The 57,671-nt window shown below is 69.0% G+C and carries 44 protein-coding genes, 1 tRNA gene and 2 pseudogenes (1 of these 47 running past the window's edge); 30 read left to right on the top strand and 17 right to left on the bottom strand.

The features are described from left to right. The 5 genes and pseudogenes from gltB to AC1DV7_RS05480 form a co-directional block, all read left to right on the top strand. Window positions 1-700, top strand: the end of a protein-coding gene (gene gltB / locus AC1DV7_RS05500; protein ID WP_477595374.1) for a glutamate synthase large subunit. 3,845 nt of this gene lie to the left of the window's left edge; the window shows 700 of its 4,545 coding nt (coding positions 3,846-4,545); the start codon falls outside the window, past its left edge; the stop codon is at window positions 698-700. Further along, complete coding sequence (locus tag AC1DV7_RS05495) at window positions 693-2,147, top strand: glutamate synthase subunit beta (RefSeq protein WP_477595372.1); 1,455 nt, start codon at window positions 693-695, stop codon at window positions 2,145-2,147. The genes gltB and AC1DV7_RS05495 overlap by 8 nt, the downstream gene beginning before the upstream one ends. Before the next feature lie 145 nt (window positions 2,148-2,292). Beyond that, window positions 2,293-3,747, top strand: a complete 1,455-nt coding sequence (gene pyk / locus AC1DV7_RS05490; RefSeq protein WP_477595370.1) for a pyruvate kinase — start codon at window positions 2,293-2,295, stop codon at window positions 3,745-3,747. Window positions 3,748-3,857: 110 nt separating this feature from the next. Further along, window positions 3,858-3,940 (top strand) — tRNA-Leu (locus AC1DV7_RS05485). Window positions 3,941-6,229: 2,289 nt separating this feature from the next. Continuing rightward, window positions 6,230-6,466 (top strand): annotated as a pseudogene (locus AC1DV7_RS05480) (IS110 family RNA-guided transposase); the annotation flags it as partial. 82 nt (window positions 6,467-6,548) lie between these two features. Here AC1DV7_RS05480 and AC1DV7_RS05475 read toward each other — a convergent pair. After that, window positions 6,549-9,101, bottom strand: coding sequence for an NB-ARC domain-containing protein (locus AC1DV7_RS05475; RefSeq protein ID WP_477595368.1), 2,553 nt, complete (start codon window positions 9,099-9,101; stop codon window positions 6,549-6,551). 1,307 nt (window positions 9,102-10,408) lie between these two features. Here AC1DV7_RS05475 and AC1DV7_RS05470 point away from each other — a divergent pair. The 4 genes from AC1DV7_RS05470 (at window position 10,409) to AC1DV7_RS05455 (ending at window position 15,625) form a co-directional block, all read left to right on the top strand. After that, complete coding sequence (locus tag AC1DV7_RS05470; protein ID WP_477595366.1) at window positions 10,409-11,641, top strand: hypothetical protein; 1,233 nt, start codon at window positions 10,409-10,411, stop codon at window positions 11,639-11,641. Window positions 11,642-11,772: 131 nt separating this feature from the next. Continuing rightward, complete coding sequence (locus AC1DV7_RS05465) at window positions 11,773-13,365, top strand: hypothetical protein (RefSeq protein ID WP_477595364.1); 1,593 nt, start codon at window positions 11,773-11,775, stop codon at window positions 13,363-13,365. Further along, the gene (locus AC1DV7_RS05460) at window positions 13,362-14,471 is read left to right on the top strand and encodes a 5'-methylthioadenosine/S-adenosylhomocysteine nucleosidase family protein (RefSeq protein ID WP_477595362.1); all 1,110 of its coding nucleotides are present in this window, start codon (window positions 13,362-13,364) and stop codon (window positions 14,469-14,471) included. The genes AC1DV7_RS05465 and AC1DV7_RS05460 overlap by 4 nt, the downstream gene beginning before the upstream one ends. Before the next feature lie 449 nt (window positions 14,472-14,920). Further along, window positions 14,921-15,625 carry a DUF1801 domain-containing protein gene (locus tag AC1DV7_RS05455; protein ID WP_477595360.1) on the top strand — a complete coding sequence of 235 codons (705 nt, stop codon included), beginning with the start codon at window positions 14,921-14,923 and terminating at the stop codon, window positions 15,623-15,625. A gap of 49 nt (window positions 15,626-15,674) precedes the next feature. Here the strand turns inward: AC1DV7_RS05455 and AC1DV7_RS05450 are convergent, their stop codons facing one another. Then, window positions 15,675-16,382, bottom strand: coding sequence for a 4a-hydroxytetrahydrobiopterin dehydratase (locus AC1DV7_RS05450; RefSeq protein ID WP_477595358.1), 708 nt, complete (start codon window positions 16,380-16,382; stop codon window positions 15,675-15,677). A 114-nt stretch (window positions 16,383-16,496) separates the two neighbouring features. Between AC1DV7_RS05450 and AC1DV7_RS05445 the strand changes: the two genes are divergently transcribed. Beyond that, entirely contained in the window at window positions 16,497-16,961 is a 465-nt protein-coding gene (locus tag AC1DV7_RS05445) for an SRPBCC family protein (RefSeq protein ID WP_477595356.1), read from the top strand. A gap of 48 nt (window positions 16,962-17,009) precedes the next feature. Here the strand turns inward: AC1DV7_RS05445 and AC1DV7_RS05440 are convergent, their stop codons facing one another. The 3 genes from AC1DV7_RS05440 to AC1DV7_RS05430 all read right to left on the bottom strand — a co-directional run bounded on the left by AC1DV7_RS05440 (window position 17,010) and on the right by AC1DV7_RS05430 (window position 18,194). Then, window positions 17,010-17,297, bottom strand: coding sequence for a transcriptional regulator (locus AC1DV7_RS05440; RefSeq protein WP_477595354.1), 288 nt, complete (start codon window positions 17,295-17,297; stop codon window positions 17,010-17,012). Beyond that, a complete protein-coding gene (locus AC1DV7_RS05435; protein WP_477595352.1) occupies window positions 17,297-17,863 on the bottom strand; it encodes a hypothetical protein in 567 nt (188 codons plus the stop codon). Before AC1DV7_RS05435 ends, AC1DV7_RS05440 begins: the two co-directional genes overlap by 1 nt. 76 nt (window positions 17,864-17,939) lie before the next feature. After that, on the bottom strand, window positions 17,940-18,194 hold the full coding sequence (locus AC1DV7_RS05430; protein WP_477595351.1) for a DUF3303 domain-containing protein: 255 nt from the start codon (window positions 18,192-18,194) through the stop codon (window positions 17,940-17,942). A gap of 204 nt (window positions 18,195-18,398) precedes the next feature. On the opposite strand from AC1DV7_RS05430, the gene AC1DV7_RS05425 reads away from it, so the two are divergent. From AC1DV7_RS05425 to AC1DV7_RS05410, 4 genes are all read left to right on the top strand, one after another. Then, window positions 18,399-18,941, top strand: a complete 543-nt coding sequence (locus AC1DV7_RS05425; RefSeq protein ID WP_477595349.1) for a sigma-70 family RNA polymerase sigma factor — start codon at window positions 18,399-18,401, stop codon at window positions 18,939-18,941. Further along, complete coding sequence (locus AC1DV7_RS05420) at window positions 18,935-20,200, top strand: hypothetical protein (protein WP_477595347.1); 1,266 nt, start codon at window positions 18,935-18,937, stop codon at window positions 20,198-20,200. Before AC1DV7_RS05425 ends, AC1DV7_RS05420 begins: the two co-directional genes overlap by 7 nt. Window positions 20,201-20,888: 688 nt before the next feature. Next, window positions 20,889-21,359 (top strand): hypothetical protein, encoded by a 471-nt coding sequence (locus AC1DV7_RS05415; protein ID WP_477595345.1) that lies wholly within the window; start codon window positions 20,889-20,891, stop codon window positions 21,357-21,359. A 257-nt stretch (window positions 21,360-21,616) separates the two neighbouring features. Further along, window positions 21,617-23,557 (top strand): sialidase family protein, encoded by a 1,941-nt coding sequence (locus AC1DV7_RS05410; protein ID WP_477595343.1) that lies wholly within the window; start codon window positions 21,617-21,619, stop codon window positions 23,555-23,557. Window positions 23,558-23,563: 6 nt separating this feature from the next. Here the strand turns inward: AC1DV7_RS05410 and AC1DV7_RS05405 are convergent, their stop codons facing one another. Further along, the gene (locus AC1DV7_RS05405) at window positions 23,564-24,181 is read right to left on the bottom strand and encodes a GNAT family N-acetyltransferase (protein ID WP_477595341.1); all 618 of its coding nucleotides are present in this window, start codon (window positions 24,179-24,181) and stop codon (window positions 23,564-23,566) included. 29 nt (window positions 24,182-24,210) lie between these two features. After that, window positions 24,211-24,486: a hypothetical protein gene (locus AC1DV7_RS05400; protein WP_477595339.1), complete on the bottom strand. Its 276-nt coding sequence runs from the start codon at window positions 24,484-24,486 to the stop codon at window positions 24,211-24,213. A 239-nt stretch (window positions 24,487-24,725) separates the two neighbouring features. On the opposite strand from AC1DV7_RS05400, the gene AC1DV7_RS05395 reads away from it, so the two are divergent. Then, window positions 24,726-25,127: a thioesterase family protein gene (locus AC1DV7_RS05395; protein WP_477595337.1), complete on the top strand. Its 402-nt coding sequence runs from the start codon at window positions 24,726-24,728 to the stop codon at window positions 25,125-25,127. A gap of 58 nt (window positions 25,128-25,185) precedes the next feature. Here the strand turns inward: AC1DV7_RS05395 and AC1DV7_RS05390 are convergent, their stop codons facing one another. Then, complete coding sequence (locus tag AC1DV7_RS05390) at window positions 25,186-27,576, bottom strand: FdhF/YdeP family oxidoreductase (protein WP_477595335.1); 2,391 nt, start codon at window positions 27,574-27,576, stop codon at window positions 25,186-25,188. 238 nt (window positions 27,577-27,814) lie between these two features. Here AC1DV7_RS05390 and AC1DV7_RS05385 point away from each other — a divergent pair, with 238 nt between their 5' ends. Further along, window positions 27,815-28,036 (top strand): hypothetical protein, encoded by a 222-nt coding sequence (locus tag AC1DV7_RS05385; protein WP_477595333.1) that lies wholly within the window; start codon window positions 27,815-27,817, stop codon window positions 28,034-28,036. A gap of 64 nt (window positions 28,037-28,100) precedes the next feature. Here AC1DV7_RS05385 and AC1DV7_RS05380 read toward each other — a convergent pair whose 3' ends face one another. Continuing rightward, window positions 28,101-29,090 carry an aldo/keto reductase gene (locus AC1DV7_RS05380; protein WP_477595331.1) on the bottom strand — a complete coding sequence of 330 codons (990 nt, stop codon included), beginning with the start codon at window positions 29,088-29,090 and terminating at the stop codon, window positions 28,101-28,103. Between the two features lie 173 nt (window positions 29,091-29,263). On the opposite strand from AC1DV7_RS05380, the gene AC1DV7_RS05375 reads away from it, so the two are divergent. The 4 genes from AC1DV7_RS05375 (at window position 29,264) to AC1DV7_RS05360 (ending at window position 32,933) form a co-directional block, all read left to right on the top strand. Further along, a complete protein-coding gene (locus AC1DV7_RS05375; protein WP_477595329.1) occupies window positions 29,264-30,757 on the top strand; it encodes an FAD-dependent monooxygenase in 1,494 nt (497 codons plus the stop codon). 168 nt (window positions 30,758-30,925) lie between these two features. Continuing rightward, window positions 30,926-31,570 (top strand): ANTAR domain-containing response regulator, encoded by a 645-nt coding sequence (locus AC1DV7_RS05370; RefSeq protein WP_477595499.1) that lies wholly within the window; start codon window positions 30,926-30,928, stop codon window positions 31,568-31,570. 3 nt (window positions 31,571-31,573) lie between these two features. Beyond that, on the top strand, window positions 31,574-32,179 hold the full coding sequence (locus AC1DV7_RS05365) for an N-acetyltransferase family protein (protein WP_477595327.1): 606 nt from the start codon (window positions 31,574-31,576) through the stop codon (window positions 32,177-32,179). A gap of 196 nt (window positions 32,180-32,375) precedes the next feature. After that, window positions 32,376-32,933: a GNAT family N-acetyltransferase gene (locus tag AC1DV7_RS05360; RefSeq protein WP_477595325.1), complete on the top strand. Its 558-nt coding sequence runs from the start codon at window positions 32,376-32,378 to the stop codon at window positions 32,931-32,933. 18 nt (window positions 32,934-32,951) lie between these two features. Here AC1DV7_RS05360 and AC1DV7_RS05355 read toward each other — a convergent pair whose 3' ends face one another. Then, on the bottom strand, window positions 32,952-33,395 hold the full coding sequence (locus tag AC1DV7_RS05355) for a PaaI family thioesterase (protein ID WP_477595323.1): 444 nt from the start codon (window positions 33,393-33,395) through the stop codon (window positions 32,952-32,954). Between the two features lie 19 nt (window positions 33,396-33,414). Here AC1DV7_RS05355 and polA point away from each other — a divergent pair, with 19 nt between their 5' ends. From polA to AC1DV7_RS05340, 3 genes are all read left to right on the top strand, one after another. Then, window positions 33,415-36,087: a DNA polymerase I gene (gene polA, locus AC1DV7_RS05350; protein WP_477595322.1), complete on the top strand. Its 2,673-nt coding sequence runs from the start codon at window positions 33,415-33,417 to the stop codon at window positions 36,085-36,087. Window positions 36,088-36,164: 77 nt separating this feature from the next. Beyond that, window positions 36,165-37,847 carry an MmpA family trehalose lipid delivery protein gene (locus AC1DV7_RS05345; protein ID WP_477595320.1) on the top strand — a complete coding sequence of 561 codons (1,683 nt, stop codon included), beginning with the start codon at window positions 36,165-36,167 and terminating at the stop codon, window positions 37,845-37,847. Window positions 37,848-37,930: 83 nt separating this feature from the next. Further along, complete coding sequence (locus tag AC1DV7_RS05340; RefSeq protein WP_477595318.1) at window positions 37,931-38,134, top strand: hypothetical protein; 204 nt, start codon at window positions 37,931-37,933, stop codon at window positions 38,132-38,134. Here AC1DV7_RS05340 and AC1DV7_RS05335 read toward each other — a convergent pair whose 3' ends face one another. Further along, on the bottom strand, window positions 38,135-39,286 hold the full coding sequence (locus AC1DV7_RS05335) for a glycosyltransferase family 4 protein (RefSeq protein ID WP_477595316.1): 1,152 nt from the start codon (window positions 39,284-39,286) through the stop codon (window positions 38,135-38,137). A gap of 76 nt (window positions 39,287-39,362) precedes the next feature. Here AC1DV7_RS05335 and AC1DV7_RS05330 point away from each other — a divergent pair, with 76 nt between their 5' ends. Together AC1DV7_RS05330 and AC1DV7_RS05325 are read left to right on the top strand one after the other, a co-directional pair. After that, complete coding sequence (locus AC1DV7_RS05330) at window positions 39,363-40,133, top strand: class I SAM-dependent methyltransferase (protein WP_477595314.1); 771 nt, start codon at window positions 39,363-39,365, stop codon at window positions 40,131-40,133. Continuing rightward, a complete protein-coding gene (locus AC1DV7_RS05325) occupies window positions 40,130-44,224 on the top strand; it encodes an alpha-(1->3)-arabinofuranosyltransferase domain-containing protein (protein ID WP_477595312.1) in 4,095 nt (1,364 codons plus the stop codon). Before AC1DV7_RS05330 ends, AC1DV7_RS05325 begins: the two co-directional genes overlap by 4 nt. Window positions 44,225-44,231: 7 nt before the next feature. Here the strand turns inward: AC1DV7_RS05325 and AC1DV7_RS05320 are convergent, their stop codons facing one another. Both AC1DV7_RS05320 and AC1DV7_RS05315 read right to left on the bottom strand, forming a co-directional pair. Continuing rightward, complete coding sequence (locus AC1DV7_RS05320; protein ID WP_477595310.1) at window positions 44,232-45,395, bottom strand: acyltransferase family protein; 1,164 nt, start codon at window positions 45,393-45,395, stop codon at window positions 44,232-44,234. Then, entirely contained in the window at window positions 45,392-47,230 is a 1,839-nt protein-coding gene (locus tag AC1DV7_RS05315) for a hypothetical protein (RefSeq protein WP_477595505.1), read from the bottom strand. The genes AC1DV7_RS05320 and AC1DV7_RS05315 overlap by 4 nt, the downstream gene beginning before the upstream one ends. Here AC1DV7_RS05315 and pgfA point away from each other — a divergent pair. Further along, window positions 47,180-48,331, top strand: a complete 1,152-nt coding sequence (gene pgfA, locus AC1DV7_RS05310; protein WP_477595308.1) for a cell envelope lipid trafficking protein PgfA — start codon at window positions 47,180-47,182, stop codon at window positions 48,329-48,331. The two genes, AC1DV7_RS05315 and pgfA, sit on opposite strands and share 51 nt — an antisense overlap. A 111-nt stretch (window positions 48,332-48,442) precedes the next feature. On the opposite strand, the gene AC1DV7_RS05305 is transcribed toward pgfA, so the two are convergent. Together AC1DV7_RS05305 and AC1DV7_RS05300 are read right to left on the bottom strand one after the other, a co-directional pair. Next, window positions 48,443-48,844 (bottom strand): hypothetical protein, encoded by a 402-nt coding sequence (locus AC1DV7_RS05305; protein WP_477595306.1) that lies wholly within the window; start codon window positions 48,842-48,844, stop codon window positions 48,443-48,445. A 101-nt stretch (window positions 48,845-48,945) separates the two neighbouring features. Further along, window positions 48,946-49,761, bottom strand: coding sequence for a class I SAM-dependent methyltransferase (locus AC1DV7_RS05300; RefSeq protein ID WP_477595304.1), 816 nt, complete (start codon window positions 49,759-49,761; stop codon window positions 48,946-48,948). Between the two features lie 149 nt (window positions 49,762-49,910). Here AC1DV7_RS05300 and rpsA point away from each other — a divergent pair, with 149 nt between their 5' ends. After that, window positions 49,911-51,410, top strand: a complete 1,500-nt coding sequence (rpsA, locus tag AC1DV7_RS05295) for a 30S ribosomal protein S1 (RefSeq protein ID WP_477595302.1) — start codon at window positions 49,911-49,913, stop codon at window positions 51,408-51,410. 86 nt (window positions 51,411-51,496) lie between these two features. Here rpsA and AC1DV7_RS05290 read toward each other — a convergent pair whose 3' ends face one another. After that, a complete protein-coding gene (locus tag AC1DV7_RS05290; protein ID WP_477595300.1) occupies window positions 51,497-54,586 on the bottom strand; it encodes a M14 family metallopeptidase in 3,090 nt (1,029 codons plus the stop codon). Window positions 54,587-54,725: 139 nt separating this feature from the next. On the opposite strand from AC1DV7_RS05290, the gene AC1DV7_RS05285 reads away from it, so the two are divergent. Then, window positions 54,726-55,190 carry a PPOX class F420-dependent oxidoreductase gene (locus AC1DV7_RS05285; RefSeq protein WP_477595298.1) on the top strand — a complete coding sequence of 155 codons (465 nt, stop codon included), beginning with the start codon at window positions 54,726-54,728 and terminating at the stop codon, window positions 55,188-55,190. 9 nt (window positions 55,191-55,199) lie between these two features. Continuing rightward, window positions 55,200-56,393, top strand: coding sequence for a dephospho-CoA kinase (gene coaE / locus AC1DV7_RS05280; protein WP_477595296.1), 1,194 nt, complete (start codon window positions 55,200-55,202; stop codon window positions 56,391-56,393). A 6-nt stretch (window positions 56,394-56,399) separates the two neighbouring features. Here coaE and AC1DV7_RS05275 read toward each other — a convergent pair whose 3' ends face one another. Further along, window positions 56,400-56,792, bottom strand: a complete 393-nt coding sequence (locus tag AC1DV7_RS05275) for a hypothetical protein (RefSeq protein ID WP_477595294.1) — start codon at window positions 56,790-56,792, stop codon at window positions 56,400-56,402. A gap of 255 nt (window positions 56,793-57,047) precedes the next feature. Between AC1DV7_RS05275 and AC1DV7_RS05270 the strand changes: the two are divergent. Continuing rightward, window positions 57,048-57,671 (top strand): annotated as a pseudogene (locus AC1DV7_RS05270) (hypothetical protein); the annotation flags it as partial.

The following is a 57,671-nucleotide window of genomic DNA, read 5'->3' as shown; positions in this document are numbered from 1 at the left end:
CCTCGACGACAACACGATCGACCTCACCCTGGTGGGCTCGGCCGGCCAGTCGCTCGGCGCGTTCCTGCCGCGTGGCATCACCCTGCGGCTGCTCGGTGACGCCAACGACTACGTCGGCAAGGGTCTGTCGGGTGGGCGCATCGTCGTGCGGCCCGACCGGTCGGCGCCGCTGCAGGCCGAGGCGAACGTCATCGCCGGCAACGTGATCGGGTATGGCGCGACGACGGGTGAGATCTTCCTGCGCGGCATGGTGGGTGAGCGGTTCTGCGTGCGCAACTCGGGTGCCTCTGCCGTCGTCGAGGGCGTCGGCGACCACGGCTGCGAGTACATGACGGGTGGCACGGTGCTCGTCCTCGGTCCGACCGGGCGCAACTTCGCGGCCGGCATGTCCGGCGGTGTCGCGTACGTCCTCGACCTCGACCACGAGCGCGTCAACGCCGAGCTGGTCGACCTGTCCGGCCTGCGCCCCGACGACGAGACCGTCGTCCGCGAGCTGTTGGCCGCGCACGTGCGGTGGACCGAGTCGCCTGTCGCCGCAAGCCTGCTCGACGACTGGGAGGCAGCGCGGACACGCTTCACGCTCGTCCTGCCCCGCGACTACCAGCGCGTCCTCGACGTGCGCGCCGCCGCTGAGGCGGAGGGACTCGACGTCAACGGCTCCGAGGTGTGGGAGCGGATCATGGAGGCCTCCCGTGGCTGACCCGCAAGGATTCCTGAAGACCCGCGAGCGCGAGCTGCCGGCCCGTCGGCCGGTGCCGGTGCGCATCAGGGACTGGAAAGAGGTCTACGAGGAGCAGGAGCTCGGACAGCTCCAGCGCCAGGCCGGCCGCTGCATGGACTGCGGCATCCCGTTCTGCCACAGCGGCTGCCCGCTCGGCAACCTCATCCCCGAGTGGAACGACCTGGCCTGGAAGGGCGACTGGCGCGAGGCCATCGAGCGGCTCCACGCGACCAACAACTTCCCGGAGTTCACCGGTCGTCTCTGCCCGGCTCCGTGTGAGACCGCGTGCGTGCTCGGCATCAACCAGCCGGCCGTCACGATCAAGCAGATCGAGGTCACGACGATCGACCGGGCCTTCGACTCCGGGTACGTCCAGCCGCAGGCACCCGACCGGCTCTCCGGCAAGACCGTCGCCGTCGTCGGCTCGGGCCCTGCCGGGCTCGCTGCCGCCCAGCAGCTCACCCGCGCCGGGCACACCGTCGCGGTCTACGAGCGCGCCGACAAGCCGGGCGGCCTGCTCCGCTACGGCATCCCCGAGTTCAAGATGGAGAAGTCCGTCCTCGACCGCCGGATCGCCCAGATGGAGGCCGAGGGCACCCGCTTCCGCAGCGGCGTCGACGTCGGTGGCGACGTGACCGGCAAGCAGCTGCGCGACCGCTACGACGCGGTCGTCCTGGCGATCGGCGCCACCGTGCCGCGCGACCTGCCGGTGCCGGGTCGCGAGCTCGACGGCGTCATGCAGGCGATGGACTTCCTGCCGCCGGCCAACCGGGTCGCGCTCGGCGAGAGCGTCGAGGGCCAGGTGACGGCCGAGGGCAAGGACGTCATCGTCATCGGCGGTGGCGACACCGGGGCCGACTGCATCGGCACGTCGCACCGCCAGGGCGCGCGTTCGGTCACGAGCCTCGAGATTATGCCGCAGCCGGGTGAGGAGCGGGTGGCGGGCCAGCCGTGGCCCACCTACCCGATGCTCTTCCGCGTCGCCTCCGCCCACGAGGAGGGCGGTGACCGCGTGTATGCCGTGTCGACCAAGGAGATCCTCGGCGAGGACGGCAAGGTCAGCGGCATCCGGGTTGCCGACGTCCGCATGGGCGACAAGGGGTTCGAGGAGGTCGAGGGCACCGAGCGGGTGCTGCCCGCGCAGCTCGTGCTCCTGGCGATGGGCTTCCTCGGCCCGCAGGGTGCCGGGGTCGTCGAGCAGCTCGAGGTCGAGCTCGATGAGCGGTCGAATGTCAGGCGCGACCAGGACTACATGTCCTCGGTGCCCGGGGTGTTCGTCGCGGGCGACGCCGGACGCGGTCAGTCGCTCATCGTGTGGGCCATCGCCGAGGGCCGCTCGGCGGCTGCGGGTGTCGATGCCTACCTCACCGGCCAGACCGCGCTGCCGCGTCCGGTCAACCCGACCGACCGACCGCTCGTCGTCTGACGAGCGGCGGTCTCGGCCGGGGGACCCGGCAGCCTGGGGCGGTGACGTTCGCGCCTGCGGGGGCTCCGGCATACCCCGGACGCGCGGCTGTCCGCAGGGTGACCGGGGTCACGTTCGGGCAGGGTCGACCGATAGGGTTTGAGCCATGCGTCGCGCCAAGATCGTCTGCACCCTGGGCCCCGCAGTATCGACCCCTGAACGGATCCGCGAGCTGGTCGCAGCGGGCATGGACGTCGCCCGCCTGAACCTCTCGCACGGTGAGTACTCCGACCACGAGGCGATCTACCGCGAGATCCGCAAGGCCAGTGACGAGAGCGGTCACGCCGTCGGCATCCTGGTCGACCTGCAGGGCCCCAAGATCCGCACCACCCGGTTCTCCGGTGGGCCGGTGGTGCTCGCCGAGGGCGACTCCTTCACCATCACGACCCGTGAGGTCGACGGCGACAAGGACCAGGTCGGGACGACCTACAAGGGACTGCCGGGCGATGTGCAGTCCGGTGACAGCCTCCTGATCGACGACGGCAAGGTCGCGCTGCGGGCGACCGAGGTCACCGACACCGACGTCCGTTGCGTCGTGACCGTCGGGGGCACCGTCTCCAACAACAAGGGCATCAACCTGCCCGGTGTCGCCGTGTCCGTGCCCGCCCTGTCCGAGAAGGACAAGGAGGACCTGCGCTGGGCGCTCGGGTTGCGCGCCGACATGATCGCGCTGTCGTTCGTGCGGTCCGCGGCCGACCTGCAGGACGTCTACGAGGTCATGGACGAGGTCGGCGTGCGACTGCCTGTCATCGCCAAGATCGAGAAGCCGCAGGCAGTCGACAACCTCAGCGAGATCATCCAGGCCTTCGACGGCGTGATGGTCGCGCGCGGCGACCTCGGGGTCGAGCTGCCGCTCGAGGACGTCCCGCTGGTCCAGAAGCGCGCGATCGAGATGGCCCGGCGCCAGGCCAAGCCGGTCATCGTCGCGACCCAGGTGCTCGAGTCGATGATCGAGAATCCGCGCCCCACCCGGGCCGAGGCGTCCGACGCCGCGAACGCCGTCCTCGACGGCGCCGACGCGCTCATGCTGTCCGGCGAGACCAGCGTGGGTGCATACCCGATCGTCGCGGTCCAGACGATGGCGCGGATCATCGAGAGCACCGAGGAGCACGGGCTCGAGCGGATCCCTCCGCTCGGCACCAAGCCGCACACCATGGGTGGCGCCGTGTCGGCGGCCGCAGTCGAGATCGGCGAGCTGCTGGGCGCCAAGTACCTCATCACGTTCAGCCAGTCCGGTGACACCGCCAAGCGGATGTCGCGCATCCGGCCGCGGATCCCGATGCTCGCCTTCACACCTGAGCAGCACACCCGGTCGCGGCTCGCGCTGGCGTGGGGGATCGAGACCTTCCTCGTGCCGATGGCGCGGCACACCGACCAGATGGCCCGGCAGGTCGACCTCAGCCTGCTCGAGAGTGGTCGGGCGCAGGAGGGCGACCTCGTCGTCATCGTGGCCGGCTCGCCCCCCGGCATCCCCGGCTCGACCAACGCGTTGCGGGTGCACAAGATGGGCGATGCCATCAACAAGGTCGCGCCCGCCTACGAGGACCTCGACGACAGCTGAGCCTTTCCCGGCTCGCGTGGTTGGCGGTGTGCCACCGGCACGGGTGCGGGTCGCCGCCCGTTATGCTTGCCGCGCGCTGCCGACCCCGGTGACTCGGGACGGCGGCGCGAGCCGAAGTGGTGGAATGGCAGACACGGAGCACTCAAAATGCTCTGCTCGCAAGGGCGTGCGGGTTCAAGTCCCGCCTTCGGCACCTGACTGAACTGCGGAAACGACCACCGGTGGTGGCCGTGTCCGCACGCTGTCCACACCCGCCCAAGGCCGAGGCCGTCGGCGAAGTCCGGGGTGGTTGGTTCCGCCGCGCACAGGAGCTGGCCGACCAGCCGGTGTCGAACAAGACCGTCCACAACGTGCACGGCACGTCTCCGGAGTGATGAACGACGCCGTCCGGGACGGGCTGACCGCCCCGAAACCAGTTCGCCAGCCTGCTTCGGGTTGGTGGTTTCGGTGGTCGACTTACGAATGGGCGCCAGACGAAGGAATCGTTCAAGCCACGCTGCCTGGCGGTTGTCATAGCCTGTGGAGATGCGCCCGACCAACCAACGAGCCCGCCGAGGCAAGTTGGCTGGACACTCTCGTCGACAAGCAACGATGGATCGCTCGACACGGTCTCGATTGGGTGTAGGCAGTCTCAGAAGCCATTGGGCTCGATGGCTGCCATTCGTGGCATGCCTTGTGCTTGCGGCCGGTCTACTGCTTGTAACCCTTCAAGTCAGGACGGCAGAAGCTGCCGTACCCATGACTCCGAACGACGATCAGATTAGCGACAACGTGCTGGGCGTCTATGGGGACGGGGCCACCATGGCCGCACTATCGCCTGATCCCGACGCCTCGCCAGCAACCACAAACGCTGTCCCAGAATCGATCGGACGTTGGAATCTAACGATTGAACCCGGACTTGCAACCACAACTGGGCGGCTAACCCTTGTTCTCCTGGACGCGCCCGGTCTGTGGCGCGTCAACGTCAATCGGTCGGCCCTTGTGACCATGCAGCTGCCACGCGGGTCTACCGTTGACAACTCTGGAACGTCCCTGACCGGGGGGAAGGGGGCGTGCGCAGCCTGGTGGGACGGGAAGGTGTTTCACACGGTGGATCCCGAGGTGCGTCATAACGCAGACGGCGCGACGGTGGTTTCGTGCTCAATTCCCCAGGTGGGTGAGGTTCCTCAAGTCTTCTTCGACCTCCGGTTTCGTTGGAACGACGAACACAAGGCGCCTGCCGGCATAGGACGCACAGGGGCCTGGCTGAGATTCGAGGCGGTGGAACCAGTCTCAGACTTGATGCCACCATTTCGGGATGAAGGTTCGAGCCGAGTCGCGATGCCCCTCCGCGTGTCACTAGCGACAGGCGAAGACGCTGTGTTGTCGAGTTCGTTCCCTCCCCCCGCCGAGGGCCGGTTGGGGGAACGCTCTTGGTCGATAGGTTCCGGCGGACTGGACCTTCAGTACGTTCTGGAGTACCCACGGCGGCGTACCTGGGTAACGCCCGTGGTTGATCTCTCTCTGCTCGGATCAGGCGGGTTCTTCGGCCTACTTCCCGCCGCCTTCGCTTTTGGCCGGAGGACAAGGGCATAGGCCGTTCGATATCGGATGACTGCTCGACAAACCAAGAGCCGCAGAATTTTCGGAGGGGAGCATCCGACGGGCTCAGGTCAACCGCCCTCTAGCTTGGGAGAGAATCCAGGCGAAGCAACACGGCAGCAACCGGGGCGGCGGGCGGCGCTCCAGTTGCGGCTACTAGACGGTTCACGTAGGGCCGGTGTCTGGCCAGACTCGGTCCAGGTGATCGGGGACAGCTCTCCATGCGGCTGCCCGCCCGCTGTCGTTGGTGTGCTCACTTTCGCGTGGTGGCTGGCGAGGTGGGCAGTGCTACTAACTAATACGAGCTAGGCAGTCCCTTCTTCAGCCACGCCTCGTCCGGTGACCTACGGGCCGCAGACCGGATCGAGCACAGGCGGGAGCAGCACATGGAGCACGTCAGCATCGTGGACGATCCCCACAAGCTGTCGGCGACGATCGAGGTCGTGGACCAACGCGAACAGCCGCTCGGCTCAGGGCGGTTCAGCACGGACCGTGCCGGCTTCACCGCGATGCGCGCGTTCGCCAAGGCGTGGCCGGATCGGACCTGGGCTGTTGAGGGCGCGAACGGTGTCGGGCGCCCGCTGGCGCAGCGGCTGCTCGAGTCCGGCGAGCAGCCGCTGATGCCCCGGCGGAGCTGGCCGCCCGGGTGCGGCTGTTCGACACCGGCCACAACCGAAAGACCGACGCCCACGACGCGCATTCGATCGCCATGGTCGAGGTGCGCACCAGGGCCTCCGGTGCTGCAGGTCGGCGGTGACCTGGAGGCGTTGCGGATGCTGGTCGAGAGCCGCGAGGCATTGACCCGGCGACGGGTCCAAACCGTCGACCGGTTGCAAGTCCTGCTGGCGGAACCCCTTCCAGGAATGGCGAAGAGGGACCCTACGACGGGCCAGGCCAACGCATGCTGGCCTCGGTGCGCCCGCGTGACATCGCCGGGAATACGCGCCGCGGGATCGCGGTCGAGGAGGTGGCCGACCTGGTCGCGGTTGAGGCGAAGTTTAGTATGGCCACCGCCGCGCTCAAGGCGATCGTGCGCGCCCGCGGCTCGCACCTGATGGACCTGCAAGGCGTCGGACCCGGCGTCGCGGCGCAGGTCTTGGCCGACGTCGGTGACGTCGCCCGCTTCGCCGACCGCAACCGGTTCGCGTCCTGGACCGGCACCGCACCGCTGGACGACTCGTCCGGTGAGCAGACCCTGAGGCAGTGGCAACGGGCGGTACTCAATCCAAGAGAATTGGCTCGCCTGCACGTGGACCGCGAGGATGGTTTTCGATGGGTCGGAACGCGACCGTTGACCCTTCCGCCAAGATGTGCCAGTCGTCTTGGTGCGCCAAGTCACGGATATGAAAGAAGTAGTCGCGACGACCGGCTCTGATAAATCCGTAGAACTTCTCGTCGACTAGTGTCTTCACGAGCCCCAGCCGACGAACTCCTCGAAGCGGGTCACGTCTCTCGGCAAAGTCGTCGAACCTGCTAACAAAGTCTGCCCCTTTGCGAGCCACGAAGTCTTCGGGTGCGCCGCCGGCCGCGGTCGCGCACAGCTCCCGCAACTGAAGCATTCGGTCGAACGCGAGGTCCGCCGGGTACTCTCGCGTGGCGGCCTCGCAGAGCGGAATTGCGTCCTCGACCAACTCGAGCCCGGCACCGAAAGCCCTGGCCTCGAAGTAGGTGCGCGTCCCCAAAACCGCCGCCCGCAGACCTGTGAGCACCACGCTGGAGGTTTCGCGCGGCTGAAGCCGGCCCACTTCGACCGCATGCTGCGCAGTCGCAATGGCCGAAGCCCAGTCGCTCAGGCGGACGTGGGTACTTGCGATCTCAGCAAGGACTGCAACCTCCGGCTTAGCTGCGTTCACGGCTCGTTGGAGATGGCGAAGACCTTGTGAGACGGAGGTTCCGTGCCGTACCAAGAATGCGCCGTAAAAGTAGTTGAGGGGTTCCGAGGCCGGAGCCAGTTCCGCGGCACGCTCATATGCCGTCGCTGCAGCCATATAGTCTCCTCGCGCGTCCTCAACATAGGCTTCGACGCGCCACGTCTCGTGATACGTCGGGGCAAGAACCTGGGCCTCGCGGCAAAGCCCGATCGCGACCTCTGAGTCGCCTCCTTGCATAGCTAGGACTGCATCGCGCAAGAGCTTAGCCACGTGGAAGTCACCAGATCCACGGACATCAATAGTCCGAGGATCGAATGGCGACGCGGAATTTTCTTGGCGTAGCGTGTCACCAAGTTCCGTCAACTGCCTGTGGCGATCAAGCAGCCAAGACTGCTCATCGGCCGCGACAGGGTGCGACTGGTCAAGGTACTGCTTGCCGAAATCGCTCAACTGGTAAGTCGTCTCCAAGAGTTGAGACGGCGAAAGACTCTGCATCTGAACGAAGTTTGTCGTGATTAGTTCCAAGAGGGCGCTCTGAATTTGTTTGGCGTTGCAATCGTTGATGAAGGCGAGTTCTGCCTGAGTCTTGGGCCCGGGCAGCGCCTGCATTGACCTCAGTACCGCGCGCGCTGGTTCGTCAAGGTACTCATAGACGTTCGACATACAAAAGTCCAGAAGCAATGCGTTGTCCGCCAACAGTTCTTCTGGGCGGCGCCCAGCTTGGACGCCCGAGACGAACCACTTTATGTAGGCGGGGTGCCCACCCATAGCGTCCGCTAGATCCAAAATCTTGTCCTGCGGCAGCGACCGTAGGTATTCGACTTGACGGATTCTCGCCACAGCACGCAACAGATTCGCCGATTCGTCGTGGGTGAGCGGCGCAAGTTGGACCGGGTTCTCGATGCCCAGACCGATGCGACTCGTTATGACGACCTTGCTTCCCAAGGGAAGGTCAAGGAGAAAATCGCGGAGTCGCTGATCGAGGACGGTTTCCATATTGTCGAGGAACAGTAGGACCTTGAAAGTCTCCAGATATGAGAGCAGTTCGGTGGTTGGGTCCGTCGTCGCGCTCTCGCCACCCAGCTCCTTGGCTGCCAGGGCGAAGAGTCCGAGCGAATCCTGGACCGCATCGCTTATCCTGCGAATCTCGTTGACGGTTAGAACAGTGGCCTTCGCCGTGACCCAGACGAACGCGTCGAACTGTTGCTTTGGATCATCCAGGAGCTCGTAGGCGACCTTCAGCGCTAGCGAAGTCTTGCCGATGCCTCCATCGCCCAAAATCGAGACCACGGGGTAGGCGCCCTTGATAGCACGCTTGATCCGGTCCAGCTGCGCACGCCGCCCGAAGAAGCCGGTCTCATCGAAGTCTGGTACGGGCAGGTTGTTCTGCGGAGCCGAATCCTGGTCTGAAACGAGGTCAACAGTGAGCGCGAGTACGTGGGACGGGTCGGCAGCCAAGCGATCGACGGTCGTGGTGAGGTGAGGCCAATGTTCGCCGGGCTTGTGCACCAGGAGGTCGCTCGCGTCGAGCACATTCGGAAGGTCGTCGATCTCCATCGGCCTGGAGTGGGCGACGCGATTTCGAACCGCGACCAGGCGCTCATGACGGGGCCGCAGGGCATCGAGTTGCACGGATAGGGTTGCGGCCAGCTGAGTTTGGTACTTGCTGAGGATTTCGAATGCGTCCGCGAAGTCCAAGTACGGCAAGAGTGCCGCCAGTGAGTCAGTTGCCCGGCCGCCCTGTCCCCGTGCCCGCCGCTTCTGGACGCGCTCTGCTCGTTCGCTGCCCAGCAGTTGCGTCAGATCGTCCGCTGAGGCGACGGCCTCAATCTCACTTCTAAGATCCTCCTCCAACGCCGAGAGGAGCGCAAAGCACGTCAGCCTTGCAGCGCTGAAGCTCATCAGTTCGTGGCCTCCCACTCGAGGACGTTTGGGGCACTGGTGTCCGGCTATAGATTGCTACAGGTACGCGGCGTTATGCGCTCGAATCGACAGATTTGAGCATTGGACTTCCAGTGTGGTCAATGGTCTTCACGCAGCCGGGGCCGATGGGCGCCCATAGGGGCGCTGTGACGCGCCTTGCGGCGTCGAGAATGGGCAGGCGTTTGGGAGTCAGATCGCTGGGGCGCGGATTGGCAACACCCAGGGATGCGCCCGTGGACATGTCCACCCATACCGTGATGCCGACCCACATCGAGCCATACTTTGTATCGCGACTCGGGATTCTGAGGAGCTTCTACTCGTTCAAGTCCCGCCTTCGGCACCGATCTGACCAGCGGAACAACCACCGATGGTGGGCGGTGTCTACACGCTGTCCACCACCCGCCGAAGGCTGCGGCCGGCGGCGAACTCCGGAGTGGTCGGTGCCGCCGCGCACACGCCGACCGTCGGGGGACGGAGAGGCGTGGTCGTTACCGGGTCCGCTGGCGACAGGACGGCCGCGCCCTGGCGGAGGCTTTCGGGACCGGGCCCAGGCCCGGCAGTTCATGGGCATGGTGATCGCGGCGGGGAGCTGCACCCGGACGGCGGGGTCCCCGGTAACGGCTTCACCTCGCCTGCCGGAGCCCCCGACGGCCCCACCCTCGACGAATGGTTCGAGTGGGCTGCCGCGGCCCGGACCACGGTCAAGTAGCGCAGCAGGCGCGACGTGCGCCGAGCGGTGACTCAGTCCACCAGCGGTGGTTCAAGTAGCTCTTCCACCTCCGCCATGCGGCCGTTCACGCGAAGTACGAGTTGTCGCTACCGCTCCACATCCCTCGGGACTCCGGAACTAGGGCCGAAGAATCAGAACCATGGTCGCAGCGCGACAAGTGGGCGCCGTGGATCGCTCGGCCGGGAGATCATGCAAACATGCCTCTCTTGATGCCCAAGCCCCAGGAGACGTCGAGGCTGCCAATCGGGTCATAAGGTAGCGCCGGGCCGGCCTTCGGAAGAGGGGTCTCCTCGCGAATCGTGATGCTTGTCCTCCCGTGACGTACGGAACTCCATGACTACGTGATGGGCCCCGTGTGCGATGGGTCTACGAGCGGCGGTGATCTCGAGTTCCGAGTGCATTCGGTCCGAGTGGGGCTGGGGCCGCAGCCCACATCACGGGCGTCGTCCGAGTGCCCTCGGATCCCGGCGAGTGCGATCAGAATGAACGCTGAACACCCGCGATCAAGTTCGGGCCAGTACTGTGATCGCAGTACGTCAGAGAGACGGGGGGCGGCGTGGGCGAAGCGCGGGCGGTCATCAGCGTGCAACCTCGCGACTGGTACAAGCGACGGAACGTGATCGACGCGCACGCCCTGGACAGGGTTGCACACGAGATCCACAGCTCGGGTGGCGCCATGAGCGATCTTGTTCTGGATCTGTCGAAGGCTTCTTTCATAGACCATGATTGCCTCCTCCTGTTGGCAGGCCTTGTCGCTGACCGCAGGGAGCAAGGCTGGAGGACGCAGCTGGAATTGCCGGACAACGACAGCGTCCTTGATTTTCTCCGCGCGTGGAAGTTCCCTGACTTCCTCGGGGAAGTGTCGCCGGAGTCGCCAATCTTTACGCCAAAGTCGCTGGACCTGCTCGCCTCCCGTGACTTCGCCGTGCGTCCCCGATATGTGTCCGTCATCACGGGGCCGGATGGGACGCCTCAACCGGTTACGCTCCTCCGCAGCCTGGCAATCACACCGATCCGGCTATCCAAAGACCCTTGGTCCGACGCCGCCGTGGCCTCTCAAAGGTTCCTGTTACGCAACTTCCAAGCGGTCGTGGAACGGACTCTGGGTCGGGCGGCTGGGTCACAGTTGGCGGATGTGGTTCGCGAAGCCGTTCTAAACGCATCCGCGCACCCGTTGGCCACGCTGGCGGCGACGTCGTCTCACTTCCGCCCACGGCTGCAAGTCACACCCGATGACCAGTTGCATGGTGAGGCACCTACGGAACTTCAGTTCAGTATCTGGGACAACGGCGCGCCTATCTCGGCAACCTTGGGCGGTGCCCTGGACAGGAGCCAGCCCATCACCTCAAGCCATTTCGGTCGTGAAGGCGCTGTCTTCCGCGTTCGGTTGGAAGAGGTTGCGGGAGGCTACGGGCGCGTGGAGCTCACCGACCAAAACGAGCGCGGGTTTGCCAGTCCGCAAGGACGCAGCGCGGCCCTGTTGACGTGCGCCGCATTCATGCTGGGTGTTACCTCCGACCCGGCGAACGCGGCGCGGCGCAACCGCCAAGACACGGCCTCCGCCCGGACAGCTGGTGGCGTGGGGTTAGCCATCATCCGCAGGGCCGCACTCGACTCCAACTATGGACGCCTCGAGTACCGAAGCGGGAATCTGCGCCTCACTGCGACTCGAGCGCACGACGCGCCCGTCTCAACCTATGACTTCCATGTGTCGGCCGTACCAGAGCAGATGTGGCACATCCAAGGAAATCTGCTTCAAGTCACACTGCCACTGAAGCTGACGCCATGAGCCGCGTCCGATATCGCGTCCTTAAGGTGCGTCCAGCTTCAGCCGTGGGTGAAGGTCCACCGGACTCTCGTCTTGTTGAGTTGATGGAGGCAATTGTCGGTTCCTCCGTGGAGGGCCTCGACACCAGTTTGGTGACGATCGCACTGGACGCATCTCCGCACGACGACGACGTGGTCGGCAGGGTGGAGGCGGCCATCCATGCGGTCCTGCGTGACGTGGATCTCGTTCTCATCGACTTCGCCCACCCGCGAGTTGTGAGCTTGTACGCGGTCCCGGAGTGGATCCTGTACCGAGCGCTGGCAAACGTGCGCCTGCATATGAGCGACACGTCTCGGGTTTTCGTGCACATGGAGACCGTGCCCGGGCCCGGGGAGCGCCTCTACGGGTTGTTCACGGTCGGAGCCCCAACCACCGAGATCCAGTTCATTGACCAGCACGGAGAGGCGATTGGCGCGACCGTTGAGTCGCCCGAAGTCCGTGCACGCTTGGAGGCGTTCGCTTCGGCCGCGCATCCGAGCCTTCTGTCGTCATTCGTTCCCCGATTCGTTCGCCGCCGGGGGGTTTTTGAACGCCCCGGAAGGCTGCAGACCAGGTACTTCCAGTACCAATACTCGCTGTTCAGCGAGATCGCGTACGGGATGCTCGCCAAGCTCATTCAGGGGTACGTGGAAGAGAACGACATAGATGTGCTCATCTACTCCGACCATGCACGACCGGGATGGCTCGAACCCGCGATCGTTGAGGTGAATGCCCTGACGGGTTTGCCCTGGGCGAGCGTCGCGCATCTCGACCTCGAAGACGACAGTGATGTGGACGATGCACTCATCCCGTTGGTGGCCGAGGCGCGCGAACGGGTGCGCGACCGCTCTTCCCGTGTCGGTGTATTTCTACCCGCATACCGCGATGGCCTCACGCACGGCGAAGTCGAGGCCGTGCTGCACCAGATGGGCTGCGATGACTTCGCTCTGCTGGCTGTAATCGCGGACTCGTCGATGCTTTCTACCGAAGGGCCGTCCGGGTCCTGGTGGCGAAGCATGACCGTCTCGCGCGGTGCCAAGCAGCACGTGGACTACTTCTTCGACGCACCCATAGACAGCCTGGAGGCGGAGCACTGGAGCGTGCGTGCCGCCAAGACGCTGAACGAGTCAGGTCCCATGTCAATGGACGGGGAGGAGTTCACCCGCGTCGGTCTGTGGAGTCTGCTCGCCCACTACGGAGCTGGAGCAGAGCATCCCGTTCCGACCGGCAGACCGGGTGTTCGCTGGTATCCGCAACTGGCGGAAATGGAAGACTGGGATGCGCATTGGCTGCTGCACTTGCTGGTTCGGGAAGTCTGCGCAACGCTGCAGTGCGAACCCATCAAGCTCCTGTTGGTGGCGCCAGACGAGGCTAACGCGTCCCCGCGGTTAATGGAGCACGCTAAGAGAATCCCGGACCTGCGGGCCGTGACCATATCCAGGGATGAGATTCTCGGCCGAGTCCCCCTGAACGAGACGGCTGTCGAGGCAATTCGAGCCTACGAGCGCGCATACATAGTGGCCGTTGATGAGTCCCGCATCACCGGAGGGACCTTAGACGCGATCTCGGCACGGGTGAGGGAGCAGCGGGGGCGCCCCTGCGACGCGGAAGCCACCGTCATCAGCACACAGGATGGTCCTGCGCAATCACGCCCATCTGTGTCCTTGTTCTCGTGGTCGCCGATACTTCGGACTGAGCCGTCGTGACTTGGGAACCGGATCCGGCCACCATCGAGATCGCCGCCCTGTCTGACGCCGTCGCAGGGATAGACGGCTCGTCCAAAATGCTGTTCCTCGAGCGACTGCTTGGGTCCTTGGCTGACCTGCAGCCCGCGTCGGCAAGGATGTGTGCTGCTGCCCTCTGCGCCGCCGGAGACGACGTCGGCCGGGCCCTGGGAAGAGCTGTTCTCGACCGACTTGGGTCCGATACGCGTGCCGACTTCATAAGGCAGGAAGAAGGTCTGAGGGTGGCCATCGAATCGACACAGCAGCGGCACGTCTCCGTCGATGTTCTGATTCTGACTGTCAAGAAGGTGGAACACGAGGCGGTATTGAGTGCCTTCGGCTTCTCATTCCCTGCAGCGCCAAGGGCGCTACCAGGTGGGGGAGAGGCGTGGATGACTGAACACCAAGGGACCAGCTTTGCAATCGCCAACATCGGCACTGATGGCAACGTTGAATCGGCCCTGAAGACCGCCCAGTTGTTCACGAGCCTGAAGGTGCGTCTGCCGGTGCTCGTGGGGATGGCGGCAGGAGTGCGTGGGGAAGTCTCGCTGGGTGACGTCGTCGTGGGTCAGCAGGTCTGGGCTGCAGACTTCGAAAAACTTCGACTGGACGGCATCGTACCTATCCCGAAGACCTTTGCGCCCCGCGACGCGGTGTGGACGAAACTGGCCACACTGTCCACGGTCGACCCTGAGTGGGGCCAGAGGGTGCGAGCCCAGCTCTTGGCAATGAATACTCGACTACCCGAGATCGCGCATTTACCTCTCAGGTACAGCGACCATGGCCTTCCCGACGTCAAGATGGGTGTCATCTTCGCCGGGAGTCGTCTCATCGAAGACAGCAGCCTGGTCCGTGGACGAGAGGAACGGCATGGCCGGTTGTTGGCCGCGGAGATGGAGGGCGCCGGCTTTGCCGCTTCAGTGCGCGAACTCGGCTTGGCCGATTGGCTCGTAGTGCGCGGAATAGCAGACTTCGCCGAACCACATCGCGAGAAACACTGGCAGTTCGCAGCCACGTTCGCAGCGGCAGCGCTTGTGCGAGATGGGGTGGCCCTGGGCCGCATCTCCCTGCCATTTTCGCCTAGCTGACCAGCCCTGCGCTTTTGGTCAAAGACGCAGGCACTCGGCAACAGGCGCCATGTCGAGGTGCCTCAGCCAGTTTGCAGTCTCCTTCCTGCACCAGCCCCCGGGGCTGCCGTCCCCCTTCGCCGGCCCGACCGGGGGACAGCCGGCGCGAGCGCAAGACCATCGCCCGCGCTGGATTGGGAAGTCATCGGGCCCGTTGACACAGCGTGGCTCGGAAGCAGTCCTGCCAACTGGAAGCCCCAGTCGCTCGACAGGGCGCGACAACACGTAGACATGTCTACCCGTAGGGTGATGCCGGCCCACATTGAGCCATACTCTGTTTCGCGACTCGGGACTGGGAAGAGCCTCCTACTGGTTCAAGTCCCGTATTCGGCACCGATCTGACCCGTGCGCCCGCTGCATCGGTGACTTCGCGAAGGGCGTGTTTCGGCCAGGCAGGGCCACGGTGAGACGTGGACGGTGACTGCGCCACCGTGGTCTGCGATGCGTCCTTCTCGGTCAACTGGTGGGGCACACTCGCGGTGCTGGTGACGGCGACCGCGATCGCGCTCGTTGCCAGGATGTGGTCCGGCGACGTCGGGAAGCCTTGGGGTGGGCACCGACCCCTCGTCTGGTTCGTGGTCGTGAGCCTGATCCCGCCGATCGGGCTGGCCCTGTTCTGCATCGCCGCCATCCGGCAGATCAAAGCTGCGGGGCGGGTAGCGAGCGAGTGCCAGACTGAGGCCATGGGTGAACAGAAGACGGTGGCGACTGGCGCGAGCGTGGAGCAGTTCCTGCAGGCGGCCACCCCTGCTCGCCGGCAGGAGGACGGTCTGCGCCTGGCCCAGATCTTCCAGGAAGTCACGGGCGCTGAGCCAGTCCTGTGGGGTCCGTCGATCGTCGGCTACGGCAGCTATCGCTACGTGTCACCCTCCGATCCGCGCAGGCAGGGTGACTGGCCGAAGGCCGGGTTCTCGCCACGCAAGGCCCAGCTGTCCCTGTACGGCCTGAAGGACCTGCCCGAGGGCGCTGACCTGCTGCCGTCGCTGGGGACGTACACGGAGGGCGCGGGCTGCGTCTACGTCAAGAAGAAGCTCAGCGACATCGATGTCGACGTCCTGCGGCGGTTGATCGCGATTGCGTGGTCCCGGCCAGACGACCCGATGCCGACGACCTGATCCGACGACCTGACGACCTCGGCTGCCGGTAGCGGTCACGGCAGCCGGTTCAGTCCTTGGTCGCGGCAGCCGCGTCGACGCACACGACTCCGGTGTTGCCGTCCTGGTCGGCGATCACGGTGAGTGACGGCGCCTCGCTGTCGTCGACGACGGTCCCACCCGCGGCGACGGCTGCGGCGATCCGCTGCTCGGCCACCTCGGGCGCGACGTAGACCTCGACGTGGAACCGCTGACGTGGGGTCTCGTCCTCGTCGGCCTCCCCGAACCACAGGTTCGGCACGCGTCCCGTGGCGTCCCGGATCTCGTCGCTGGGGGACCCGTGGCCCTGCGCCTCGGCGTTCCCGGTCAGCAAAGCGGCCCACACCGGGGCGATGGTCGCGGAGTCGGCCGTGTCGAGGCCGAGCTCGATGACGCTCACCGAGGTGGGGTCGGCGTTGATCTCGTGGTCGCCGGCGATCTCGGTGATCCGCCGCGCGAGGTCGACGTCCTGCTGGGTCACCCATTCGACGACGTACTCGCTGCCCTCGTCGTCGCGGTAGATGGCGTCGGGACTGCTCAGCTTGAGGTCGACGTACCCCTGGCCCATCGACACCCTCGGGTGGTGCCCGAGCTCGTCCCCTGCGTCCCCCACTGCCGCCACGAACCGCGCGCCGGTGGCGAAGTCGTCGACCAGGTAGCGGGCATGCAGCCCTTGGGCCAGCTTGCGCCAGTCCGTCAGCCCGGCCTCGGCGATCTCCCCGCCCCTCAGCATGTCCATGGTCGGGGACCCTATCCGTGACTCGGCGACAGCGCTCGTGCACCTCGCGTCAACCGCCGCCCGCTCCCGGCGCCGGGGTTGTTGACCGCGGGGTAGTGGTCGATCCTTGGTGCCATGGGTGTCATCGAGTTCGAGCTCGAACGCACCATCGCGTCATCCATCGAGGAGGTCTTCGCGCGGCTGGCCGACATCAACGGGCACAACGAATGGATGCCCAAGAAGGGGAGCATCCTGCGGCACACGCAGCAGACGTCGCCCGGCGAGCCAGGTCTGGGGACCACGTTCCTCGACGACACGACATACGGTCCGACACCTGGCGAGATCGTCGCCTTCCAGCCACCGCACACCCTGGTCCACCACTGGTGGGACAGCTCCCGGTCCGGCAAGCTCAAGGCCGAGGGTTGGCCCGGTTACTCACTGCAGAGCGCGGGCGAGAACGCGACCGTGGTGCGGCACCACGCGAAGATGCAGACCTATGGCCTCTATCGTCTGGCCACGCCGATCTTCCGGAGGATCGCGGTCAAGGAGCGCACCGCCACCCTGGACGCACTCGAGGCCTCGTTCGAGCAGAACGCGTAGCCCACCGGCCCGGCTGGAGTCGGGCTCTCACTGCGGTCGGTGGGTGCCTCACGGGACCATGTCGATCAGCCGGCGCAGCGCTGCGACGTGGTCGCGCAACGCCTTCCGGCCGGTGGAGGTCAGTGCCACCCACGTAGTGCGACGCCCCGCGAGAACGCCCTTGCGGATGCGGACGTACCCGGCGTCGGCCAGCGCCGAGAGGTGTTTGGACAGCACTGAGTCACTGACCTCGAGGGCGGCTCGCAGCGTGGCGAACTCCGCCTCTGACACCGCGGACAGGGTCGTCATGGCCTGGAGCCTGGCTGGTGCGTGGATCAACGGGTCGAGCTCGGGCATCAGCTGCCGACCATCAGCACGGCGAACCCCACGCACGCTGCCAGGGCGAGGAGGGCGAGCGTCCGGGGAGAGGCGCCGCCCGTGCGCTCGACCGGGTTGCGTCGGTAGCCGCGCCACCAGTGGAGGGCGCTCAGCGAGTAGGCAGCTCCGCCCGCCGCAGCCGCGGTCCCGACGAGCCACCAGCGTGACTCGAAGGCAGCCCAGGTCGCGACCGCGAACGTGGCCATGTAGACCAGCGTCGACGCGGTCCCCGTTCCGAGGATGATCGTGCTGGCCACACCGTCGACCCTGACGCCGTTGACTCGCCGGAACTGGACCAGGATGAACGCAGCAACGCCGAGGAACAACGCCGCCCCAGCCAGGACCACCGCCAGCCCAGCCGTCGTCTGGGCAGCGATCCCATAGGCAGCGGCACCGACCTGGACCGCGATCGCGATGGCCAGGGCGGGGAACAGACCGGTGGGCAGCCGCAGGCCAGTGGTCAGGCGGTCGCGCGCCCGGTCTGCCGCCGCGAGAACGGAGCTCGGCTCGTCATCGTGGTCCTGGGACCGTGCGTTACTTTCCATAGTGGAAAGTGTCCATCCAACTTTCCAGTTTGGCAAGTACCGGCTTGCGCCGCCAGTCCGCTGGCCCAGGCGCCGGTCAGTTCTTGGGGACTGGGATCTCGCTCACCGGCGTGATCGTGCTGGTGCAGCGCTTGAAGCCCGGCCAGAGGAACTTGTGGACCGCGTTGACATCCTCGGCTTCCACAACGAGGAAGAGCGTGTGCTGGGCGTTCGCGCCGTAGCGACCGATCATGGTGACTCCGTCGACGTCGGCGTCGTACAGCGAGTTGGAGCCGCCCTCGTCTCTCGGGCAAAGCTCGGGACTGTGAACCTGCGTGATGTGGAACAGCACTGGTCCTCCTCATGCGGCCGCTTCGTTGGTGCTGTCCATGGTGGCCCGGGTTGGCGGGTCGTGTCATCGGCCATCGTGCCTGGCGCCACGACGGTCGTCCCGTACCGTCTGGGCCAGGTGCTGCTGGCGCAAGAGCTGCGGAGCGATGCACGCTGTTGCGTGGGTCGACTCGTGTCACTGGTCGACAGGTCCGGGAGGCGCGACATGGGCGGACGCGACGAGCGCGAGTTCGTGGAGTTCGCCTCCAGCGCCAGTGACGGCATGCGGCGGACCGCCTACCTCATGTGCGGTGACTGGCGTCGTGCGGCGGACCTGACCGAGGAGGCGCTCATCCGGCTGTATGTCGGCTGGTCCCGCCCGGACGAGGACGCCCGCCAGTACCGCCTCGCCCGTCAGACCGTGGTCAGTGTCGCGATCGACGCAGCGGGGAAGCGTTCCAGCGGTGGGGTTCCGGCCTCGAACTCGACGACCGACCTGCGAGAGGACGGCCCCACGCTGGAGGCAGCCGACCGGATCCTCCTGATGCAGGCGCTCGCCGAGCTGCCCACCACCCAGCGCGCCTGCGTGGTCCTGCGGTACTACGAGGACCTCGGGTTCGACGAGGTCGCGTCACTGCTCGGTTGTCGCAAGAGCGCGGTCAAGAGCCAGACAGCCAGGGGAGTGCAGGCCCTCAGGCAGTCCTACCGCAGACACGGTGGTGAGCTCCTGACGGACCTCCGGGCGACCTGGGAGCCGACGACGTGGTGACGCAGCTGCACCAAGCCCTGCGCGAGGCCGTGGAGGAACCGCCCACCGCGACCGTTGACCTGCCGAGCGTGATGGTCGCGGGCGTGCAGCGGCTGCACCGCCGTCGGGTCAGGCGTGCGTGGGTGGCCGCCCTGTCGGTCGCCACGGCGGTCGCCGTCACCCTGGCTTCCGTCGGGGCCGTGCGCCGCCCCGGACCTGTCCAGCCCGCGCGCCCGGACACCCTGAGGGTCCCGACAACCCTCTACGCGGAGGGCGCACGCCGGGTTGCTCCGGAGGTCCTCGCGACCACCCGTGTGCCGCGGCTCGACCCGGCGAACGAGCTCGACTACGACCGGTACGACGGCCTCACCACGGACGGGCTGGTCGTCCGCGCGCGGCACACCTACCAGGGCGACCTGTCGGAGTTCGGCTTGCTGGACCTGGCGACGGGGGACACCCACTGGCTGCCCCGTCCACCATGGGACCTGGGCCAACCGCGTCCGGTGGACTTCTCCGCGGAACGGCTGCTCTACCTGGACAACCGCACAGCCTGGGCTGACGCCGTGCTGAGCTTCAACCGCGCCACCCGGACGTGGACGCGCGTGGGCATCGGCAAGCCGCCTGGGACCGATCGGATCTTCGGCAGACAGGCCGTGCTCGGCCCTGACGACACGGTCTATCTCCTCAACCCGGCTGCGCCGGCGCCGGGGGAGTGGTGGTCGGTCCCTGCTGCTCGCGGAGGGACGCCCACCGTGGTCCAGGGCCTGCGCGGTATGGCGCTCGCCTGGCACGGTCGCGACCTCGCCACTGTCGACCGCTCGGGACGCGTCGTCATCACGACCGATGGACGAGCCCGCGTCGTGGCCACCACCCGGCCCCGAGGGTGCGACGAGCCGGGCGAGGCGGACCATGGCGCCCCGGCCATCGGCTACTCGGGCACGCGCCTGGTCGTCACGTACGTGTGCCGTGGCCAGTCCCAGGTGGTGGTGTTCGGGCCGGACGGGCGTCCGCAGCTGGGTGTCGAACGAGCCGGGACGGTGGCCGCCATCGGTGGCCGATGGATCCTCCTCTCCGAGACGACCGGTCACGCAACCAACGGCGCCAACGTCGGTCACCTGGTGGCGCTCGACCTCGAAGCCGAGCGCCTCGTGGCGATCGGTATGCCGGTGCACGGCGAGGTCGCCGCCGTCGCCGGCAACCTCGTCCTGTGGGCGAGTGCAGGTCCGACGGACGGCGACACGGCATACGACGTCGTCTTCCGCGTCGCGCGGCTCTCCTAGGCAACAACGCGAGAACCACGGATCTGGGGGCCCGAGGGCCCTGGCGCCTGTGAACCCATGAGTTTCCAGGCCGCACGACCATGTCGTGCCGCAAACGTGTCGACCATGGTCATACCGAGGCGAAAGGCCATGAATGCTGTCGTAGTTCACCAGACTCACGCTTTTGACGGAGGGAGGATCGTTCGACGCTGAGTAGCGTCCAACGCGGGCGACGCAACGCATCCGGTAATCGGCCGGATCCTACGCACCCTTCTGACAGGAAGGATCCACGATGTCTCGACCCAACTGGCGAGTTCCCTTGGCGGTGATCGGTTCCGCAGTCCTGCTCGTGACCGGCGCGCAGGTCGTCGCCGCAAAGGCTCCGCCGGCTCAGAGCGTGCCCGCCTCGGGCATCATCAAGGCCTGCTACCAGAAGAACCAGGGGATGCTCCGGCTGCTTCAAGGGAGCCAGAAGTGCCGACCCTCGGAGGTCCCGATCTCCTGGAACATGCAGGGCATCCAAGGCCCCGCCGGACCTGCTGGCCCCGCCGGACCTGCCGGGCCCGTCGGCGCGACTGGACCTGCGGGACCTGTTGGCCCCATGGGCGCGACCGGACCGGCCGGGCCTGCCGGACCTGCCGGACCTGCTGGAGCGACTGGACCTGCCGGACCTGCCGGACCTGCCGGACCTGCCGGACCTGCTGGAGCGATGGGACCGCAGGGCGCGCCGGGGATCACGGGGCTGGCCGGGCTGACGTGTCCGACCGGGCAGTCCGTGACCGGCTTCTCGCTGGCCGGCACGTTGGTGTGCAGCGGGGCGACACCACCACCCACCTGCTCGTCCACGACGCTGACGAACACGATCACCGGGATCAAGGACAATGACTTCGCGCAGCACTGGCCAGGTGGCACGGTGATCCTGGGCACGCCGACCTGCAACGTCACCCTCGCTCGTCCGTCGGGCAGCATCCTGCTGATCGGCACCCTGGGTGACGCGTGGCGGATCACGGCGAGGACGGGCTTCGGCGCGGCAACCCTGACCGTCAACCAGCCGAGCTGCAACTCGCCACTGGCGATCCCGAACGTCACGGCGAACCGGCCCTCGTGCTCGTCCGCTCTGGTGAGCCCCATCCTCGGGGGCAGTGTCTCAACCGCTTCGGTCTCCATCGCGGCCAGCTGAGCGCTCGCACCACCCACCCTCAACGGGGGCCGGTCCTGCGACCGGCCCCCTCCGCGTGCGCCGCCGCGAGCGGATGGGGTGGCGACTTCGGTCGAGCTCTGTGCCGATGCCTGTTCTTGCCTGCGCCAAGAGCGGTTTGGGCCTTGCTGCGCCTTTTGGTGGACGCGGCGACCGTGACCTGGGGCGACCATGACGGGTGGGCGCACCCGTACACCGACGGCATCGGAGGCCCGACCGGGTGCGTGTTGGGAGGCGTCATGGCGTCCAGAACTCTTGTGGCCGGTGTCGCCGTCGTCGCGACGGTAGCCCTGGTCAACCTGGCCCCCGCGGAGGCGCGGGATCGGCCCTTCTCCACCTTCCGCATGGTGGTGCGACCCGTTCTCGACCCGGGTGACGGGGGCAGCACCACAGGAGGCAGCGGCCAGTACAGCAAGGTCGCCATCGAGCGTTACCGCTGCACGGTGGCCGCGGGTGCCGGGTACGGCACGCCCGCTGGTGCCATGGACATCTCGTGCAACGACACCGAGCCCTACCGTCAGGACTTCAACCCGGACAACGAGCTCGCCATCGCGGTGAACCCCAAGGTGCCGACGCACCTTCTCGCGGGGTCCAACGACTACTTCTACCGGTTCAACAACTCGACCGGTGTCAGGCAGGCGCTGGTGCCGACCGGGTTCTTCACGTCGATGGACGCCGGGGCGACCTGGGTCGACGGGCAGGTTCCAATGCGGAGCGGGAACGGAGCGGGCGACCCCTCGCCGGCCTTCAACGGCAAGCTCTCCGGCAGCACGGCCGAAACCGGTTGGGCGATGATGGCGCAGCTGGAGAACACCGGCGGCCAGGGCGGCCCCTACGTGGCCCAGGGTGACGTCTCCGTCAGCTGGTCCTCCGACGGAGGCATCACGTGGAACGAGCCCGTGACCGTCATGAAAGGCAAGGGAACCGGCATCGGTCCAGCCAACAGCGCACTGTTCTTCGACAAGGAATGGCTGACCGTCGACAACCAGCCGAGCTCACCGTTCTACGGGCGCGCCTACCTCGTTGCCGCGCGATACCTCAACGGACTCCAGGGCGCCTACGACGAGTCCCCGGTGTACTTCGCCTACTCCGACGACGGCGGCCGGACCTGGTCGAACCCCAAGGAGATCTCCGGCTCGAACCCACTCTGCGACGCGCAGAGCGCTGGACCGGCGGGCGAGTGTGACGAGGACAGCTTCCCCATCCCCGAGGTCGCAACCAACGGTGATCTCGTCGTGCACTTCGCCACCGGCAACATCGACGCGGCCTGGGAGACGGCGGGCGAGTACGAGCAGACCCTGCTTGCGGTGAAGTCCACCAACGGTGGGGCCACGTTCACTGCGCCGGTCGTCATCGCCCCGCTCGAGGACGGTGCTGCCGACACACCATGGAGTGTCATCGGGCGACAGACCGTGACGGGACACCAGATCCGGTGGCAGTCACCGGGCACCATCACGGCCGACCCGAGCAACGCGCAGCACTGGGCAGTCGTCTACAACGACAACGCCGCCGGGGTGCACGACAACGCCCCCGCCAGCTGTCTGGACGACATCCCGGGCGAGGCTCCGGACTACAACCCGTGCAATGCGGTGACGGACACGAACATCTACCTGGCCGAGAGCTGGAACGGTGGAGCATCGTGGACCCCGCGGATCACGCTGGACGGCTCCGCGGGAGACCAGTGGTTCCCGTGGGCGGACTTCCGCTCCGACGGCTCACTCGCGGTGGCCTACGACTCCAACGAGAACATCGCAGACCCGGGCGGTGACCGCGACGACACCTTCAACCACGTGCTGCTGACTGTCGCGCCGCGGACCTCCGCCGGCGGGCCCGCCGTGATCGCCGGCCGTGAGGTGCTGGTGCCCAACGGCGCCGGGCGGCAACCTACGGAGCAGGTCGACATCTCAGTGACGCACTGGGCTGGACAGTACGTGCCGCAGAGCGCGTGGCCGCGCGTCTGCGGACCGGACGGTTACACCGACCCGCCCGTGGTCGACGCAACCGGCAAGGACTGCAACGTGTTCGACGGTGACTACACGGGTCTCGTGGTCGGCTCCGACAACCACGTCAACGTGGTCTGGACCGGGCTGAACCGGCGGGCCGTCTCGCCGCAGACGGACGCCTACACCGGGCTGCCGCACGACGGGTACGCCCAGGACGCGATGTTCGCCCGCAGGTAGGGCGCGTCACGCCAGTGGGGCTGGGCTGGGACCTGCCTGTCCAGCCCCACTCGGGGCCACCTCACGCACCATCACGCAGTTCCCCAGGCCCTTGGTCCGGTCGTAGGTGAAACCCTCGCGTTCGTACATCGTGCGGGTGCCGTTGTAGAGGAACGATGAGTTCTTCTTCCGCACACCGCCGGTGTCGTGGGGGTAGCCCTCGACCAGGCCGCCTCCGGCCTTGGCGATCAGCTCCACGGCTCCGCGCAGGGCGACCGCCGCGAGGCCCTTGCCGCGATGGACCTTCTCGACCTGGATGCACGTGACCCGGTAGTCGGGCAGCCGCTCGGCGGTGGACAGGTACTCCTTGCGGTGGTGGATGTTGGGCAGTTCCTCGGGTGTTCCGTACTCGGCCCAGGCAATGGCGAGGTCGCCGTCGTAGACGAGCGCCGCGTGGGCGATTCCCTCATCCACCCGGCGCGCCTTGAATGCCCGGTTGTCCTCGGTGGTGCTGTCCGGCTCCCGGTCGTCGGGGTGGAACCAGGTGCACCAGCAGTTGGCGAACATGCCCTTGTTCCGCTCGACGAGAGCGGCGAAGTCGCCGAAGGTCTCCGGCGTGAGTGCCCTGATCGTGTAGTCGGACATGTCGGCAAGGTACCCCGGGGGCGCGACTCTCACGCCACCCGGGACTCGAAGGTGGAGTAGCCGTCCGCGGCAGTCTCGTGGCGGTGGGTGGAGGCCAGCTGGTCGGCGTCGCGCTCGGAAAGGAAGCCGGAGTCCCGACAACAGTCGTGGCACACCGCGACGGCTCGTGGGCCGAGGTGGACGACCTCGATCAGGTGGGGGCGACAGCTCTCCTCACCGTCGTGGTGGTGGTCGCGTCGGTGGACCGCGTCGACGGTGCAGGCGGCAACCGGGTCAACGGACTGGTTGGAGGTCGAGTGGAACATGGGGCCCGCCTTTGCGGAGGTCGTCGGTCATCCCATTGAACGCCTCCTGGCGGCGTTGGCCGATCGTGCGATGAGCCGGACTCCACTGCCGAACGGGGGATGGCCGATCGGGTGATCACCCTCCCTGCCCGGCGGTCAGGATCGGTGGCGGTTACTCACGACCATCGTGGGGACGGAGTCGACGTGAACGACGCCGGGACTCAAGGGGAGGCGGGCTGCCTCATGGCTACCGTGGACGAATGCGCTATGTGGTGACAGAAGCCGACACAGCAAGGGTTGTGGGCAGCGGGGACGTGAGCGTGTTGGCCACACCCCGACTGATCGCCTGGATGGAAGCCGAGACCGTGCTGGCCGCGGCGCCTCTGGTCGGCGCGGAGCAGACGACGGTGGGTACCGCAGTGAGGATCGACCACGTGAAGGCGACGCCCGTCGGGGGTACTGTGGAGGTCGGCGCTCACCTGACCACTGATGGCCGGGCCCGGCACCTGACCTTCGCGCTCACGGCCGTGGACGAGAGCGGGCAGCGGGTAGCTGGCGGCGAGATTGACCGTGTCGTGGTGGACCGAGCCCGATTCCTGGGATCGCTCCATTCGCGGCCCAGTGCGGAAGGAGAGCCGTCAGGTGACGGTCCGAGCGCGTGATGCGGGGCCTTGCTGAGCCGGGCACCGTCGACGTGCGTGCCGCCGACCTGGCTGTTGCTCAGGAGAGGTGTTCGGGCTCCGGAGTCTTCTTGTGGTCCCAGTCCGATCCCGTGGCGTTCTGCGACGCGCCCTCGGTCTCCGCTGTCGTGGTGCCCTTCACCGGGCTGAGGCCGTCGGCGCGGGTCAGGGACACCACGACGGACTTGGAGGTCGGGGTGTTGCTCCCGATGGCCGTCGAGTCCAGAGGGACCAGGGGGTTGGTCTCGGGGTAGTAGGCGGCGGCCGATCCGCGCGGGGTGTCGTAGCTGACCACGCGGAACCCGTGGACCCGGCGGACGATGTCGTCACCGGCCCATCGAGTGGTGATGTCGACGAGGTCGCCGTCCTTCAGCCCGAACGCCGCGATGTCGTCGGGGTGCACGAAGACCACCTTGCGGCCTCCCTCGATGCCGCGGTAGCGGTCGCTGAGGCCGTAGATCGTGGTGTTGTACTGGTCGTGGCTTCTCAAGGTCTGGAGCAGCAGGTGGCCCTCGGGGACGTGGACGACCTCGATGGGTGAGGCGACGAACTCGGCCTTGCCGGACCTGGTGTCGAAGGTCCGGGTGTCGCGGGGCGGGTGCGGCATGATCATGCCGCCGGGCATGCGGACGTTGACCTCGTAGTCCTCGCACCCGGGGACGACCTTCGCGATGTGACGGCGAATCACGCGGTAGTCGTCACGCATCGCCTTCCACTGCAAGCCGTACCGGTCGCCGAGCGTTGCCTCGGCGATGCTGGTGACGATGTCGACCTCCGACCTGAGCTGGGGGCTGGCCGGCTCCAGCGGGCCGCGGGAGGCGTGCACGGAGCACGTGGAGTCCTCGACGGAGATCCATTGGGCACCGCTGGCCTGGATGTCCTTCTCGGTGCGTCCCTTGGTCGGCAGGATCAGCGCGGTCTCGCCGCACACGAGGTGCGAGCGGTTGATCTTGGTGGACACCTGCACCGTCATGCGGACCTTGCGCATCGCCGGGATCGCGATGTCGGTGTCCGACACGGCCTGCACGAAGTTGCCCCCGAGCCCCATGAAGAAGTGGATCTTCCCGTCACGCATGGCGCGCAGGGAGTCGACGACGTCCAGACCGTGCTCGCGTGGCGGGTCGAAGCCGAACTCCTTCTGGAGGGCATCGAGGAAGTGTGCTGGCGGTCGCTCCCAGATGCCCATCGTGCGGTCCCCCTGGACATTGGAGTGACCGCGCACCGGCAGCAGACCGGCGCCCTGGCGGCCGATGTTGCCCTGCGCCAGAGCGAGGTTGACCACCTCCTTGATGGTCGCGACCCCGTTGCGGTGCTGTGTAAGGCCCATCGCCCAGCAGTACACGGTCCGCGTGGAGCCGCGCAGCATCTCGGCGGCCTGCGTGATCAGCTCACGGGACAGCCCGGTCACCTCGACGACCTGGTCCCAGTCGACGGCGCGGACGTGGTCGCGCCACTGCTCGAAGCCAGTGGAGTGGGTGTCGATGAACTCGTGGTCGAGCGCATCCCACTCGACGAGGAGCGAGCCGATCGCCTGGAAGAGGGCGAGGTCGCCGTTGACCTTCACCGGCAGGTGCAGGTCGGCCATGGCCGTGCCGTGCCCGATGACGCCCTTGGGTTTCTGCGGGTTCTTGAACCTGACCAGCCCGGCCTCACGCAGCGGGTTGATCGAGATGATCTTCGCGCCGTTCTGCTTGGCGATCTCCAGGGCCGAGAGCATGCGCGGGTGGTTGGTCCCGGGGTTCTGGCCGGCGATGACGATGACCGACGCGGTGTGGACGTCGTCGAGGGTGACACTGGCCTTGCCGATGCCGATGGACTCCTGCAGGGCGATGCTCGTCGACTCGTGGCACATGTTCGAGCAGTCGGGCAGGTTGTTGGTGCCGAACGCCCGGACGAACAGCTGGTACGCGAAGGCGGCCTCGTTCGACGTGCGACCGGACGTGTAGAAGGTTGCCTCGTCGGGGCTGGCGAGCGAGCGGAGCTCGGCACCGATGAGCTCGAAGGCCTCGTCCCACTCGATCGGCTCGTAGTGCGTGCCCCCCGGCCGCTTGACCATGGGGTGGGTGATGCGGCCCTGCTGGCCGAGCCAGTGCTCCGTGTGGGCGTCGAGCTCGGCGATGCTGTGCTGGGCGAAGAACTCCGGAGTGGCCCGGTCGCGGGTCGCTTCCTCCGCGACGGCCTTGGCACCGTTCTCGCAGAACTCTGCCGTGTGGCGGTGGCCAGGGTCGGGGTCGGGCCACGCACAGCTCATGCAGTCGAAGCCCTCAGCCTGGTTGAGCCGCAGGAGGGTCTGTGCCGTTCGCTTCACACCCATGTGGTCGAGGGACCGCTTCATCGACACCGCGACCGCGGTGGGGCCGGCTGCGTGGTCCTCCTGACGCCGGACCACCAGGTCGGCCTCGGAGTAGTCGCCCTCGTCGTGCTTGGACATGCTGAGCCTCGTTCTGCCGGTGCGTGCGCAGCCCCTCGTGGGACGTGCGCAGGTCACCCACAACGTACCCACCGCGTCTGGGACAAACCCGTCGGAGGCCGTAGCGGCGGGATGACGCGTCATCGTGACCCGGTAGCCGTCCAGGGCCATTTCGTCCATTTGGAGTAGCCCTCGTCACCGGTCAGACCGCTCGGAGTAGCCATAGGCGGCAGCAACTGCCGACGCTGACACTGGACGCATGCAGACGCTCCGGTTCACTCCGCACACGCCCGTGTGCACGCTCGTGAGCGCCTGTGCCGGCCCCGTTGAGCTCGTCGAGGAGGCGCACGACCGTTACGTCCGCCCGGATCACAGCCGGATCTATCGGGTGCGCTCCCTTGCGACCGGCGGGACCTGCTGGGCCTACATCACTGAGCTGACAGTGGAAATGACTGAGCTGACCGTCGAACAGGCGGCGTAGTCCCAACGGGGCGCTGGAAGTCTCGGTATGAACGAGGCGGTACGAGGCAGACGCGCGTCGTGGATCAGGATCGGTCGACCATCGCCTGCATGGCTTCCGGGTAGCGGTCGCCCTGCACCGTGATGCTGTCGGAGGCAGCCGTCAGCTCGGCGATGTCCCCGGGCGTCAGGTCGAGACTGGCGGCCGCGATGTTCTCATCGAGCCGTTCAAGACGCCGAGTGCCTGGGATGGGCACGATCCACGGCTTTCTGGCGAGGAGCCATGCCAGGGCGACCTGTCCGGGAGTGGCCCGAAGTCGGGCGGCGATGGCGGTGACCTTGTCGACGAGGTCGAGGTTGGTGGCCAGAGCCTGCTGCGTGAACCGGGGCAGGGTGGCGCGGATGTCGCCCTCGGCGAAGGTGGACTCGCGGGTGACCTGCCCGGTGAGCAGACCGCGGCCCAACGGGCTGAACGGGACGAACCCGATCCCGAGCTCCTCGAGGGTGTCGAGTACCGACTCCTCCGGCTCACGCCAGAACAGCGAGTACTCGCTCTGCAGCGCCGTGACGGACTGCACGGCGTGGGCGCGTCGAATCGTGGTGGGGCCGGCCTCGGACAGGCCGAAGTGCCGGACCTTCCCGGCGCTGATGAGCTCCTTGACGGTGCCGGCCACCTCCTCGATGGGCACCGCTGGATCGACCCGGTGCTGATAGAGCAGGTCGATGACGTCCGTGCGCAAACGTCGCAAGGAGCCGTCGACGGCTGCGCGAATGTTCTCGGGCCGGCTGCTGACCCCACTCTGGTGGCCATCCTCGTCGAGGCTGAAGCCGAACTTCGTGGCGATGACGACCTGGTCACGGACCGGTTCGAGAGCCTCACCGACGATCTCCTCGTTCGCGAAGGGCCCGTAAACCTCGGCGGTGTCGAAGAACGTGATGCCGTGGTCGACGGCTTGGCGCACGAACGCGACCATGGTGGCGCGTTCGGGTGAGGGGCCGAAGCTCTGGCTGATGCCCATGCAGCCCAAACCGAGGGGCGAGACTGTGAGTTCGTTTCCAAGAGTGCGGGTGGGCATGAGCTCCTCCTTGCGGTCGGGATCTCCCGTCACGATACGGTCGCGCGGCGTGAGGCGCGCCTCGCGCCTACCGTGCCTGGAGCTGCCGACCGGGATCGAAGGCCCGGGTGGACAGGAACGTCTGCCCGGACATCCGCGCGAGCCACGACATACCTCGCCTCTATGGTGGACCGATGGCGAGGGTGAACGCCGAACGAGACGTGGACGTGGACGTGGTCGTCGTCGGGGCCGGCCCGACCGGACTGATGCTGGCTGGTGAGGTGACCCTTGCCGGCGCGGACGTCCTCGTCATCGAGCGCCGCCCCACCACCGAGCTGGTGGGTTCACGCGCCGGTGGCTTCCACGCGCGGACCATCGAGATCCTCGACCAGCGCGGCATCGCCGACCGCTTCCTCGCCGAGGGCAAGACGTACCCCGTGCCGTACGGCGGCCGGATCATGCTGGACATGGGCGACTTCCCCACGCGCCACCCCTACACGCTCGGGCTGTGGCAGAACCACATCGAGCGAATCCTCGCGGGCTGGGTCGACGAGCTGGCCGTGCCGATCCGCCGCGGGGTCGAGGTGACCGGGCTGGCCCAGGACGACGACGGCGTCGAGCTCGAGCTGGGGGAGGACGAGCGGCTTCGGGCGAAGTACGTCGTCGGCGCCGACGGCGGGCGCAGCGTCATCCGCAAGGCGGCCGGGATCGACTTTCCCGGCTGGGAGGCGACCACGAGCGCGCTCATCGCCGAGGTCGAGGTGACCGAGCCCCTGCCCGAGGGCGTGAAGTACGACGCGAGCGGCCTCCACGGACTGAGCTTCATGGAGGACGGGCGGACCGTGCGGGTGGTCTCGAGCGAGTCCCAGCTGGGTCTCACGACCGAGCCGACGCTGGCCGATCTCAGCGACAACCTCAGGGCCGTCTACGGCACCGACTTCGGGGTCCACGACCCGACCTGGATCTCGAGGTTCACCGACGCGACCCGCCAGGCCGCGGCATACCGCAGCGGACGGGTGCTGCTCGCAGGCGACGCCGCGCACATCCACTCACCGGCTGGTGGCCAAGGGATCGGGCTCGGCATCCAGGACGCCGTCAACCTGGGCTGGAAGCTGGCCCAGGTCGTGCAGGGGGTCTCGAGCGACAGCCTCCTCGACAGCTACCACGGCGAGCGTCACCCGGCCGGCGCCCGCTCGCTCGAGTACTCCAAGGCGGTCAGCGCGCTCCAGCGGCACGATGCGCGGATCGTGGCGGTCCGCGACCTGCTCGACGAGCTGGTCGCCATGGACGAGCCGCGCCAGCACCTGGTCGGTCTCATCTCCGGCCTGGCCGTCCGCTACGACCTCGGCGAGGGGCACCCGCTGCTCGGTCGCCGGATGCCGGACCTCGACCTCGTGACCGGTGATGGCGTCGTGCGGGTCTACAGCATGCTCCACGCGGCTCGCCCCGTGCTGCTCAACTTCGGCCCACCAGGCACCGTGGGCGCCGGCCCGTGGGCCCACCGGGTGCAGACCGTCGACGCCTCGTATGACGGCGCCTGGGAGCTACCGGTCATCGGCACCGTCGATGCGCCGGAGGCCGTTCTGGTCCGCCCCGACGGCCACGTCGCCTGGGTGGGGGACGGGACCGCGACGGGGCTGGACGCTGCCCTGACCACCTGGTTCGGGACGCGCTCGTCGTCTAGGTGAGACGACGGGCGTGAGACGACGGGCGTGAGACGACGGGCGTGAGACGACGGGCGTGAGACGACGGGCGTGAGACGACGGGCGTGAGACGACGGGCCTCCTGCCGTCGGCGCGACGGGGACTCGGGCCCGGCACCCGTCGGCAACACTGCGTTAACGCGGGTCGCATAGGCTGGCGGGCGTGAGCGAGACCCAGCCGACATCGTCGTCCACCGCCAGCGCCGCGAGCACCGCCACCAGCGCCCGCACCCGGATCCTGGTCGCCGAGGACGAGGCCCTGATCCGCCTCGACCTGGCCGAGATGCTGGCCGAGGCCGGCTACGAGGTCGTGGGTCAGGCCAGCAACGGCGAGCAGGCCGTCGAGATGGCCACGGAGCTCACCCCCGACCTGGTGATCATGGACGTCAAGATGCCCGTCATGGACGGGATCACCGCCGCCGAGGAGATCGGCGCCGCCAAGATCTGCCCCGTGGTCATGCTGACGGCCTTCAGCCAGACCGAGCTCGTCGAGCGCGCTCGCGACGCCGGCGTGATGGCCTACATCGTCAAGCCCTTCACGGCTGCCGACCTCGGGCCGGCCATCGACATCGCCCGGCACCGCTGGACCGAGATGAAGGCGCTCGAGGGCGAGATCGCCGACCTCGGCGAGCGGCTCGAGACCCGCAAGCAGGTCGACCGCGCCAAGGGCATCCTCATGAAGAAGCTCAAGATCACCGAGGCCGACGCCTTCCGCTGGATCCAGAAGACGGCCATGGACCGCCGGCTGGGCATGCGCGAGGTCGCCGACGCCGTCATCAGCGGCATGGACAAGGCCTGACCCATGGGGTCCGCGCCACCCGAGCGCAGCGTCGCGTCACGGGACGTCAGCACGGCCGACCCGGCCGTGCCCATCAGCGTCGGCATCCGACGGGCCGGGGCCGGCGACGCCGAGGTGCTCGCAGAGGTGGCGGCTGCGACGTTCGCGCTGGCCTGCCCGCCGCACACGACCCAGGAGTCGATCGCCACGTTCGTCCGTGACGTGCTGTCGCCCGAGCGGTTCGCCGACTACCTCGCCGACCCCACGCGCGACCTGTTCCTCGCCGAGGACGGCGACGAGGCCGTCGTGGTCGGCTACGCCATGGTCGTCACCGGCGAGCCGTCCGATGGGGACGTGCGGGCGGCCCTGACCCTGCGTCCTACCTCCGAGCTGAGCAAGATCTACGTGCTGCCAGGACGTCACGGCGGCGGTGTCGCCAGGGCCCTCATGGACGCCTCGCTGGACGCGGCGCGCGAGCGTGGCTCGCAGGGAGCCTGGCTCGGCGTCAACCAGCTCAACGAGCGCGCACAGCGGTTCTACGGCAAGTCGGGGTTCACCCGGGTGGGCACCAAGCACTTCCTCGTCGGCGACCGCTACGAGGACGACTACGTGTTCGAGCGTGCCCTGTGAGCGCCCCGTTTCGTCCCCTAGGCGCAGGGATGTGCCGGAACACTTCACGGACAGAGGCTGTGGGGCCTAGAGTCCTGTCTCGGTTGCCCTTCGAGGCACCGACGGCCGTCGGGGGAGCCGTGCGCGATGAGCAGCAGCAGTCCACATCCGACGATGGAGGAGTCCGGTGAGCCGTCCGGCGGTCAGCGTTCGACGTGTGTCAGAGGAGCAGGAGCGCGCCTTCACGGAGCTCTGGATGGCCTCGCGGGTCGAGGCGGGCGTCAGCCCCGAGGTGGCGGCGCGCGCCGCGTCGGAGGGCCGGATCACCAGCGCGCTGCGGCGTGAGGACGTGCGTGCCTACGTCGCCCTCGCCGACGGAAAGGCCGTGGGCTTCGCGGTCGCCGCGACGACGCCGTTCTCCGCCCTCACGGACGCACCCTGCGTCACGATCGACCAGCTCTACGTCGCCGCCGACGCGCGCAAGCACGGCGTCGCCCGTCACCTCATGAGCGCCGTGACCCTGTATGCCGACTCGCGCGGCTGTGAGCAGATCGGCTGCAACGTGCCGGCCCCCAACCGCGACGCCAACCGCTTCTTCGCCCGGCTCGGCTTCTCCTCGCAGGTCGTGCGCCGGGTCACCACCGTCGCGGCGCTGCGTCGCCGGCTGGGTGCGGCCGACGAGCCGCGCCACCACTCGCTCGAGCAGCTCCTGCACCGTCGCCGGTCCCTGCGCGCACGGGCCACGGCAGGAGCCGACAGCCGCCTCGCCGGCTGACCGGTCGGACCAGCGCCCTCAGGCGCCCGGGGCCGCGTCGCGCAGCAGGCAGGTGATCCGGCAGGTGCAGATGCGCTTGTCCTGGTCGTCCGTGACGACCACCTCGTACGACGCCAAGGTGTTGCCCAGGGACAGGGCCGTGGCCGTGCCGGTCACCCAGCCCGAGCGTGCCGCCCGGTGGTGCGTCGCGTTGATGTCCAGGCCGACGGCGATCCGGTGCGGTCCGGCGTGCAGGGCGGAACCGATGGACCCCAGCGTCTCGGCGAGGACCACCGACGCGCCCCCGTGCAGCAGGCCGTAGGGCTGGGTGTTGCCCTCCACGGGCATGCGGGCGACCACGCGCTCGGGGGCGCCTTCGAGGACCTCGATCCCCATCCGGTGCAGCAGCGAGTTCGGGTTCATGTCCAGCATCGCCTGCAGTGCGTCGTCGAACGTGCGGTCGGTCACGGGGGTGTCACTCATAACCAATAGGCTGCCATGCGTGAGTCGACTCCTCCTCCTCGACGGTCATTCCCTTGCCTACCGCGCGTTCTTCGCGCTGCCCGCCGAGAACTTCTCGACGAGCACGGGCCAGCACACCAATGCCGTCTACGGCTTCACCTCGATGCTCATCAACGTCATGCGCGACGAGCAGCCGACCCACGTCGCAGTGGCGTTCGACGTGTCCCGCCAGACCTTCCGCACCGAGGAGTACGCCGACTACAAGGCCGGCCGGTCGGCCACCCCGAACGAGTTCAAGGGCCAGGTCTCGCTGCTCCACGAGGTGCTCGACGCCCTCAAGATCCGGTATGTCGAGGTCGACGGCTTCGAGGCCGACGACGTCCTTGCCACCCTCACGACCCAGGCCCTCGCCGAGGACTTCGAGGTCCTGATCTGCTCCGGCGACCGCGACTCGCTGCAGCTCGTGACCGACCGCAGCACCGTCCTCTACCCCGTCAAGGGTGTCTCCGAGCTGGCCCGCATGACCCCCGAGGCCGTCCAGACCAAGTACGGCGTGCTGCCCGAGCGCTACTCCGACCTCGCGGCGCTGGTGGGGGAGTCCTCCGACAACCTGCCGGGCGTCCCGGGCGTCGGCCCCAAGACCGCGGCCAAGTGGATCGGCCAGTACGGCGACCTCACGGGGCTCGTGGCGCACGTCGACGAGATCAAGGGCAAGGCGGGCGAGTCGCTGCGCGAGCACCTCGACGGCGTGCTGCGCAACCGGCGGCTCAACCAGCTGGTCCGCGACCTCGAGCTCCCCGTCACGGTCGCCGACCTCGAGCGCCAGAACTGGGACCGCGAGCAGGTCCACCACGTGTTCGACAGCCTCGAGTTCCGGGTGCTGCGCGACCGTCTTTTCGAGTACCTCGAGGCACCCCAGGAGGAGGCCGAGCACGGCTTCGACCTCGAGGGTGCGGTCCTCGCGCCCGACGAGGTGGCCGGGTGGCTGACCGACCATGCCGGGCCCGGAGCCCGCGTCGGCGTGCACCTCGTGGGTCGCTGGGGGCGCGGCACCGGTGACGTCACCGCGCTGGCCCTGGCCACGGAGGGTGATGCCGCGGCATACCTCGACGTCACCTCGCTCGATCCCGCCGGGGAGGCGGCCGTGGGCGCGTGGCTGGCCGATGCCGACCGGCCCAAGGTGCTCCACGACGCCAAGGGCCCGCTGCTTGCCCTGGCCGCACACGGCTGGCCGGTCGCGGGGATCTCGACCGACACAGCTCTGGCTGCGTACCTCGTGCGGCCCGACCAGCGGTCCTACGACCTCGCCGACCTCGTCCTGCGTCACCTCGGCCGCGAGCTGCGTGCCGAGGCCGAGGACTCCGGCCAGGGGCTGCTCGACTTCGGCGACGAGGGCGACGCCGGAGCCCAGGACGCGATGGTTCGCGCCCGGGCCGTGCTCGACCTCGCAGGCGCGCTCGCCGAGCAGCTCGAGTCCACCGGGGGCACCTCACTGCAGCAGGACGTCGAGCTCCCGCTCGAGCGGGTCCTGGCCGACATGGAGCGCACCGGCATCGCGGCCGACGTCGACCTGATGACCGGGCTCGAGGCCGACTTCGCCGCGGCCGTCCGCGACGCCCAGCAGGACGCCTACGACGCGATCGGCGGCGACCAGATCAACCTCGGGTCGCCCAAGCAGCTCCAGGTCGTGCTGTTCGACACGCTCGGGCTTCCGAAGACCCGACGCACCAAGACGGGCTACACGACCGACGCCGACGCCCTCAACGACCTGTTCACCAAGACCGAGCACCCGTTCCTCGAGGCCCTGCTCCGGCACCGCGACGCCTCCCGGCTCCGGGTGACGGTCGAGGGGCTGCTCAAGTCGGTGGCCGACGACGGGCGCATCCACACGACCTACCAGCAGACGATCGCGGCGACCGGTCGGCTGTCGTCGACCGACCCCAACCTGCAGAACATCCCCATCCGCACCGACGAGGGTCGCCGGATCCGCGAGGTGTTCGTCGTGGGCGACGGGTTCGAGTCGCTGATGTCGGCCGACTACAGCCAGATCGAGATGCGGATCATGGCCCACCTGTCCGGCGACGAGGGGCTCATCGAGGCGTTCCGCTCGGGCGAGGACTTGCATCGCTTCGTCGGCTCGCGGGTGTTCTCGGTCGAGCCCGAGGACGTCACCGCGGCGATGCGCTCCAAGGTCAAGGCGATGTCCTACGGCCTGGCCTACGGGCTGTCCGCGTTCGGCCTGTCCAAGCAGCTGACCATCTCGACGGGTGAGGCGCAGGGCCTCATGGACGAGTACTTCGCCCGCTTCGGTGGCGTCAAGGACTACCTCGACGAGGTGGTGGCGCAGGCGCGGGGGACGGGCTACACGCAGACGATGCTGGGCCGGCGGCGCTACCTGCCCGACCTCACGTCCGACAACCGGCAGCGGCGCGAGATGGCCGAGCGGATGGCCCTCAACGCGCCGATCCAGGGCTCGGCCGCCGACATCATCAAGGTCGCCATGTTGCGGGTCGACACGGCGCTGCGCGAGTCCGGCGCCCGGTCCCGCCAGCTGCTCCAGGTGCATGACGAGCTGGTGCTCGAGATCGCCCCCGGTGAGGCCGCGGACGTCGAGGCCCTGGTGCGCAGTGAGATGGGCCAGGCGGTCGAGATGGACGTGCCCCTCGACGTGAGCGTGGGTGTCGGCCGGTCGTGGCACGACGCCGCCCACTGAGCGGCGCCCGTATGCCGGGTGCCCGCGGCCCGTCGTCGGGTCCCGGCCCCTCGGGTGGAGGCGCGTCGGCTCACCCGTTGCCGGGCCGTCCGTGGGCGTCGGTGGCCGTGGCCGGGCTGGTCTCGCTCGCCCTGGCGCTGGTGGTCTGCGGGCGCTCGCTGGGCCGGGGGATCTACCTCTACCGAGACTTCGTGACCGTCCCGGACCCGGTCCTCGGGCCCCAGGCGTGGGGTGCCGACGGACAGGCGCCGCGCGCGGTGCCCCTCGACGCGGTGACAGCCATGGTGTCGACGGTCGTCCCACCGGGCGTCCAGCAGCAGGTCATGCTGGTGGGTGCGCTGGTCCTGGCCGGCACTGGAGCGGCCCTGCTGCTGCGACGGCACGGCCTGGCCGCCATGGTGGCTGCCTCCGCCATCGCGACCTGGAACCCGTTCGTCGCCGAGCGGCTGCTGCTCGGCCAGCCCCCCACGTTGCTCGCCTACTCCATGACCCCGTGGGTCGTGCTCGTCGTGCGGTCGCGGCTCACCGGCTGGCGCGCGCTCGCAGCCCTCGTGGCCGTCGCTGCCCCGGCGGCGCTCACCCCGTGGGGCGGGCTGACTGCGTTTCTCACCGCGGTCGTGGTCTCCTGCGCGACCCCATCGCGCCGAGACCCGCGGTGGCTGGCTGCCGTGGCGGTCGCCGGGGTGCTCTGGTGCCTGCCGTGGGTGGTGCCTGCCCTGGCCCACGACACCGGCGCGGCTGACGCCGACGGACCGGCGGCCTTCGCTGCGGGAGCCGACGGCCCTCTCGGCACGCTGGGATCCCTGCTGACCCTGGGTGGCATCTGGGCGCCTGCCGCCAGGCCGGGCTCTCGTGAGTCCGTCATCGCCGTGGGTGCGGCGCTCGTCCTCCTCGCCGTCGCGCTCGTCACTGCAGCCACCCGACTTCGCAGGTCCCCGCGCGCCCCGCAGTGGCTGCTCGCCGCGTCGCTCGTCGTCCCGGCGGTGGCCGCCTGGCTCGCGGCCACCGACGCCGGGGTCGCCGTCCTGCGCACCCTGCAGACGGTGCCCGGGGTGGCGATCGCCCGCGACTCGCACCGGTGGCTGGGCTTCGCTGCCCTTGCCACGGCGCTGCTGGTCGGACTCGCGCTGGGCGAGGCCACCCGGCTCGGCGGCCCGGTGGCCTCGCCCGCCGGCGCCGTCCAGACCACCGGCGCCGTCCGCACTGGCACCGTCCCCTCCCGCACCGTCCTGACCGCCGCGGCAGCGGTGGTGGCCGCGTCGTGCGCCGTGCTGACCGTGCCGGACCTCCCGCGACTGGTGCACACGGCATACCAACCGGTGCGGGTGCCCTCGGACTGGACGCCGATGCTCGCCGCCGTGCGGGGGTCCGCGGGTGCGGGCACCGTGCTGGTCGTGCCGTGGTCGTCGTTCCGCGCCGCCAGTCCGGACGCTCGGGGAGACACCGCCGGGGGAGGGGGATTCAACGAGGGGCGACCGTTCCTCGACCCGCTGCCGCGCGCCCTGGACCAGCCGGTGCTCCTGTCGCGTGAGCTCGACGTGGTCCGCGACGGCCGGGTGTGGGTGGTCGACGGCGACCGCGAGGTGCTGACCGGTTTGCAGACCACCGGCGAGCTCGACGCCACGAAGCTCGCCGCGGCCGGGGTCAGTGTCGTCGTCCAGTGGCGCGACACCCTGGGGGTGCCGGTCCGACCAGGGCCCGGTCTGACCCTGGTGCACGCGGGTCAGGCGTTCCAGGTGTGGGTTGTGACACGCCCTTGAGCCATTTCCCGCAGGATTGCACGAAAAGGCCAACCTGCCGGTAACATCTGCCGAAACCAACTGAGCCATGGAGGCCCTGCCGCATGAAGTTCTTCCGTCGCAACGAGCGTGGCGAGATCTCGTCCGCCGTCGCAGTCACCCTGCTCAGCATCGTGCTGGGCGGAGGCGCAGCCGCTGCCGCCGTGGTCACGGTCGTCAACACGCAGGCGCCGGATGACACCGCTGCAGTGCAGAACGGCGAGAAGGACCTCATCGACCCCGCGACGGTGATTCCGTACGGCGGCTGATCAGCCACTCACGGTCTGAGAGCGGGCGTCGGTCATTGCGACCGGCGCCTTTCGCTGTGCCGTGCGCTCCAGCAGCCGCTCCCAGTAGTCCGCGGTGACGCTCCACGAGAACTGCCGGGCGTACTCCTTGGCGTGCTCGCCCATCTCGAGCCGGGTGTGCCGGTCGGCCAGCAGCTCGGCCACCTCGTGGGTCATCTCGTCGAGGTCGTGCACGAGCACGCCCGTGCGGCGGTCGATGATGCTCTCGGACAGGCCGCCTGCGTCCCGGTAGGCGACGGTCGGGACGCCATGGCTCGCCGCCTCGACGACGCAGAGCCCCCAGCCCTCCTTGACGCTCGGCGCCAGCGCCACCCAGCTCTGGGCGAGCTCGGCGTGCTTGGTTTCCTCGTCGACGAAACCCAGCAGCGCGACGTCGTCGGCGACACCGGAGGCCTCGGCGTGCTCTGCGATTTTGTCGTGCCACCAGCCGTGGCCGACGATGCGCAGCCGCAGCCCGGGGTGGGTGGGCCGCAACCGCGCCACCACGTCGATGGCGTGCTCGATGCGCTTGTGCGGCACGAGCCGGCCGAGCACGACCAGGGTCGGCTGGTCGGAGCGCCCCACCTCCAGTGCCAGGGGTGCGTCCGTGCCGTTGTGGATGACGGCGATGTCCGCACGGGCCACGCCGAGCTCCACGAGTTCGTCCCTCGTGCGGCCCGAGACGGCGACGTACTGCCGCCCGCGGTACACGCGGGGCGCCAGCCGTGACTCGACGGCCCACCCGATCCGGGCGGCGACCGGCCCGAACACCACGGGCCACTGCTCGCGGTGGACGTGGTGCACGAGGACGACGGACGGGGTCTTCGTCCCCCACGACGAGAAGAACGGGATGCCGTTCTGGGTGTCCACGACCACGTCGTAGGGTCCTGACCGGCGCTCGTCCCGCCGCAGCGCCCGCAACACCGCGGCATACACACTGAGCCTGCCGCCCTGGCGGCGGTAGGTGACGCCGGCCTTGACCTCGACCGGTGCGGCGTCGCCGTGGGCGGCGCAGTAGAAGGTCACGTCGTGGCCGCGCTCGGCCAGGTGTGCGGCCACCGTCTCGAGGTAGTGCTCGGCGCCCCCGCCCTCAGGGTGCGTGAAGTCGCGCCAGCTGAGCAACGCGATCCGCACCTGTGGAACTCCTCACATCACCGTCATGGGGCCAAGTTGACCGATCAGTAACCGTACCGGCATTAGGGTTCTGCCCGTGGTCGTGTCAGGGAAGGCGGTGGCGCCGGTGCTGCCGCGGGGATCCCTGCGCAGGTCCGTCGCGCTGTTCCGCGCGTTCCTCGTCGAGCAGACCGATCCCGACCACTTCTACTCCACCCTGGCCCTCGACTCCGTGGCCGAGGTGCGCCGCTGGACGGTCCTCGAGGGGGCCACGGTCGTGGACATCGGGGGCGGCCCTGGCTACTTCGCCGACGCCTTCGCCGCCGAGGGTGCGTCGTATGCCGGTGTGGAGCCCGACGTCGGTGAGCTCACCGCCCGCGGCGACGTGGGGAGCAACGCGGTGCGTGGCTCGGGCCTGCAGCTGCCGATCGCATCGGGCTCGGTGTCCGTGGCCTACTCGAGCAACGTGCTCGAGCACGTCCCCGACCCCGAGCTGATGGCCGACGAGATGCTGCGGATCACGCAGCCCGGCGGGATCGTGGTCCTCTCGTGGACGCCGTGGCTGTCGCCGTGGGGTGGGCACGAGACCGCGCCGTGGCACTACCTGGGTGGTCGCCGAGCCGCCGACCGGTATGCCGCCAGGCACGGCAAGCGCCCCAAGAACGACTTCGGCCGGTCCCTGTTCGCCTGCTCGGTGGGCCGGATGATGCGCTGGCTGCGGGCGGCGGAGGCTGCCGGTCGGGTGGACATCGTCCAGGTACTGCCGCGCTACCACCCGTGGTGGGCCAGGTGGGTCGTGCGTGTCCCGCTGCTGCGCGAGGTGGCCAGCTGGAACGCCGTCATCGTGGTGCGCCGGGTGCGCGGATGACGTCGGACGGGACCGCCGTCGATCGCAGCCGCGCCAGGCTCAACCAGGCCGCACAGTCGGCGGTGCTGGTGGCGTTCGCCTTCACCCAGGCGCCCCGCTGGACGGCGCCCGATACCAAGCTCGACCTGACCCAGGCTCCCGCGGCGCTGTTGGCCCGCTCCTTCACCTTGTGGGACCCCCAGGCCGCGGCCGGGCAGCTGCAGAACCAGGCGTACGGCTACCTCTTCCCGATGGGGCCGTTCTTCTGGCTCTGGCACCAGCTGGGTGCCCCGCCGTGGGTGGTCCAGCGACTGTGGTGGTGCCTGCTGCTGCTAGTCGCCTTCCACGGGATGCGCCTGCTGCTCGGCAGGCTGGGGATCGGCACCGGGACGTCCCGGATGCTGGCGGCCTTCGCCTACGCGCTGGCGCCTCGCATGCTCGAGGGACTGGGGGCGATCAGCTCCGAGATCTGGCCGATGTCGGTGGCCCCGTGGGTGCTGCTGCCGCTGGTGACGGCCCGTCCCGGCGACGAGCGGGTGGCCGCGTCCCGGTCGGCGGTGGCGTTCCTGGCCGCCGGAGCCGTCAACGCCGTCGCGAGCCTGGCTCTGCTCCCGCTGCCGGCACTGTGGATCCTGACCCGCGCCAGGGGAGCCCGGCTGCGCCTCGCCCTGTGGTGGGGCCTGTGTGTGGCCCTGGTCTCGGCCTGGTGGATCGTGCCGCTGTTGCTGCTCGGGCGCTACAGCCCGCCGTTCCTGGACTGGATCGAGTCCAGCGCCGTGACCACGTCCGGGGCTTCCACGACGGAGGCGATGCGGGGGACGACGCAGTGGATCGCTGCGATCTCCGGGGCTCGCGGTCCGCAGTGGCCGGCCGGCTGGGAGATCCTGACCCAGCAGTCCATCATCTGGTTCGGGCTCGTCCTGGCCGCCGTCGGGTTGATGGGGGTCTGGCGCGCCGGTGCGACGTGGTCCCTCTTCGCGCGGTCGGGGCTCGTGGTCGGTCTGGTGCTGGTGACCCTGGGGCACATCGGTCCGGGTGTCGGTCCGCTGGCTGCGGACCTCGGCTCCATGCTGGACGGCGCACTGGCGCCGTTCCGCAACACGCACAAGTTCGAGCCCATGGTCAGGGTCGTGCTCTGCCTCGGCCTGGCCCACGCCCTGCCGTCGCTGGAGGGCCTGCTGCGTCGCGCGGGCGGCCGCGTGCCCCACCTGGTGACGGCCGTGGTGCTGCTGGCGATCGCAGCCCAAGCGGCCGCGCCCGTCTTCCAGGGCGTCAGCCAGCGCGGCCAGTTCCTTGCGGTTCCCGGCTACTGGAAGCAGGCCGCGGACTGGCTGGGGGAGCGCCGCGGGCCAGGGCGGACGCTGGTCCTGCCCGGTTCGACGGCGCCCGCAAGCTACTGGGGCGATCCCCGCGACGAGGCGCTGCAACCGCTCGCCTCCAGCCCCTGGATCGTCCGGGACGCCGTGCCGCTCGGGTCGGCCGGCGCGACGAGGATGCTGAACGACATCGAGGCCCGCGTCGCGTCCGGTTACGGCGGCACGGAGCTGCGCAACGCGATGCTGAGGATGGGCATCAGCCGGGTCCTGCTGCGCTCGGACCTCAACTACCGCGCCACCGGGGCCCCCGCGCCGATGGTCGTGCAGGCCGCCCTCACGTCGGCGGGCGCCCGTCCCGTCGTCGCCTTCGGCCCCGAGCTGGGCGGCAGCATCAACCCCGAGGTCGCCTTCGACGGAGGCCAGGACCAGCCGGTGCCTGCCATCGTGGTCTACGACCTCGGCGACGACACCAGCATCGCGCCGACCCGGGCCGTCCCGGTCGCCGCCACGGCCGTCGTAGCAGGTGGGCCCGAGGCCACAGCCCTGCTCCCCGAACCCCAGCGCCCCGTCATCCTCAGCTCCGACACGGCGTCGCTGCGCAGCACCGGCCTGCAGGACTCGCCCCAGGTCCTGACCGACACCCTGCAACGGCGCGAGGCGAACTTCGCAGCCGTCCGCACCAACTACGGTCCACCGCTGACGTCCGGTGAGGACTACCCGGCGCCGCGGCGTGCGCACGACTGGTTGATGCCGTGGTTGTACGGCAACGACCTCTCGGCGCGGCAGACCGTCAAGGACGTGGCGGACGGCAGCGTCGTGACGGCCTCCGGCTCCCTCGCCTACCCCGACCTGGGTCAGGTCCGTGACCTCACGCGCGTTCCCGACAGTGCCTTCGACGCCAGTGCCGACACCATGTGGGAGAGCCGCGGCTACGTCCCCGCGGGCCAGCACGTCGAGGTCCGGTGGAAACAGGCGCTGACGCTCCCCGACCACGTTGACGCCGTGTTCGACATGCTGGACGGGGCGAACATCGCTGCCGTGACCGTGACCACCGACGCCGGGACGGCACGAACGCCGGTGAGCTCCCCGGAGCCGGGGGCCGCCGGGGCCCGGACGACGGTGCGCCTCTCGGTCCCACCCGGCTCCTCGAGGACCTTCAGGCTGACCATCGCCGAGACCCGGCCCGGGAGGCCCACAGTGAGGGTCCGCGACATCGGTGTGGGCGTGCTGCCGCGCGTCGAGAGCTGGCTGCGGCTGCCGGCTCCGACGTCTGGCGCCGTCTCCGGTGTCCTGCTGCAGGCCTCGCCGGACCGGGTTCCCCCGTGCGTCCCGGGTTTCCACGACGTGCTGCACTGCCGCCCCGACCGGACGAAGGTCGCCGAGGGTGAGCTCGACCTTCGCCGGGTGTTCACACTGCCGACCGCCACGACCATGACGGGCACCGGTTCGGTCGTACCCCGCGGCGCGAGCGCCACCGCGCGGCTGCTGAACCGACCTGACGACATCCGGGCAGCCGCGACGAGTACCTGGGTGCCTGGGGCGTCCACCGCCCCCCAGCTGGCCATCGACGGTGACCCCGCGACGTACTGGGCGGCCTCGCCCTCCGCCATCAGCCCCAGCCTCACGCTGCGCTTTCCCGAGCGCCGGGTCGTTCGCGGGCTCCGCTTCGAGACCGACCCCGCCGTGACGGGACGCCGCATCACCGAGGTCGAGATCAAGGTCGGTGGCAAGACCTACCAGCGAACCGTCGACCCCGACTCGCCGCGCGCGACGGTCAGGATTCCCGAGACCGAGGCGTCGACGGTCGTCGTCACGGTGCTCGAGAGCACCGACCTGGCCCTGCGCACGGATGGCAGGAACAGCCCGGCCCCCGTGGTCCTCGGCGACGTCAACCTCGTCGGAGACCCCTGGCAAGCCCTCGACCGGTTCGATGTCGCCATGCCCTGCGGGTTCGGTCCTCGGCTCCAGGTCAACGGCACCGAGTACCCCACGGAGGTGTCCGGGTCGCGGGCCGACCTCGTGCAGGGCCACCCCCTACAGCTCCGCGTCTGCGGGTCCGCGCGGCTGCCCCAGGGGGAGTCCCGGCTGCGGGTCCTGGCCTCGGCGGAGTTCGGGGTGCGCAACCTCTCGTTGTGGACGTCAGGGGAGCCGGGACAGTCCGCGTCGGGGGAGTCGGTGACGTCGTCACGGTGGTCTGCCACCGACCGAACCGTGCAGCTGCCGACGCTGTCCGAGCCGTCCACCGTGCAGGTTCGGGAGAACGCGAACCCGGGGTGGGCAGCCAGGCTCGCAGGCAAGCAGGCGCTCCCGGTCACCCTGGACGGCTGGTCGCAGGGCTGGGTCGTCCCCGCTGCCGGGGCTGGCGTGCTGCACCTCGACTTCAGCCCGCAGACCCCGTTCCGGGTGGCGCTCGCGCTGGGTCTGCTGATGGCCCTGCTGGTCGTCGGCCTCGCCGCCACAGGTCGTCGGAGGCGCTCGCCGGGAGTCGTGGTCCCGGAGTCCGCACTGCCCCCGCCTGTCGCCAGCGTCTTCGTCATCGCGTCACTCGGCGTCCTCGCGGGGGCCTGGGGTCTGCTCGGTGTCGTCGCTGGCTGGGCCGCGAGACGGGTGGGACCGGTGCGTGGCCTGCTGGCGCTGCTCGCGCTCCTGGTGGTCTGGGCGGTCTGGGGTGCGGCCGCACCCTGGCCGGACCCGGCGCAGACGAACCGCGGCCTGGTGGCCGCCATCCTCACAGCCGTGGTGCTCGGGGTGGTGCTGGTGCCTGCGAGACGTCGACGTCAGCGGCGCCGCGCCTGACCTGCGGTCAGCTGGTCCGGCCGCGCACGTAGCGCTGAGCTGGCTCCTCCACGAAGCGCCAGCTGGCAGCGGCCACGGGGATGGTGATGAGCAGCGTGCCGAGCAGGGTGAACCAGAAGTGGCCCACGAACAGGTCGAGCCCCCGGGCCTCGCGCAGCGCGAACATGATCGGCATGTGCCACAGGAAGATCGCGTAGCTGATCTGGCCCAGGTAACGCATGACGCGACTGCCGAGGACGCCGCTGAGCGGGTTGCCGCCGCCCACCGCCGACGGCGCGATGACGAGGAAGGCGAACAGGCCGTAGCCGAGGTGCTTGAACGTCTGCTCCAACACGGTGGGCTGGGAAAGGTCGTAGGGTCCGGCGAGCCGGGTCGTGAGCAACCACATGAGGCAGGCGGCCAGCACCCACAGGGCGACGGGCGAGTGACGGATCGTCGAGGTGACCGACGCGAACCGCCCGGGGCGGGCTGTCAGGCAGGCGAGCAGCATGCCGTAACCGAACCAGTCGAGCGTCGCGGGCAGCGTCTGCAGCCAGGTGAAGCCGGCCGGCAGGACCCCCCAGCCGTCGAGGGCGCGGAACCCCTGCGCCAGCACCATGACCCCCGCGAGGGCGAGCAGCTCGGCCCAGGGGCGGCGCCCACGGACGACGCGCGCCACCAGCCAGGCGAGGCCGGGCAGTGCGATGTAGAACATCACCTCGGTCGACAGGCTCCACAGCTGGGCCAGCCCGGGCATGATCCACGACTGCTTGACGCCCTGCAGCTGGGCCAGGTTGGCCAGCCAGGTGCCCAGGGGTGCCTCGCGGGCGTCGGCCCACAGCAGCGGGGTCGCCACGAGGACGCAGAGCCACGCGGGGACCAGGCGGGCGGTCCGGCGCATGGCGAAGACTCGCAGCGAGGGCCAGGCGCCAAGCCCCGCGTTGTGGCGGGCGTACGGCCGGTAGAGGAGGAAGCCGCTCAGGACGAAGAACAGGGCCACCCCCACGTCCATGCGCGCGACGAAACCGGGCAGGACGTTGCGACCGATGGTCCCGGCCATGAAGCCGGCGTGGGTGACGACGACGGCCAAGGCCGCCAACGCCCGCAGCCCCTCGAGCTCGCGCACGTGGTGGACCGCGTGACCGGTGGCCCGCACGTTGCTGGTCTGGGTGGGTACCTCGACGGAGGTCACTGGGGCTCCGGGGGTTGGACGACCTGGAGGGTCGTGATGCAGACGTCGGCAGTCGTGCGGCTGCGCGCGACCTCGACGCTCTTGACCCGGACGTCGGGCGTCACCGGCAGCAGGACGCGGTGTGGCCCCCTCTGCATCTGTGGCGTCACCGGGGGCCGAGGCGTCGACACCGTGCCGTCCTCGGCGATGACCCGCACCGAGACCGAGGTCGTGTCGGCGACCAGGAGGCCCAGGTCGAGCAGCGCTCCGCGGTAGTAGGGGACCGGTTCGTCGAAGTCGATGACGGCCTTCGGCTGACCTGCCGCCAGGGCGTGGCGGCAGAAGTCCGAACGCTCGTCGGGAGCAACCGCGATCCGCTTGAGCTCACCCGCGACCAGGTGTCCCTCCGGGCCGACCACCCGGGCCGCCGAGTCGAAGACGACCGTCCGGGTTGTCGGGTGCAGCACGGCGATGAGGTCAGCCGTGGAGAAGTCGGGCTGGACCCAGTTTGGGACGATCGTGACCGGGACCGGGGAGGCCGCGACCGGGGAGAGGTTCGTGGCGAGGTCCGTGCGCAGGGCCTCCACGTATGCCGTGCTGGAGTTGTGGTGCCACCGCTCCACGAAGCCGACCCAAGACACCCCGCACGCCACCGCTGCCGCGAGCGCCCCCGCGGCAAGCACCCGCACCGTCCGGCGCCGGGGGGCGCGCAGGACTCCGTCCATCAGCACAGCGACGCCGATCGCGAGGAACACGCCGACGTCCGGGAACAGGCGCAAGTCGTCGACCGAGGACACCTCGGCTCGCGCGACACGCCCGACGTAGATCATCACGTAGATGGGCAGGATGTAGGCGGCGAGCACGACGAGCGGCCGCCACACGGGAGAACGGCCCGGCTGGCGGCGGCCACGCATGGTCGCGACCAGCAGGAGCACCAGGGCCGCCAAGCCGGCTGCAACCATCCACGGAGGGGTCTGCGCGTACGAGTAGCTCTCGCCCCCGTGACGCCAGCTCACCGGGCCGCCGACCAGGCTGGGAACGGTGTTGCGGAACAAGGCACGCCCCACCGCCGCGAAGAACCCTGACACGGTCGGGGACCCGCCACCACCGTGGTCGTAGTCACCGCTGCCGTAGAAGAACAGGAAGGCGAGGTTGACGGCCACCATGGGTCCGACCGCGACGAACTGTCGCGGCAGGGACCGTCGGAACGTCGTGCCCGGGACCAGCAGGAACCCAGCCACCGCGAGGACCACAGGGATCACCAGGGCACGCTCGGAGAAGCACAGGCCGAGGACGTGGGCGGCCCACGCGGCATACGCCCATCGACGGTCGGCACCACGCAGGAACCGCAGGCCGGCGTCGATGGCGACCACGGTCAGCACGAGGGCGGTGAGGGTGGTGAGGGTCTGTCGGTACCAGGCGATGGCCGGGATGATCGACGGCGCGAACAGGGCCAGCGCCAGCCCGACCCGGGCGACCGGCCGACGGGTCACGAGCTGGGTGAGCAGGCGCCAGACCGCCACGCCCAGGAGGGCGCAGACCACGAGCGTGAACACGACTGCCGGTCCCCGCTGCAGGGGCCAGTAGTGAGTCTGGAGCCAGTCCATGGTCCGCGCCCCGGGCGCCAGGTGGGTGGCGTTGCTCTCGATGATGAACGGCCATGGACCGCGGCCGGCGGCATAGGCCTGGGCCCGGAAGTCGTCGATGTAGAAGCCGCCGGGGACCACGAGGTAGGCGCTGACGACCACGAAGAGGACTGTCAGCGCCGCGGCGCCACGGTCGAAGGGGACGCGTGCGCTGGCCTGATGACGCGCCCGGGTGCTTGCGGAGGCGACTGTCGCCTCGACCACTCCCACGAATACCAGCTCATTTCTCGCACTTGGCGCCGATGTGCGCGTCACAGAGGCTACCCGCTGGTAGTGTCCGGCTACCTCATTTCAAAGGAGATCGCCGGGATGCGCAAGGTGCTTGGCAGTGTTGCCACGCTATTGGGAGTTTTGCTGTTGGTGTTGGGCATCGTCGCCAAGCCGGTTCTGTACAAGAACCTGGCGACCGTCAAGCTCGACCAGCGGTCGACCTCGGTGTCGCAGGGCTCGGGAATGTCCTCGCTGCACGCCTACAAGGGTGACGACGGCAAGTCGCACTACGACAAGCTCGAGAACGTCAACCTCAAGAGCACGCGCAACGTGATCGGCATCCCCGGCAAGGTCGAGGCCGCCAAGAAGACGGGCACCGACACCTACTGGCAGACCACGGTGCAGTCCCAGGCCGAGATCGACGGCAAGTGGACCGACCTCAGCTACAGCAACGAGGGCGTCTCGTTCAACCGCAAGACCGCCGAGGCGACGAACTGCTGCGGCGACTTCAAGTCGGCGGGTGACCTCGACGACCCGGCCAAGACCCAGCCGATCGACCACCAGGGCCTGTTCTTCAAGTTCCCGTTCGACGTCCAGAAGAAGACGTACCAGTGGTGGGACGGCGACCTGGGCAAGGCGACCAACATCGAGTTCCTCCGCGAGGAGACCCTCGAGGGCGTCGGCACGTACGTGTTCCGCCAGACGATCCCCAAGGCCGAGGTGACGACGCGCGATGTCCCCAAGGCCCTGTTCGGCGACACGGCCGACGGCAACGTCACGGCCACGGTCAACTACGGCAACGTCCGCACGCTGTGGATCGAGCCCAACACCGGTGTCCTGATCAAGGGTCAGGAAGAGGTCGAGAAGTCCCTCACCACCGACACCTACCCCGAGCTGTTCACCACCAAGGGCACCATCGGGTACTCCGAGGCCACCGTGAAGAAGAACGCCGAGGACTGGGGCTCCAAGGGCAAGATCCTCGGCTTCGTCAACGGCGCGTTGACGCCGGTCGGCATCATCGGCGGCCTGCTGCTCATCGCGCTCGGCCTGTTCCTCAGCTTCGGCGCGAACCGCGGGCGCGGCAAGCGCGAGGCCGTCTGACCTGCGCCACCGCACGCGACGAGGGCCGCTCCCGGTGGGAGCGGCCCTTCGTCATCCCCACCGCGGGGGTATGCCGTGGCGCCGGCCGTGCGACGGCGGTTCGCCGGAGGGTCAGGTCGGCAGCCAGGAGGGCCACCAGTGCGGCACGTTGTCGCTACACGTGGGGGAGGTGGACGGGTAACCGGTCGGCGCGCCCAGGTGGTCGAGGAGGAGGAAGCCGCCGGCCCACAGCAGCAGGACCATGACCACCAGCGCGACGGGGCGGGGCAGCAGACGCCGGACGGGCTCGAGGAGGGCGCACAGCGCGACGGCGGCAGCGGGGAGGACGAGCGCGGCTCCCAGCATGGCTGCGCCGGCGTTGATGCCGAGGTCGCACTCGGCAGTTGCCTTGGCTCGCAGCTGCCAGACCCCGGCGACGGTCGCCAGGGTCAGCACGAGGGGAACCCACCACCACAGCCGGCGTGGCTGCGTGGCCGCCGGGGACGGGTCCGTGGTCGCGGGTGCGGCGGTCATGGCAGCGATGATGCCCCGGCTGCGGGCGGGGCCGGCGCACCTTCACCGGATCCGCACAGAACCTTCACGAGCTCGGTGTTCGGAGGAGGCTCGAGCGACGGTCACGAGCGCAGGCAGACGAAGATGGCCGTGCCGGGGAACAGGTTGCCGCGCAGGGGTGACCAGCCTCCCCACGTCTGGCCGTTCTCGGCCGGCCACTCGGGCTCGACAAGGTCGCCCAGCACGAGGCCGGCGGCGACCAGCTCGCGGACCCGGTCGCCGAGCGTGCGGTGGTGCTCCACATACGACGTCTCGCCGTCGGAGTCGGACTCGACGTAGGGCGTCCGGTCGAAGTAGGACTGGCGCACCGTGAGCCCGTCCTCGCCCGGGTCGTCGGCGAACGCCCAGCGGAACGGGTGCGTGGTGGAGAAGACGAACCGCCCGCCCGGGCGCAGGACCCTGGCCACCTCGCGCATCAGCGCGGCGGTGTCCGCGACGAAGGGCACCGCCCCGTACGCCGTGAAGACGGTGTCGAACGCCGCGTCTGCGAACGGCAGCCGGGCCGCGTCGCACTGCGCGAACGGCACCGGGTGGCCCGGGGGAGTGACCCTCAGGTTGAGGTCGAGGCCCTGGCGGACCATGCCGGCGGACAGGTCCGTCGCCACGACCCGGCCCCCGCGGCCCGCGACCCAGCGCGCGCACTGACCGGCGCCGGCGCCGATCTCCAGCACCTGCCGGCCCTCGACCTCGCCGAGCAGCCCCAGCTGCGACTCCCGCCAGCCCTCGGGCCCCCAGACGAACTCGGAGTCGCCCAGGAAGGTGCCGTGCTCGGCGTAGTAGGCCCCGGCCTCGGCGTCCCACCAAGAGCGGTTGGCGACCGCGGTCTCCTCGGGGCCGGCCTCCCGGCGGCTGACCTGCGCAAACTCACTCACCGGCATACCTCTCGCGTTTTGACCCCACGCAGACAGGATCGGTAGGGTGGAGGAGCACATTCGTGTGCTCACTTCGTCGTGTCCGCTGCGGACGCCTCGTGGGGGGCCACAACAAACACCTTCTATTCACTGTCCATCATCGGAGTTCCTACTACATGACTGCCAGCACGGTCGAAAAGACCGCCCCTCAGGTTGCCATCAACGACATTGGCACCGAGGAAGACCTCCTTGCCGCGATCGACGCGACCATCAAGGACTTCAACGACGGCGACATCGTCGAGGGTCGCATCGTCAAGGTCGACCGGGACGAGGTCCTGCTCGACATCGGCTACAAGACCGAGGGTGTCATCCCCTCGCGTGAGCTCTCCATCAAGCACGACATCGACCCCTCTGAGGTCGTCAAGGTCGGCGACGAGGTCGAGGCCCTGGTCCTCCAGAAGGAGGACAAGGAAGGTCGTCTGATCCTGTCCAAGAAGCGTGCGCAGTACGAGCGCGCCTGGGGCACGATCGAGAAGATCAAGGAAGAGGACGGCGTCGTCACCGGCACCGTCATCGAGGTCGTCAAGGGTGGACTCATCCTCGACATCGGCCTGCGTGGCTTCCTGCCCGCCTCGCTCGTGGAGATGCGTCGCGTCCGCGACCTCCAGCCGTACGTCGGCAAGGAGATCGAGGCCAAGATCATCGAGCTCGACAAGAACCGCAACAACGTGGTCCTGTCGCGCCGTGCCTGGCTCGAGCAGACCCAGTCCGAGGTGCGCACCACGTTCCTCAAGGAGCTCCAGAAGGGGCAGGTCCGCTCCGGCGTCGTGTCCTCGATCGTCAACTTCGGTGCGTTCGTGGACCTCGGCGGCGTCGACGGTCTCGTCCACGTCTCCGAGCTGTCCTGGAAGCACATCGACCACCCGTCCGAGGTCGTCGAGGTCGGCACCGAGGTCACCGTCGAGGTGCTCGACGTCGACATGGACCGCGAGCGTGTCTCCCTGTCGCTCAAGGCGACGCAGGAGGACCCGTGGCAGCACTTCGCCCGGACCCACGCGATCGGTCAGGTCGTCCCGGGCAAGGTCACCAAGCTGGTTCCGTTCGGTGCGTTCGTCCGCGTGGACGACGGCATCGAGGGCCTGGTCCACATCTCCGAGCTGGCCGAGCGCCACGTGGAGCTGCCGGAGCAGGTCGTCACGGTCGGTTCCGACATCTTCGTCAAGGTCATCGACATCGACCTCGAGCGTCGCCGGATCTCGCTGAGCCTCAAGCAGGCCAACGACGACAGCGCGCCCGTCGCCGAGTTCGACCCGACCCTCTACGGCATGGCCGCGGAGTACGACGAGGCCGGCAACTACAAGTACCCGGAGGGCTTCGACCCGGAGACCAACGAGTGGCTCGAGGGCTTCGACGCCCAGCGTGAGAAGTGGGAGAAGCAGTACGCCGAGGCCCACACCCGCTGGGAGGCCCACAAGACGCAGGTCGAGGAGGCCACCAAGGCCGACGCCGAGGCTGCTGCCAACGCTGGTGTCTCCACGTCGTACTCCTCGGACTCCGCGTCCGCGGCGTCCGACGACGACGAGACCGTGAGCCGTCCGGCTGCCCCGGCTGCCGAGGGCACGCTGGCTTCTGACGAGGCCCTCGCCGCGCTGCGCGAGAAGCTCACCGGCAACTGAGTCCCCACCCGGCATACCTCGGTATGCCGCGTGAGCGGCTTCGAGAGGCCCGGCTCCCCKGCGGGGGAGCCGGGCCTCTCGGTGTGTCAGTGCAGGAGGTGCCCCAGGGCGCGCCCCACCACGGTGGCACGCGTCGCCGGACCGGTGATGCCCTCGATGCCGTACCCGGTCAGGATCGTCCTTGGCGTCGTGATCGAAGCGCCCACGGGGAAGCCCGAGGAGTCCGTCCGGACCCAGTCGTTGGCGTTGGTCGCGCTACCTGCGGGGGCGCCGCTCACCGTCCAGGCGCCCAGGCCGGACTCGAAGGACTCCACCGTGCCGCCCGGCACGGTGATGTCGTCGAGGAACACGCCGGTGCCCTGCGCCGACCAGTCACTGGCGTAGGCGATGGACACCTCGACCGTCTTCCCGGCCCAGGCGGACAGGTCGACCTGCCACTGCTGCCAACCGCCGGAGCTCCCGCTGGCCGCATTCCACACCCCGGTGGTACCGGTGGCCGTGCACGAGTCGGCGCCGTCCCACGTCTGGTAGTGGTCCAGCTGCGGGTGCAGGTCACGCCAGCCTTCCGGACAGCTCTCGCCCGTCGCCGTCGTCGTGTGGCCATTCACGTCCGGAAGCGTGGTCCAGTCGTTCCCGCCAGCGGTTCGCGCCTCCACGAACAAGTGGTCCCAGTCAGCCTCGGTGTCGTAGGACGTCCAGAACGACAGGGCACCGCCCCCGGCGGGCACGGCCACCTCTCGGGTCAGGCGCTTGTACGTGACGTCCGCGATGCGCGAGTAGACGTATCGCGTCCCGGTGTGCGGCTCGAACGGACCGCCCGGCTTGATCCACCGCGACGACGGCCAGCTCTCGAACTGGGGGAACCTCGAGACGGGCAGCAGACCGCTGAGGGCAAGGAACGACGACGTGTCGTTCTGGTTCTTGGCGCTCTGACCGCCGTTGAGCCCCCAACTGAGTCCGTCGAACGGAGTGCCGACTCCGTCGACGTCGAAGGTCTTGCCGTGGGCGTCGAGACCGTCGCCGACCACCGCGGCGGCGGCGCCGAAGAAGTACTCGACCACGTCGTTGATCCCGTCTCCTGAGCCACTGAGCTGCAGGCAGCGGCGGGGATCGACGCCGGCCGGGAGCGGGTTGCAGGCGATCTCGCCCTTGGGGTCGTACAGCTGGGTCCCGACGTTGCCGGTGTACTGCTCACCTGCGAAGTCTCCGCTGTACAGGATCTTACCGCCCTCGGTGAGGTAGGAGCGGAACTCCAGCAGCTCGTCGAGGGCCAGCCGGTCGGCGTTGCCAGGCCCCCAGCCTGTCCGCCGGGTCACGACGTCGTCCCCGGTGTACCAGACGACCGCGTCGTAGTGGCTCAGCACGCCAAGGTTGTCGGGCGCCGTCCGACCGCGGGCGTCGACGTCGTAGACGTCAGCGCCTTGCCCGTTGGCGGCGAGAGCGGCCGTGTAGTAGCTGAGGTACTTCGGGCTGGTGCCAGTCTGGACGGGTGAGGCCCCCGTGTAGTCCTCCGCGGCCACGACGAGCACCCGGTTCCCCGTCTCGGAGACGGCTTGGTACGTGAACGACGAGCTCCTCTGGCCGCCGCCCTCGAACCACACCTCGACGGAGTCGCCGGGTTTGGTCCCGGTGACCACGCCACGCACCTGGTGGTAGTACCGGGCGGGCGGCGTGTAGCTGAGGCCGGGCGGTTCCGACGTCGGTGCGGACCTGACCGCGCCGCCGTTGATCCGGAACTTCGCGGTCACCGCGCCCAGGCTCCGACGAGCCAGCACCGCCACCGGCTGCGGGTCGCCGTAGGAGTACCTGAAGCTGAAGTTGGCACCCGGGATACCGCGCTTGTACGCATCCTCGCTGTCGACGTAGAAGGGCTTGGTCGTGAGCCCCAGGACGGACGAGGGGGTGGCCGGGTGCGTCGCTGAGCTCGCCACGGACTGGGCGAAGGGCAGGTTGCGCAGGAACTCCTCCTGCACGAGGGCCTCGTCGTCGGGGAAGACGAAGCCGCAGCCGGGACACCCCTCGGAGAGCTCAGGTGTCCAGGCCAAGGTGCCGGTCTGGGCGTGCGCGTAGTCGGTGGTTTCGCCGTTGGTCACGTACAGGACGTCCGACGCGAGCCCGGGGTGGAAGCCCTTGATGGCCGGGTTGTCCAGGTTCCCCGACATCGCGTAGTAGATGGGGTCGTCTGCGGTGGGGGAGCCGATCTGCCACCCATCGCTGTACAGGAGCCACTGGCCATTCGAGTGGTAGTTGACCTGGAATGCGAAGCCGATCCGGTCCAACAGCCCCTTGAGGGCCTGGGTCTCCGGCTCGGACGCCGGTGCTGGACCTCGGTAGGTCTCGCTCGAGGTGACCGACGAGGAGCCCTCCTCGTCGTAGCCCCAGTGGTTCGGGTAGTTGCGGTTGGGGTCGACGCCGTCCCCGACCGTGATCTGGCCGTTGCCGTCGTTGTCGCGCAGGTTCTTGCGCCAGAGCCGCTCGGTGTCGAAGGTGTACTGGTAGCCGTCAGGGTTGGCTACGAGGACGAACCACAGCTCGGTCTCCTGGAGCAGCTTCTTGACCGCTGGGTCGTTGGCACGCCACCTGTCGAGGTACCAGTTCATGAGTCGGCGGTTCACCTCGGTCGAGATCCACTCGCGGGCGTGCTGCGTCGAGCTGAACAGCACGGCCGGGCGGCTTCCGTCGACGATGCCTTGGGCTCCCTGGGTCAGCTTGACGGCCAGGAGCTCGCGGCCCTGGTACGTCGTCCCGAGCTTGACCACCTTGGCCACGGACGGATTGGCCGCTCCCGCGGCATACACCTGGTCACGGATCCCACCGGGCTGGTCGTAGGACCTCCACACGGTGAAGCCGTTGGCGGCCTCCGCTGCCGCGAACTCGCGCACCGTCTTGCCACCCTTGACCCGGGTGAGGGTCGCGGTGATGCCCTGCCGGCTCAGTCGGTCACGCTGCGCCTGGGTGAGGACGAGGTCCACCTCGACCCTGTCGCCCACCACTCTGGAACCGGCCACGTCCTGACCAGCGCGCGCCAGCTGCCCGACCTGCTCGGGCGTGACCCTCGCCGTGTAGGCGTCCAGGTGACCCCGGTCGACGGCCGCGAGGGAGGTCGGGGCGGTGAGCGTGGTGGCTGTCGCGGTGACCGCGGCGACGAGCAGCGCTGTGCGGATTCGAGGTCGCATCGTCTTACCCCTTCGGGCCGGTACTCGAACCTTTCGACGCTGTCACTGGTGCGGCCGCCGTGGATCCGCCAGTTGACGTATGCCTGCATCGACAGCCCCGTGGTTTGCGCTCGCAGTGAGCCCGCCCTTGGATGAGGGCATGGCACGGACGATTGCGACGAACACGACGGTCGACCTCGAGGGGCTGCTGGACTTCGTGCGGCCCCGGCACCAGCTGGTCCTCATCACGGAGCGCTCCGACGGTCGGCCCCAGGCGTCACCGGTCACGGGTGGTGTCGACGACAGTGGGCGCATCGTCATCTCGAGCTATCGCGAGCGGGCCAAGACGGCCAACCTGCGACGGCGACCGCAGGCGAGCGTCCTGGTGCTGTCGGACGACTTCGGCGGGGCATGGGTGCAGGTGGACGGCGACGCCGAGGTGGTCGACGCGCGCGACGACGTGGAGCCTTTCGTCGAGTACTACCGCAACATCGCCGGCGAGCACCCCGACTGGGACGAGTACCGCGCTGCGATGGTGACGCAGGACAAGTCGCTGCTGCGCATCACCCCCACCCGCTGGGGTCCGGTCGCCACGGGCGGCTTCCCGGCCCGGCTGGCGGACTAGGCTTCGGGGATGCTGCGTGTCGGCCTCTCGGGGGGCATCGGGTCGGGGAAATCCACTGTCGCGCAACACCTTGCGAGCCTCGGGGCGATCGTCATCGATGCCGACCAGCTGGCCCGCGAGGTGGTCGCCACGGGCAGCGAAGGCCTGGCGGCGGTCGTCGGACGCTTCGGCGACGAGGTCCTCGACGACGAGGGTGCACTCAACCGGCCCGCCCTCGGAGCCATCGTGTTCGCCGACGAGCGGGCGCGTCGCGACCTCGAGGGCATCACGCACCCCCTGATCGCGCGCCGCACGCGCGAGCTGGTGGCCGCCGCACCCGCGGATGCGGTCGTTGTCCACGACGTCCCGCTCCTGGTCGAGAAGCACTACGGCCCCGGCTACCACCTCGTGGTCATCGTGGGGGCGCAGGAGGACACCAGGGTGAAGCGGCTCATGCACACACGCGGGATGACCGAGGCGGACGCGCGCAGCCGGATCGCCGCGCAGGCCGACGACGACCAGCGCCGGGCGGCCGCCGACGTGTGGCTGGCCAACGACGGTGGCCCCGACGAGCTGCACGAGGCGGTGGAGAGGCTGTGGCACGAGCGGCTGGTTCCCTTCGAGGAGAACGTGCGCCGCGGTCTGCGCAGCCATCGGCTGGAGCAGGTGGTCCTCGCGGCTCCCGACGCGACGTGGCCCGCCCAGGCCGCCCGGGTGGTCGAGCGGCTGCGACTGGCCTTCGGTGACGTGGCGCAGACCGTGGACCACGTCGGCAGCACCTCGGTCCCGGGTCTGGTCGCCAAGGACGTCGTCGACCTCCAGGTCGGGGTGCCCACGCTCGAGGCCGCGGACGACCCGGCGTTGCTGCGGCGACTGACGGAGGCCGGCTTCCCGCGCGCCGAGGGTGTGGACGCGGACTTCGGCCGGGGGTCGGATGGCACGTGGCCCAAGCGGATGCACGGCAGTGCCGACCCTGGCCGGGTCGCGCACATCCACGTCCGCGAGGTCGGCAGTCCCGGGTGGCGGTGGGCGCTGATGTTCCGTGACTGGATGCGCGCCGTCCCGGAGGCACGCGCGGAGTATGCCGCGGAGAAGCTCCGGATCGCGGCCGGCGTTGCGACGGTGAACGAGTACGCCGAAGCCAAGGAGCCGTGGTTCGACGCGGAGCACGAGCGGGTCGAGGAGTGGGCGCGCGAGACCGGGTGGCAGCCGCCCCGACGCTGACCCGGGTCAGCGCAGCTGTCGCCACCACCCCAGGAGCAGGGCCGTCCTGACGAGCGCCACCAACGGCGGGATCGGGAGGGCGAACCCCCACCAGAACACCGCCTCGACGGGCAGCAGGAGCAGGGCAGCCACGGCCCCGTCCCGGTGACCACCCGAGAGCCGCGCGCCGGCCCACACCTCGACGAGACAGACCACGAGGAACCCCAGCATCAGCGGCACCGTCGTGGCGATGCCGTGCCGCTCGAAAGGGCCCTTGCCGTACGTGGGATAGCCCATGAGGGTCCAGATCTCGCCGGTCGTCGCGAGGTGCCTGATGCCCAGCACGCAGGGAATCCCGAAGCCGAGGCCGGTCAGCACCAACAGCCCACCGGCCACCTGCAGTGCCACTGCCCTGCCCACGCGAGTCCCTCCTCACCCCGACCGCTCCAGCGTGGCAGGGGTGGCGTGACCTGCGAAAGCCCCCACGTCGGCTCGTCGGTCCACAGGCGGGATGCCTGACCGACTCGCCGTCCACAGGTTGGGGTCTCCAGCTTGCCTCTTTGGTCTTGGTATGCCGCGCAATTCCGTTGCGCTGCAACGGAACTCGGGTCGTACGGGGCTTGGGGGCTGTCGGTGGTCTCTCATAGTGTGGTGGTCATGCAGGGGGATCTGACGTTGACTCAGCACCGAGAGCGGCTCGGCGCCGCGCGCGAGTCGCTGGGTGCCCTGAGCGAGGTGCTGTGGCAGGTCCCCTCCGGCGGTGGGCCCGAGGGGCTTGCCGGTTTGCTGAGCGAGGTCGACGCGTTGGGTGCGGCGTGTGATCTGGCGCGGGTGACGGTGACCGCCGAGGCGATGGCCCGGGGCGAGACCTCCGGTGGGTCGGCGGCGATGACGGTCACGCAGTGGGTGCGATGTCACGCGCCGTCGACCCGGGCAGGTGGGTCGCGGCAGGTGGTGGAGCTGGCGGTGGCGTTCGGCAAGCCGGTCAATGCGCCGGTGGCTGAGGCGGTGCGGGCGGGGGTGTTGCCGGTGCCCTCCGCGGCGGTGGTGGTCGCGGAGGCGGACCGGTTGCGGCCGGTGCTGGCCGACGGGGCGGAGCCCCACGTGCTGCGTGGCCTCATCGACCTCGCGGCCGCCGACGGTCCGCGCGCGTGCCGCCGTCTGCGGCCCGCGCTGCTGGCCMRGTRCGGSCGGGACGGTCAGCTGCAGCTCGAGCAGGACGCCGCGGCCCGGTTCGTGAGCTTGTCGCAGCCGGTCGAGGACGGCACCGGGATCGCGGAGTACCGGCTGGTGCTGGAT

This window comes from Pedococcus sp. P2_E4, assembly GCF_056403935.1.
The sequence above is the reverse complement of the archived record's forward strand: the minus strand, read 5'-3'. Positions and strand labels throughout refer to the sequence as shown.

What these genes read in the sequence shown, in the direction of transcription:
- AC1DV7_RS05325 (WP_477595312.1), top strand. Translation starts at nt 40,130, where the DNA reads ATGACGTCGGACGGGACCGCCGTCGATCGCAGCCGCGCCAGGCTCAAC.
- AC1DV7_RS05395 (WP_477595337.1), top strand. Translation starts at nt 24,726, where the DNA reads ATGCGCTATGTGGTGACAGAAGCCGACACAGCAAGGGTTGTGGGCAGC.
- pgfA (WP_477595308.1), top strand. Translation starts at nt 47,180, where the DNA reads ATGACGCGCCCGGGTGCTTGCGGAGGCGACTGTCGCCTCGACCACTCC.
- AC1DV7_RS05410 (WP_477595343.1), top strand. Translation starts at nt 21,617, where the DNA reads ATGGCGTCCAGAACTCTTGTGGCCGGTGTCGCCGTCGTCGCGACGGTA.
- AC1DV7_RS05390 (WP_477595335.1), bottom strand. Translation starts at nt 27,576, where the DNA reads ATGTCCAAGCACGACGAGGGCGACTACTCCGAGGCCGACCTGGTGGTC.
- AC1DV7_RS05375 (WP_477595329.1), top strand. Translation starts at nt 29,264, where the DNA reads ATGGCGAGGGTGAACGCCGAACGAGACGTGGACGTGGACGTGGTCGTC.
- AC1DV7_RS05435 (WP_477595352.1), bottom strand. Translation starts at nt 17,863, where the DNA reads ATGGAAAGTAACGCACGGTCCCAGGACCACGATGACGAGCCGAGCTCC.
- AC1DV7_RS05355 (WP_477595323.1), bottom strand. Translation starts at nt 33,395, where the DNA reads ATGAGTGACACCCCCGTGACCGACCGCACGTTCGACGACGCACTGCAG.
- AC1DV7_RS05415 (WP_477595345.1), top strand. Translation starts at nt 20,889, where the DNA reads ATGGGACCGCAGGGCGCGCCGGGGATCACGGGGCTGGCCGGGCTGACG.
- AC1DV7_RS05400 (WP_477595339.1), bottom strand. Translation starts at nt 24,486, where the DNA reads ATGTTCCACTCGACCTCCAACCAGTCCGTTGACCCGGTTGCCGCCTGC.
- AC1DV7_RS05285 (WP_477595298.1), top strand. Translation starts at nt 54,726, where the DNA reads ATGGCACGGACGATTGCGACGAACACGACGGTCGACCTCGAGGGGCTG.
- AC1DV7_RS05290 (WP_477595300.1), bottom strand. Translation starts at nt 54,586, where the DNA reads ATGCGACCTCGAATCCGCACAGCGCTGCTCGTCGCCGCGGTCACCGCG.
- AC1DV7_RS05340 (WP_477595318.1), top strand. Translation starts at nt 37,931, where the DNA reads ATGAAGTTCTTCCGTCGCAACGAGCGTGGCGAGATCTCGTCCGCCGTC.
- AC1DV7_RS05380 (WP_477595331.1), bottom strand. Translation starts at nt 29,090, where the DNA reads ATGCCCACCCGCACTCTTGGAAACGAACTCACAGTCTCGCCCCTCGGT.
- AC1DV7_RS05445 (WP_477595356.1), top strand. Translation starts at nt 16,497, where the DNA reads ATGGGTGTCATCGAGTTCGAGCTCGAACGCACCATCGCGTCATCCATC.
- AC1DV7_RS05365 (WP_477595327.1), top strand. Translation starts at nt 31,574, where the DNA reads ATGGGGTCCGCGCCACCCGAGCGCAGCGTCGCGTCACGGGACGTCAGC.
- coaE (WP_477595296.1), top strand. Translation starts at nt 55,200, where the DNA reads ATGCTGCGTGTCGGCCTCTCGGGGGGCATCGGGTCGGGGAAATCCACT.
- AC1DV7_RS05425 (WP_477595349.1), top strand. Translation starts at nt 18,399, where the DNA reads ATGGGCGGACGCGACGAGCGCGAGTTCGTGGAGTTCGCCTCCAGCGCC.
- AC1DV7_RS05305 (WP_477595306.1), bottom strand. Translation starts at nt 48,844, where the DNA reads ATGACCGCCGCACCCGCGACCACGGACCCGTCCCCGGCGGCCACGCAG.
- AC1DV7_RS05405 (WP_477595341.1), bottom strand. Translation starts at nt 24,181, where the DNA reads ATGTCCGACTACACGATCAGGGCACTCACGCCGGAGACCTTCGGCGAC.
- AC1DV7_RS05475 (WP_477595368.1), bottom strand. Translation starts at nt 9,101, where the DNA reads ATGAGCTTCAGCGCTGCAAGGCTGACGTGCTTTGCGCTCCTCTCGGCG.
- pyk (WP_477595370.1), top strand. Translation starts at nt 2,293, where the DNA reads ATGCGTCGCGCCAAGATCGTCTGCACCCTGGGCCCCGCAGTATCGACC.
- AC1DV7_RS05385 (WP_477595333.1), top strand. Translation starts at nt 27,815, where the DNA reads ATGCAGACGCTCCGGTTCACTCCGCACACGCCCGTGTGCACGCTCGTG.
- AC1DV7_RS05300 (WP_477595304.1), bottom strand. Translation starts at nt 49,761, where the DNA reads ATGCCGGTGAGTGAGTTTGCGCAGGTCAGCCGCCGGGAGGCCGGCCCC.
- rpsA (WP_477595302.1), top strand. Translation starts at nt 49,911, where the DNA reads ATGACTGCCAGCACGGTCGAAAAGACCGCCCCTCAGGTTGCCATCAAC.
- AC1DV7_RS05450 (WP_477595358.1), bottom strand. Translation starts at nt 16,382, where the DNA reads ATGGACATGCTGAGGGGCGGGGAGATCGCCGAGGCCGGGCTGACGGAC.
- AC1DV7_RS05440 (WP_477595354.1), bottom strand. Translation starts at nt 17,297, where the DNA reads ATGCCCGAGCTCGACCCGTTGATCCACGCACCAGCCAGGCTCCAGGCC.